The 49,458-nt window shown below is 56.3% G+C and carries 53 protein-coding genes; 3 read left to right on the plus strand and 50 right to left on the minus strand.

All coding sequences use genetic code 11. The features are described from left to right. Window positions 1–3: 3 nt before the first annotated feature. The 30 genes from dprA to GJ1_RS09090 all read right to left on the minus strand — a co-directional run bounded on the left by dprA (window position 4) and on the right by GJ1_RS09090 (window position 28,212). Window positions 4–885 (minus strand): DNA-processing protein DprA, encoded by an 882-nt coding sequence (gene dprA, locus GJ1_RS08945; protein WP_014195444.1) that lies wholly within the window; start codon window positions 883–885, stop codon window positions 4–6. 323 nt (window positions 886–1,208) lie between these two features. Further along, window positions 1,209–2,111, minus strand: coding sequence for a succinate--CoA ligase subunit alpha (gene sucD, locus GJ1_RS08950; RefSeq protein WP_011230709.1), 903 nt, complete (start codon window positions 2,109–2,111; stop codon window positions 1,209–1,211). Between the two features lie 17 nt (window positions 2,112–2,128). Continuing rightward, a complete protein-coding gene (gene sucC, locus GJ1_RS08955) occupies window positions 2,129–3,289 on the minus strand; it encodes an ADP-forming succinate--CoA ligase subunit beta (protein ID WP_011230708.1) in 1,161 nt (386 codons plus the stop codon). Between the two features lie 115 nt (window positions 3,290–3,404). Then, window positions 3,405–3,692 (minus strand): EscU/YscU/HrcU family type III secretion system export apparatus switch protein, encoded by a 288-nt coding sequence (locus GJ1_RS08960; RefSeq protein ID WP_020278183.1) that lies wholly within the window; start codon window positions 3,690–3,692, stop codon window positions 3,405–3,407. Continuing rightward, window positions 3,689–5,236 (minus strand): TP0910 N-terminal domain-containing protein, encoded by a 1,548-nt coding sequence (locus GJ1_RS08965; RefSeq protein WP_023634012.1) that lies wholly within the window; start codon window positions 5,234–5,236, stop codon window positions 3,689–3,691. The genes GJ1_RS08960 and GJ1_RS08965 overlap by 4 nt, the downstream gene beginning before the upstream one ends. An 18-nt stretch (window positions 5,237–5,254) precedes the next feature. Next, a complete protein-coding gene (gene rnhB / locus GJ1_RS08970) occupies window positions 5,255–6,037 on the minus strand; it encodes a ribonuclease HII (protein ID WP_066231353.1) in 783 nt (260 codons plus the stop codon). A gap of 85 nt (window positions 6,038–6,122) precedes the next feature. Further along, window positions 6,123–6,989 (minus strand): ribosome biogenesis GTPase YlqF, encoded by an 867-nt coding sequence (gene ylqF / locus GJ1_RS08975; RefSeq protein ID WP_021321697.1) that lies wholly within the window; start codon window positions 6,987–6,989, stop codon window positions 6,123–6,125. Between the two features lie 12 nt (window positions 6,990–7,001). Further along, window positions 7,002–7,556 carry a signal peptidase I gene (lepB, locus tag GJ1_RS08980; protein ID WP_011230703.1) on the minus strand — a complete coding sequence of 185 codons (555 nt, stop codon included), beginning with the start codon at window positions 7,554–7,556 and terminating at the stop codon, window positions 7,002–7,004. Between the two features lie 119 nt (window positions 7,557–7,675). Continuing rightward, window positions 7,676–8,032 carry a 50S ribosomal protein L19 gene (gene rplS / locus GJ1_RS08985; RefSeq protein ID WP_013145772.1) on the minus strand — a complete coding sequence of 119 codons (357 nt, stop codon included), beginning with the start codon at window positions 8,030–8,032 and terminating at the stop codon, window positions 7,676–7,678. A gap of 135 nt (window positions 8,033–8,167) precedes the next feature. After that, complete coding sequence (trmD, locus tag GJ1_RS08990) at window positions 8,168–8,902, minus strand: tRNA (guanosine(37)-N1)-methyltransferase TrmD (protein ID WP_011230701.1); 735 nt, start codon at window positions 8,900–8,902, stop codon at window positions 8,168–8,170. Next, window positions 8,902–9,420 carry a ribosome maturation factor RimM gene (gene rimM, locus GJ1_RS08995; protein WP_013145773.1) on the minus strand — a complete coding sequence of 173 codons (519 nt, stop codon included), beginning with the start codon at window positions 9,418–9,420 and terminating at the stop codon, window positions 8,902–8,904. The genes trmD and rimM overlap by 1 nt, the downstream gene beginning before the upstream one ends. A 15-nt stretch (window positions 9,421–9,435) precedes the next feature. Then, window positions 9,436–9,822 (minus strand): YlqD family protein, encoded by a 387-nt coding sequence (locus tag GJ1_RS09000; RefSeq protein WP_011230699.1) that lies wholly within the window; start codon window positions 9,820–9,822, stop codon window positions 9,436–9,438. Between the two features lie 88 nt (window positions 9,823–9,910). Next, on the minus strand, window positions 9,911–10,147 hold the full coding sequence (locus GJ1_RS09005; RefSeq protein WP_011230698.1) for a KH domain-containing protein: 237 nt from the start codon (window positions 10,145–10,147) through the stop codon (window positions 9,911–9,913). An 11-nt stretch (window positions 10,148–10,158) separates the two neighbouring features. Then, entirely contained in the window at window positions 10,159–10,431 is a 273-nt protein-coding gene (rpsP, locus tag GJ1_RS09010) for a 30S ribosomal protein S16 (RefSeq protein ID WP_066231356.1), read from the minus strand. A gap of 94 nt (window positions 10,432–10,525) precedes the next feature. Then, window positions 10,526–11,866: a signal recognition particle protein gene (ffh, locus tag GJ1_RS09015; RefSeq protein WP_066231358.1), complete on the minus strand. Its 1,341-nt coding sequence runs from the start codon at window positions 11,864–11,866 to the stop codon at window positions 10,526–10,528. A gap of 14 nt (window positions 11,867–11,880) precedes the next feature. After that, the gene (locus GJ1_RS09020; RefSeq protein ID WP_066231359.1) at window positions 11,881–12,213 is read right to left on the minus strand and encodes a putative DNA-binding protein; all 333 of its coding nucleotides are present in this window, start codon (window positions 12,211–12,213) and stop codon (window positions 11,881–11,883) included. 186 nt (window positions 12,214–12,399) lie between these two features. After that, window positions 12,400–12,591: a hypothetical protein gene (locus GJ1_RS09025; protein WP_066231362.1), complete on the minus strand. Its 192-nt coding sequence runs from the start codon at window positions 12,589–12,591 to the stop codon at window positions 12,400–12,402. A gap of 402 nt (window positions 12,592–12,993) precedes the next feature. Then, window positions 12,994–13,980, minus strand: a complete 987-nt coding sequence (ftsY, locus tag GJ1_RS09030; RefSeq protein WP_066231364.1) for a signal recognition particle-docking protein FtsY — start codon at window positions 13,978–13,980, stop codon at window positions 12,994–12,996. 19 nt (window positions 13,981–13,999) lie between these two features. After that, window positions 14,000–17,563, minus strand: a complete 3,564-nt coding sequence (gene smc, locus GJ1_RS09035) for a chromosome segregation protein SMC (RefSeq protein ID WP_066231366.1) — start codon at window positions 17,561–17,563, stop codon at window positions 14,000–14,002. A 255-nt stretch (window positions 17,564–17,818) separates the two neighbouring features. Continuing rightward, window positions 17,819–18,559 carry a ribonuclease III gene (gene rnc / locus GJ1_RS09040; RefSeq protein ID WP_066231369.1) on the minus strand — a complete coding sequence of 247 codons (741 nt, stop codon included), beginning with the start codon at window positions 18,557–18,559 and terminating at the stop codon, window positions 17,819–17,821. A gap of 178 nt (window positions 18,560–18,737) precedes the next feature. Next, on the minus strand, window positions 18,738–18,971 hold the full coding sequence (locus GJ1_RS09045) for an acyl carrier protein (RefSeq protein ID WP_011230691.1): 234 nt from the start codon (window positions 18,969–18,971) through the stop codon (window positions 18,738–18,740). 60 nt (window positions 18,972–19,031) lie between these two features. Further along, the gene (gene fabG, locus GJ1_RS09050) at window positions 19,032–19,775 is read right to left on the minus strand and encodes a 3-oxoacyl-[acyl-carrier-protein] reductase (RefSeq protein ID WP_066231375.1); all 744 of its coding nucleotides are present in this window, start codon (window positions 19,773–19,775) and stop codon (window positions 19,032–19,034) included. A gap of 4 nt (window positions 19,776–19,779) precedes the next feature. Then, the gene (fabD, locus tag GJ1_RS09055) at window positions 19,780–20,721 is read right to left on the minus strand and encodes an ACP S-malonyltransferase (RefSeq protein WP_066231377.1); all 942 of its coding nucleotides are present in this window, start codon (window positions 20,719–20,721) and stop codon (window positions 19,780–19,782) included. A 20-nt stretch (window positions 20,722–20,741) separates the two neighbouring features. Further along, on the minus strand, window positions 20,742–21,725 hold the full coding sequence (plsX, locus tag GJ1_RS09060; protein WP_066231380.1) for a phosphate acyltransferase PlsX: 984 nt from the start codon (window positions 21,723–21,725) through the stop codon (window positions 20,742–20,744). Further along, on the minus strand, window positions 21,709–22,305 hold the full coding sequence (gene fapR / locus GJ1_RS09065; protein WP_066231382.1) for a transcription factor FapR: 597 nt from the start codon (window positions 22,303–22,305) through the stop codon (window positions 21,709–21,711). Before fapR ends, plsX begins: the two co-directional genes overlap by 17 nt. A gap of 124 nt (window positions 22,306–22,429) precedes the next feature. Further along, window positions 22,430–24,478: an ATP-dependent DNA helicase RecG gene (recG, locus tag GJ1_RS09070; RefSeq protein ID WP_066231385.1), complete on the minus strand. Its 2,049-nt coding sequence runs from the start codon at window positions 24,476–24,478 to the stop codon at window positions 22,430–22,432. Continuing rightward, on the minus strand, window positions 24,475–25,359 hold the full coding sequence (sdaAA, locus tag GJ1_RS09075; protein WP_066231387.1) for an L-serine ammonia-lyase, iron-sulfur-dependent, subunit alpha: 885 nt from the start codon (window positions 25,357–25,359) through the stop codon (window positions 24,475–24,477). Before sdaAA ends, recG begins: the two co-directional genes overlap by 4 nt. A 75-nt stretch (window positions 25,360–25,434) precedes the next feature. Further along, window positions 25,435–26,097, minus strand: coding sequence for an L-serine ammonia-lyase, iron-sulfur-dependent subunit beta (sdaAB, locus tag GJ1_RS09080; protein ID WP_066231390.1), 663 nt, complete (start codon window positions 26,095–26,097; stop codon window positions 25,435–25,437). A gap of 64 nt (window positions 26,098–26,161) precedes the next feature. Continuing rightward, complete coding sequence (gene fakA / locus GJ1_RS09085) at window positions 26,162–27,832, minus strand: DAK2 domain-containing protein (RefSeq protein WP_066231392.1); 1,671 nt, start codon at window positions 27,830–27,832, stop codon at window positions 26,162–26,164. Between the two features lie 17 nt (window positions 27,833–27,849). After that, the gene (locus tag GJ1_RS09090) at window positions 27,850–28,212 is read right to left on the minus strand and encodes an Asp23/Gls24 family envelope stress response protein (protein WP_066231395.1); all 363 of its coding nucleotides are present in this window, start codon (window positions 28,210–28,212) and stop codon (window positions 27,850–27,852) included. 228 nt (window positions 28,213–28,440) lie between these two features. Between GJ1_RS09090 and rpmB the strand changes: the two genes are divergently transcribed. After that, the gene (rpmB, locus tag GJ1_RS09095; protein WP_031410471.1) at window positions 28,441–28,626 is read left to right on the plus strand and encodes a 50S ribosomal protein L28; all 186 of its coding nucleotides are present in this window, start codon (window positions 28,441–28,443) and stop codon (window positions 28,624–28,626) included. An 89-nt stretch (window positions 28,627–28,715) separates the two neighbouring features. On the opposite strand, the gene spoVM is transcribed toward rpmB, so the two are convergent. The 17 genes from spoVM to GJ1_RS09180 all read right to left on the minus strand — a co-directional run bounded on the left by spoVM (window position 28,716) and on the right by GJ1_RS09180 (window position 46,298). Next, on the minus strand, window positions 28,716–28,796 hold the full coding sequence (spoVM, locus tag GJ1_RS09100; RefSeq protein WP_033011182.1) for a stage V sporulation protein SpoVM: 81 nt from the start codon (window positions 28,794–28,796) through the stop codon (window positions 28,716–28,718). A gap of 81 nt (window positions 28,797–28,877) precedes the next feature. Continuing rightward, window positions 28,878–29,528 carry a thiamine diphosphokinase gene (locus tag GJ1_RS09105; RefSeq protein WP_066231398.1) on the minus strand — a complete coding sequence of 217 codons (651 nt, stop codon included), beginning with the start codon at window positions 29,526–29,528 and terminating at the stop codon, window positions 28,878–28,880. Between the two features lie 175 nt (window positions 29,529–29,703). Continuing rightward, window positions 29,704–30,360, minus strand: a complete 657-nt coding sequence (rpe, locus tag GJ1_RS09110) for a ribulose-phosphate 3-epimerase (protein WP_066231400.1) — start codon at window positions 30,358–30,360, stop codon at window positions 29,704–29,706. A gap of 2 nt (window positions 30,361–30,362) precedes the next feature. Continuing rightward, on the minus strand, window positions 30,363–31,244 hold the full coding sequence (rsgA, locus tag GJ1_RS09115) for a ribosome small subunit-dependent GTPase A (protein ID WP_066231403.1): 882 nt from the start codon (window positions 31,242–31,244) through the stop codon (window positions 30,363–30,365). A gap of 4 nt (window positions 31,245–31,248) precedes the next feature. Beyond that, window positions 31,249–33,219 carry a Stk1 family PASTA domain-containing Ser/Thr kinase gene (pknB, locus tag GJ1_RS09120; RefSeq protein ID WP_066231442.1) on the minus strand — a complete coding sequence of 657 codons (1,971 nt, stop codon included), beginning with the start codon at window positions 33,217–33,219 and terminating at the stop codon, window positions 31,249–31,251. Between the two features lie 5 nt (window positions 33,220–33,224). Beyond that, complete coding sequence (locus GJ1_RS09125; protein ID WP_066231406.1) at window positions 33,225–33,974, minus strand: Stp1/IreP family PP2C-type Ser/Thr phosphatase; 750 nt, start codon at window positions 33,972–33,974, stop codon at window positions 33,225–33,227. 5 nt (window positions 33,975–33,979) lie between these two features. Then, window positions 33,980–35,077: a dual-specificity RNA methyltransferase RlmN gene (rlmN, locus tag GJ1_RS09130; RefSeq protein ID WP_066231409.1), complete on the minus strand. Its 1,098-nt coding sequence runs from the start codon at window positions 35,075–35,077 to the stop codon at window positions 33,980–33,982. A 4-nt stretch (window positions 35,078–35,081) separates the two neighbouring features. Beyond that, window positions 35,082–36,416 carry a 16S rRNA (cytosine(967)-C(5))-methyltransferase RsmB gene (gene rsmB, locus GJ1_RS09135; protein WP_066231411.1) on the minus strand — a complete coding sequence of 445 codons (1,335 nt, stop codon included), beginning with the start codon at window positions 36,414–36,416 and terminating at the stop codon, window positions 35,082–35,084. Continuing rightward, the gene (gene fmt / locus GJ1_RS09140; protein WP_066231414.1) at window positions 36,403–37,362 is read right to left on the minus strand and encodes a methionyl-tRNA formyltransferase; all 960 of its coding nucleotides are present in this window, start codon (window positions 37,360–37,362) and stop codon (window positions 36,403–36,405) included. The genes rsmB and fmt overlap by 14 nt, the downstream gene beginning before the upstream one ends. Window positions 37,363–37,368: 6 nt before the next feature. Continuing rightward, complete coding sequence (gene def, locus GJ1_RS09145) at window positions 37,369–37,842, minus strand: peptide deformylase (protein WP_066231417.1); 474 nt, start codon at window positions 37,840–37,842, stop codon at window positions 37,369–37,371. Window positions 37,843–37,858: 16 nt separating this feature from the next. Then, complete coding sequence (priA, locus tag GJ1_RS09150; protein WP_066231420.1) at window positions 37,859–40,264, minus strand: primosomal protein N'; 2,406 nt, start codon at window positions 40,262–40,264, stop codon at window positions 37,859–37,861. Beyond that, a complete protein-coding gene (gene coaBC, locus GJ1_RS09155; protein ID WP_066231445.1) occupies window positions 40,261–41,466 on the minus strand; it encodes a bifunctional phosphopantothenoylcysteine decarboxylase/phosphopantothenate--cysteine ligase CoaBC in 1,206 nt (401 codons plus the stop codon). The genes priA and coaBC overlap by 4 nt, the downstream gene beginning before the upstream one ends. Window positions 41,467–41,514: 48 nt before the next feature. Then, entirely contained in the window at window positions 41,515–41,715 is a 201-nt protein-coding gene (gene rpoZ, locus GJ1_RS09160) for a DNA-directed RNA polymerase subunit omega (RefSeq protein ID WP_011230668.1), read from the minus strand. Between the two features lie 2 nt (window positions 41,716–41,717). Beyond that, window positions 41,718–42,335: a guanylate kinase gene (gene gmk / locus GJ1_RS09165; protein ID WP_083509982.1), complete on the minus strand. Its 618-nt coding sequence runs from the start codon at window positions 42,333–42,335 to the stop codon at window positions 41,718–41,720. Between the two features lie 11 nt (window positions 42,336–42,346). Next, window positions 42,347–42,610: an extracellular matrix/biofilm regulator RemA gene (remA, locus tag GJ1_RS09170; protein ID WP_011230666.1), complete on the minus strand. Its 264-nt coding sequence runs from the start codon at window positions 42,608–42,610 to the stop codon at window positions 42,347–42,349. A 56-nt stretch (window positions 42,611–42,666) separates the two neighbouring features. Then, window positions 42,667–43,542, minus strand: a complete 876-nt coding sequence (locus GJ1_RS09175; protein WP_066231425.1) for a YicC/YloC family endoribonuclease — start codon at window positions 43,540–43,542, stop codon at window positions 42,667–42,669. An 83-nt stretch (window positions 43,543–43,625) separates the two neighbouring features. Further along, window positions 43,626–46,298 (minus strand): cation-translocating P-type ATPase, encoded by a 2,673-nt coding sequence (locus GJ1_RS09180; RefSeq protein ID WP_066231429.1) that lies wholly within the window; start codon window positions 46,296–46,298, stop codon window positions 43,626–43,628. Window positions 46,299–46,595: 297 nt separating this feature from the next. On the opposite strand from GJ1_RS09180, the gene GJ1_RS09185 reads away from it, so the two are divergent. Both GJ1_RS09185 and GJ1_RS09190 read left to right on the plus strand, forming a co-directional pair. Beyond that, window positions 46,596–48,335 (plus strand): Rqc2 family fibronectin-binding protein, encoded by a 1,740-nt coding sequence (locus tag GJ1_RS09185; RefSeq protein ID WP_066231432.1) that lies wholly within the window; start codon window positions 46,596–46,598, stop codon window positions 48,333–48,335. A 98-nt stretch (window positions 48,336–48,433) separates the two neighbouring features. Continuing rightward, the gene (locus tag GJ1_RS09190) at window positions 48,434–48,616 is read left to right on the plus strand and encodes a small acid-soluble spore protein H (RefSeq protein WP_066231435.1); all 183 of its coding nucleotides are present in this window, start codon (window positions 48,434–48,436) and stop codon (window positions 48,614–48,616) included. Window positions 48,617–48,662: 46 nt separating this feature from the next. Here GJ1_RS09190 and GJ1_RS18650 read toward each other — a convergent pair whose 3' ends face one another. From GJ1_RS18650 to GJ1_RS09200, 3 genes are all read right to left on the minus strand, one after another. Then, the gene (locus GJ1_RS18650; protein ID WP_167346102.1) at window positions 48,663–48,806 is read right to left on the minus strand and encodes a hypothetical protein; all 144 of its coding nucleotides are present in this window, start codon (window positions 48,804–48,806) and stop codon (window positions 48,663–48,665) included. Window positions 48,807–48,886: 80 nt separating this feature from the next. Next, window positions 48,887–49,255, minus strand: coding sequence for a VOC family protein (locus GJ1_RS09195; RefSeq protein WP_066231437.1), 369 nt, complete (start codon window positions 49,253–49,255; stop codon window positions 48,887–48,889). Continuing rightward, the coding region (locus GJ1_RS09200) for a YhfC family glutamic-type intramembrane protease (protein ID WP_157068366.1) at window positions 49,252–49,458 on the minus strand (207 nt) is incomplete at its 5' end. The genes GJ1_RS09200 and GJ1_RS09195, both read right to left, overlap by 4 nt.

A 49,458-nucleotide genomic window follows, 5' to 3' on the forward strand; every position in this document is an offset into this window, starting at 1 on the left:
CCATTACACGTACGGGAATTCATCCAAAATGTCCGCCGCTTCTTGCACTAGTTTTGCCCCGTGCTGAATGAGCGTATTCGGCCCGGCGGATTCCGCCAAACCGATCGGGCCGGGGACGGCGAACACTTCCCGCCCTTGCTCAAGCGCATACGCGGCGGTAATGAGCGAACCGCTTTTTCGCTTCGCCTGCACGACAAGCGTGCCGAGCGACAGCCCGCTGATGATGCGATTGCGCGCGGGAAACTGCCATGCCTGTGGGCGCGTTGCCGGCGGATGCTCAGCGATGACCAACTGTTCGTTCATCAGCCGGGTGGCGAACGGTCGATGTTCTTTCGGATAAATGTGGTCCAGCCCACCGGCGATGACGGCGATCGTCGACCCGCCATGCTGGACGGCGAGTTGGTGGGCGCACACGTCAATCCCAAACGCGAGCCCGCTGACGATCGTAAAGCCGGCGGCAACAAGCGGCGGCACCAATTTGTTCAACGCTTCGATTCCTTCCTTCGTCGGCCGCCTCGTGCCAACGATGCTGATCAGTTTCCGCTCCTGAAGCAAAGCGGAGTCCCCCTTTGCATACAGCACCCACGGCGGGGCGTATATATATTTAAGCAGCGGTGGATAGTCGGAATCAAATACAGTGATCACACGAATGCACCGGCCCTTATATGTTTTTATCACACGTTGCACATCGATGGAATGCAAATCATGAAAAAAAGCGGTCCATTGAGCGTCGGAAAGCGGAACGAGCGGGCGGAGATCATGAGGAGGCAGAGAAAATGGAGCGGTGAGGGTCGGATCAGCCTTAAGCAAGGAATGAATCGTCTTCCATCCCGCCCCGCGGCAATGATGGAGATGGATAAGTCGGTCGCGGACCGTATCGTACATACTGCTCCCCTTTCTTTTTTCACCTTCAGCATATGGATCTATAGGTGCAACGAAAACGTTTAACATATCCTTGACGGAAAAGCCGCCTGTCTATTTTTTCGACTGTCGGAGGCAAGCCGCAGGCTTCCTCGTCACGCCTTGGCGTGACGGAAGATCGAACAGCCACCCGCTTCACAGACCCATACATGGGTCTTTAAGCAGCGTTGTTCGGTCGCCCGACAGTCGATCCAATTGCTCTGTAAAAGCGGCAAATGGTAAAGCTTCAAATTGCATCTATAGCATGATATGCAACACCCCGCACGAGGACGTGCGGGGCCAAACCATTAGTGCGTTTTGCATTTTTCGTACAAGCCGCGTTCTTTCAGCACAGAAATGAGCGTTTCGCCGATGACGGCCGGCGTTTCCGCCACTTTAATGCCGCATTCGGTCATTTTTTTGATTTTCTCTGCGGCCGTGCCTTTGCCGCCGGAAATGATCGCGCCGGCATGGCCCATCCGTTTGCCCGGAGGCGCCGTTTGCCCGCCGATAAAGCCGACGACCGGTTTCGTCATGTTCGCTTTCACCCATTCGGCCGCTTCTTCTTCCGCCGTGCCGCCGATTTCGCCGATCATAATGACCGCGTACGTTTCTTCGTCTTCATTAAACGCCTTCAACACATCGATGAAGTTTGTGCCGTTGACCGGGTCGCCGCCGATGCCGACCGCCGTCGACTGGCCGATGCCGGCTTGCGTCAGTTGGTGAACGGCTTCGTACGTCAGCGTGCCGGAACGGGAAACAATGCCGACATGTCCTTTTTTATGGATATAGCCCGGCATAATGCCGATTTTGCACTCTTCCGGCGTAATGACGCCCGGGCAGTTCGGGCCGATGAGGCGCGTCTTTTTGCCCTCCATGTACCGTTTCACTTTCACCATATCAAGCACCGGAATGCCTTCGGTGATGCAAACGACAAGGTCGAGTCCCGCGTCGACCGCTTCCATGATGGCATCCGCAGCGAAGGCCGGCGGAACGTAAATGACCGAGGCGTTCGCTCCCGTTCTTTCGACCGCTTCCGAAACAGTGTCAAACACCGGCACGCCTTCGACTTCCGTGCCGCCTTTGCCCGGTGTGACGCCGCCGACGATGTTCGTCCCGTACTCGATCATCTGCTTTGTATGGAACAGCCCTTGCGAACCGGTAATCCCTTGCACGATCACTTTCGTGTCTTTATTGACAAAAACGCTCACGTGTCTCCCTCGCTTTCTTAACGTACTAGCTCGACGATTTTTTGTGCTCCGTCCGCCATCGATTCGGCCGCAATAATGTTTAAGCCTGACTCTTGCAAAATCTTTTTCCCAAGCTCAACGTTCGTTCCTTCAAGCCGGACGACAAGCGGAAGCGTCAAACCGACTTGCTTCGTCGCCGCGACGATGCCGCTCGCGATGACATCGCATTTCATAATGCCGCCGAAAATGTTGACGAAAATGCCTTTGACGTTCGGGTCGGACAAAATGATTTTGAACGCTTCCCTTACTTTTTCCTCGCTGGCGCCGCCGCCGACATCGAGGAAGTTGGCCGGCTCGCCTCCGTAATATTTGATGATGTCCATTGTCGCCATCGCCAAGCCGGCGCCGTTGACCATGCAGCCGATGTTGCCGTCAAGAGCGATGTAGTTCAAGTCGTATTTCGACGCTTCGACTTCTTTCGGGTCTTCTTCATCCAAGTCGCGGTATTCAAGGATGTCCGGATGGCGGTATAAGGCGTTTGAATCGAAATTCAGCTTCGCATCAAGCGCCATCACTTTGCCGTCGCCGGTGACGACAAGCGGGTTGATTTCGGCGATCGAGCAGTCTTTATCGACAAACACTTGGTACAAGCCCATCATAAATTTGACCGCTTGGTTGACGAGATGCTTCGGAATGTTGATGTTGAAAGCCAATCGGCGCGCTTGGAACGCTTGGAGCCCGACGGCTGGATCGATGTATTCTTTAAAAATTTTCTCCGGCGTTTTCGCCGCCACTTCTTCGATTTCCGTTCCGCCTTCTTCCGACCCCATTAACACGACGCGCGAGGTGGCGCGGTCGACGACAAGGCCGATGTAGTATTCTTTTTGGATGTCGCACCCTTCTTCAATCAACAGCCGTTTCACTTCTTTTCCTTCCGGGCCGGTTTGATGGGTGACGAGCACTTTGCCGAGCAATTCGCTGGCGTATGTACGGACTTCCTCGAGGCTTTTTGCCACTTTCACCCCGCCCGCTTTGCCGCGCCCGCCGGCATGAATTTGCGCTTTGACGACACACACCGGCGCGCCGAGCTCTTTCGCCGCTTCGACCGCTTCATCCACCGTGAACGCGACGCGGCCGTTCGGCACGCTCACACCATAGCTTCGCAAAATTTCTTTTGCTTGGTATTCATGAATGTTCATGCGCCAACCTCCTATGTATAAAATCAAAAAAGTCTTAGCGCTTTCATTTTATACCTAACATTTCGCGCTTGTCCACCGTTTCGCCGCAAAATTAAGAAAGCGGGGAATAGGAAAATTATCCCTTCCCCGCTCTTTCTCCTTTCGCTTCCTGATCAAGCTGATACAAAAACACGAACAATTCAGCCACTAAGGCGTACAGCTCCTCCGGGATCATTTCGTTGATCTCCACTTTCCCCAGCAGCTCAACAAGCGTCGGATCTTGGCGAATCGGCACGCCGTGCTGCCGGGCGGCGGCGATGATCGCTTCGGCGACCTTGCCAACCCCTTTCGCCTTGACGATCGGAGCTGCGTCAAGTGCCGCATCGTAAGACAAGGCGACTGCTTTTTTCCGCTCCTCGTTCATGCTTGGCAATCCACCTCGCTGCAACTGTCGGCAAACAGAAAAACGGAAGGCGGAGGAGGGGCGGAACGCGTTGCCTTTACATCAATGCCTGAAAGCGCATAGCCGTGCGCCTGAAACCGCTCTTTGACAAGCGGAGCCATCCGAGCGGCAGCAACCGCCAACCGCGGATCATCGTGAAAAATGGAGATGTGGACGATCCGTCGTTGCACGCGCATATCAACGATCACCTCTCCCAGCTCTTCAAGCGTCAGGCAACAAACAATGCGGTTGTAATCGGCATCAAGCGGCCCGCCTTGTTTCCTCCTTCCTTGCCAGCACACAGCAAAATCGCTGCTGCGGCCGCCAAGCGGCAATGGAAACGAAATCCATACGTGCTCAATGAGCCCATCGCCGCCAGCAGCGATGGCCATGCCATCGAGCTGGTCGAGAATCGCTTCGGCCGCCCTCTTGGCCCCTTCGCTCCCCGATTCATGAAGAAAGCGAAGAAGCAGCCGTTTCAACGACGGGGCGGAAGGCAAATCCTCGATTTTCCCAACACGGACGAGCGCCGCCTCGTCCTCAAGCCCAAGCCGCACGGCCGCTCGCCTCAGCCAGCAAAACAGCGACAGCGCCGGATCTCTCGTCGCTCGAGCGGCCGCCCACAACTTCGCTTCCGCGGCGGGCAGCGCTCCGCTTTGATAGGCAGCATCAAGAGCTGCCCACCGTTCCAAAAACGCCTCCTCGTCCGTCAAGCCGAGCTGCCGAATGATATCGGCAAACCGGCGGCATTGCACCGCCTCCCGAAGCGCCAAGCGGCGGTCCTCCGGCAACGGGGCGAGCCCAAGGCGGGCAAGAAGCGCGCGGGCCGTTTCGGCCTCTTCCTCCCCTGACAGCAACAAACGCACGGCCGCCTCGTAAGCGGACAGCGGCGGTGAAAGAAACTTCTCCATCGCCCGGCTGAGCTCAAGCGCCGCCGGATGGGCGGAAAGGGAGGCAATGGCCGCTTTCAGTTTCCCCAACCCCTCAGCGAGCGGCACCCCGGTTTTGGCTGCCCATAGCGCGCGAAACACGGCTGAAGAGAACGGCAGCCGGCGGCGAAACAAATGGGCGAGCACGTCTTCGGCCGCGTCCGGCTGGCCGGTCTCTTTCACCGCTTCAGTCAGTGCGGCAATTTCCTCTTTCGTTGCAGCCGCGCCAGCTTTCAGCGCTTGGCGGAGCACCGGCAGCGCCGCATCCGGCAGTTTCCACGCTTTTTGCCACCGGCGCACCGCCTCTTCACCTGACGGAGCAGACGCCGGTTCGGAAAGGGGAATGGCTTTCCAATAAATTGTTCCTTGTCGTTCGTGAATTTCAAACAAATACAAACGTCCGACGGCAAGCGGCGCCTCCAAACGGGCGCGCACAAGCTGTCCGCCAGCGCGGACGAGCGCCGCCCGCTCCCCGGTTTCCATCTCCTCGACCCGCTCCACTCGGCCGACGACGGCCTGCCCCGGCTGAAACCGCCGGCTGGATGTCGCGTCGCGGACAGCGGTCGTTGGCATTGTCCGCTCCATGCGCTCGACCATTTCGTCCCATCCCTTCTTCTAGAGCTGCTCGCTCGCCTTCAGCACCTCCCTCACCGGTGCGAACGAACGACGGTGCTCAGGCGTAACGCCGTAGCGGCGGATCGCCTCGAAATGTTCCGGCGTTCCGTAGCCCATATGGCGCGCGAACCCGTATTGTGGATAGCGGCGATCCAGTTCTTTCATCCACCGGTCGCGCGTCACTTTGGCGATGACCGACGCAGCGGCGATTGAAGCGCTGTTGGCGTCTCCTTTTATGAGGCGCTGTTGCGGCAGTGGGCACGGCACCGCCATCGCATCAACAAGCAAATGTTCAGGCGGCGGGGAAAGGGCGTTCACCGCTTTCGCCATCGCTTGCTTTGTCGCCTCATAAATGTTCCATTCATCGATTTCCGCCGCGCTGACGATGCCGATGCCGATGGCGACGGCGCACGCTTCAATTTGCGCAAACAATACCTCGCGCTTTTCCGGCGTCAGCCGCTTCGAGTCGTCAAGCCCCGGCAAATAGGCGTCTTTCGGCAAGATGACCGCGGCGGCGACGACCGGGCCGGCCAGCGGGCCGCGCCCGGCCTCATCAATGCCGGCGATCCGTCTAACGCCAGCGGCGTATAGTTCCCTCTCATAACGCATTAGTTCTTCCCACCGCTGCTCGATGGCGTGCCGGCGCGCTTTCTGCCTTTCAAAACGGGCAAGAAGCGCCTGCACGCTTTTTCGCTCATCCTGCCGCAGCATCTCCCAGCGCGGGTCGTCCGCGCCAAGCTTCGGAAGCAGCGCTTCAATGTCTTTCACCGTATACCGCTTCATGCTCCTCTCCCTCTTCTACTTATTACTATCGGCTCTGTTTGGCCGACCGTAAAGCACCGCCGGCAAAAAACGCCCGCCGGACGCGCTACGTCCGTGAAGCGGGCGTTTCAAAGCTTAAGCGGCCTAATTTTTCCGTGCGGATGTCATACAAAACGATGTCAGCCACTTTATCGTAGTCAACAGCGCCGCCTGACGTCAAGCAGCCGCGCCGCCTTCCGATGGTGTCAAACAAGGCGACGATGTCATCAGGAATGTCATCAAGGCCGTAGCGCTCCGCAAGCCGGTTGGGATAGTGAGTCGACAAAAAGCGGAGCGCATAGACGGCGACATCCTGCAAGTTTAAAATTTCGTCCTTAATGGCGCCGGTCACCGCCAACTTGTAGCCCACGTCCTCATCCTCAAATTTCGGCCATAGGATGCCTGGGGTATCAAGCAGCTCCATTTCTTTGCCCACTTTGATCCATTGCTGCGCTTTTGTCACCCCCGGCTTGTCGCCGGTTTTCGCGATATGGCGGCCGGCGAGCCGGTTGATCAGCGTCGACTTGCCGACGTTCGGGATGCCGACGATGAGCGCCCGAACCGGGCGCGGGTTTTTAATCCCTTTCGCCCGCATTTTCTCGAATTTGTCTTTCACCATCTCTTTCGCTGCCGCCGCGATTTGCCGGACTCCTGTTCCGCTTTGAGCATCGATGGGCAAAGCCAGCCGCCCTTGATCGTGGAAATAGCGGATCCACTGTTCGGTCACCGCCTCATCGGCCATATCAGCCTTATTGAGCAAAATGAGGCGCGGCTTTTGTCCGAGAATCTCGTCGATCATCGGGTTGCGCGAGGACATCGGCACACGGGCGTCAAGCAGCTCAAACGCTACGTCGATCAACTTTAATTTTTCTTGCACTTCCCGCTTGGCCTTCGCCATATGGCCGGGGAACCATTGAATCACTGTCATTGGCATCACCTGCCTCGTTTATTTCACAATCCGGGCGTCAGCCAACGGCCAATACACAAGATTCGCCTTGCCAACGACTTTGGACATCGGAATGAAGCCGATATGGCGGCTGTCTTTGCTGAAACGGCGATTGTCGCCCATGACAAACAAATGCCCCGGCGGCACCGTGCTTCGCCCGGTCAGTTCCTCCAAAGTGAACGATTCCGTCAGTGGACCGCCGTCGGACAACTGCTTTTTATACTCGTCCAAATACGGCTCTTCATACGGCTTGCCATTGATATAGAGCGTATCATTTTTGTATTCAATTCGGTCGCCCGGCAGGCCGATGACTCGCTTAATATAGTCTCTCCCTTCTTCGGCGTGAAAAACAATGATATCGAAACGGTGCGGCATGCCGATTTTATACGCCAGTTTATTGACGATCATCCGCTCATGGTTATGTAATGTCGGCATCATCGAATAACCGTCGACGATGATCGGAGCGAAAATAAAGTAGCGGATGCCCCCGGCGAGCAAGACGGCAACGACGATCGCTTTCATCCATTCACGCCATTCGCTTTTTTTCTGTTCCATTGTCCACCCACCTAAATCAAAGTTTGCAGTCGTGGATCACTACCGTAATCATCATTGGCGGTAGTGAAAAAAGGAGCTTGAAAGCAAGCTCCTTTTCCGCTGTGATCCACCGTTGTCCATTATTGCGCTGCGTTCGTATTTTCCTTGATGCGCGCCGCTTTGCCGCGAAGTTCGCGCAAGTAGTACAATTTCGCGCGGCGGACTTTCCCGCGGCGGATGACTTCCAGCTTGGCGATTTTCGGCGTATGCACCGGGAATGTGCGCTCAACGCCGACGCCATAGGACACTTTGCGGACCGTGAACGTTTCGCTGATGCCCGCTCCGCGCCGTTTAATGACGACACCTTCAAACACTTGGATGCGTTCGCGGTTGCCTTCGACGACTTTCACATGAACGCGCACCGTGTCGCCCGGGCGGAAATCCGGCAAATCCGTCCGCAGTTGTTCTTTCGTAATCTCTTGGATTAAATGATGCATCATGATCCACTCCTTCCACAGATGTTCATGCCAATGATCTCTTCATTGCAGCGGAACATCGTTTTCCATCCTCAAGCCAATCGCTTAAGGTCACACAAAAGACATGATAGCATAAACTGTTGACTCAGGCAATAGCTATTCGCGCTCCTTTTCCCACTCTTTCAGCCATTGCTTTTGCTTGTCTGTAAGCGGATATTCATCGAGCAAGTCCGGACGGCGCAAAAACGTGCGCCGGAGCGATTCCTTCTCGCGCCACTCGGCGATGAGCTGATGGTTGCCAGAAAGCAGAATATCCGGCACTTTCATGCCACGGAAATCGGCCGGTCTTGTGTATTGCGGATACTCAAGCAGCCCGGAGCTGAACGAGTCATCGACCGGCGACGCCTCATTGCCGAGCACCCCGGGGAGAAGACGGACGACGCTGTCGACAATGACCATGGCGCCGAGTTCCCCGCCTGTTAAAATATAGTCGCCGATCGAAATTTCATCGGTTGCTAAATATTGGCGAATGCGTTCGTCATACCCTTCGTAATGGCCGCAAATGAGCACCAAATGCGTTTCTTTCGCCAGCTCTTCCGCCTTTTTTTGCGTGTAGCGCTCGCCTTGCGGGCAAAGCAAAATGATGCGGGCGCCAGGCGATCCAGCCGTCACGTGTTCCACCGCGTCAAAAATCGGCTGCGGCTTGAGCACCATGCCGGCGCCGCCGCCATACGGATAATCGTCGACCGTTTTATGCTTGTTGTCGGCAAACTCGCGAAAATCAATAAGGCGGATGTCGACGGCCCCTTTTTCTTGCGCCTTCTTTAAAATCGACTCGCTCAACACCCCGGAAAACATGCCGGGAAACAACGTTAAAATATCGATCCGCATCACTCGAGCAGCCCTTCCATCGGCCGGATGATGATCGTTTTCCGCTCCGGATCGACGTGCAAAACGACCTCGTCAATGTACGGAATGAGCGCTTCCGATCCGTCTTCGCGCCGGACGACCCAGACGTCGTTCGCCCCTGGAGTCAAAATTTCCTTTACCGCGCCGATGGTCTCCCCGCCTTCTGTCACGACAGTGCAGCCGATGATCTCATGGAAATAATATTCCCCTTCCGCGAGTTCGCCGAGCTGGCTTTCCGGCACCTTCAGCATCGCTCCCTTAAACCGTTCCACATCGTTGATGCTGTCATAGCCTTCAAACGACAACAAGTCAAACGATTTATGGACGCGGTGGCTTTTCACCGTGACTTCAATCGGTTCCGTGTCCCGTTCGCGGAAAATGTACAACTTGTTTCCTTTTTTATACCGTTCTTCAGGAAAGTCGGTGCGCGAAATGACGCGCACTTCGCCGCGAATGCCGTGCGTATTGACAATTTTTCCGACATTAAACCATCGTTCCATCGCTTTCATCCCTTCTTAGCGAATCTCTTTGACGACGCCGTCTTCAATGATGATGGCGCGCGTTTTTGTCACCTCTTCCCAACGGTCGCCGACGTTCACCTCAACGAGCGCCTCGACTTCCCGCTCTTTCAATTCGCTCCCTAACGGTAGCATATGTAATTGTTCGAGCTGAAACTCAAGCAGTTTCATTTTCTCCATCCGCTCGTCGATCTCTTTGGCAAAATATTGTTTCACTAAAGCGGGCGGATAGTTTCCGCTTTTCTCCATTCGTTTCTGTTCAAAACGAAGCTGGTCGCACTCGCGCTCGAGCTGCTGCTTGCGCGCCAAAAACGCGGCGGCAAGCTCTTGTTTGCTCCGTTCGGTGACGATTTGCCGCACCTCAACCGTTTGAATGAGCTTCATCCTCTTCCCCCTTTTGACACGGAATGAACGGCACCCGGGCCATTTTTGCGCCCTTTGGCATCATATCAAAAAAGGGAGAGGAACATCCTCACCCTTTGTCTTTCACTTGCACAACAACCCGCTTTGGCGATCCGGCCGCGGCGGCGGCAACGACCGTGCGAATCGCCTGGATCGTCCGCCCTTGTTTGCCGATCACTTTGCCAGTGTCGTCTTCATGCACGGACAGCTCATAGATGACGGCCGTCTCTTCTTCGCGGCGTTCAACCGCCACCGCCTCCGGATGATCGACAAGCGCCTTGACGATCGTTTCAATGAGCGGCTTCATGTGCATCTCGCTTATTTGCCGTATTTCAAGTTATGGAACTTCTCTAAAATGCCTTGCTTCGACAGCAAGCTGCGCACCGTATCCGATGGTTTGGCGCCGTTTTGCAGCCATTTGAGCGCCAATTCCTCATCGATTTTCACTTGCGCCGGATCGGCTACCGGATCGTACGTGCCGATCGTTTCAATGAAACGGCCGTCGCGCGGCGAACGCGAATCCGCTACCACGATGCGGTAGAACGGTTTTTTCTTTGTCCCCATGCGTTTTAAACGAATTTTTACTGCCATAGTTTGTACGCACCTCCGTATAGAGTTCACACAAGATAGTATATTAACAATTCTTTTTCCGTTTGTAAAGGTTTTTCGCTTAACAGAATGCTGGTTACATAAATGGAAAACGGAATCCTTTCTTCTTCCCTTTTGGCATATTCGTCATCATCTTCATCATTTTTTTCATCTCGTCAAATTGCTTCAAAAGCCGGTTCACTTCCTGCACGGTCGTGCCGCTTCCTTTCGCGATCCGCCTTTTCCGGCTGCTGTTGATGATTTCCGGATGCATTTTCTCTTCTTTCGTCATCGAGCGGATGATCGCTTCGACGCGGGCGATCTGCTTTTCATCGACTTGAATGTTGGCGAGCCCTTTGATTTTGTTGGCGCCCGGCAACATTTTGATCAGTTCGTCAAGCGGTCCGAGCTTGCGCACTTGGCCGAGCTGCTCTAGGAAGTCATCGAGCGTGAATGTGGCCGTGCGCATTTTTTGTTCAAGCTCTTTCGCCTTCTCCTCGTCAACGGCCGCCTGCGCCTTTTCGATGAGCGTCAAGACGTCGCCCATCCCTAAAATGCGCGATGCCATCCGCTCCGGATGGAACGGTTCCAAAGCGTCGAGCTTTTCGCCCATCCCGGCGAACTTGATCGGCGCCCCAGTCACGGCGCGGATCGACAGCGCCGCCCCACCGCGCGTATCGCCATCGAGCTTCGTTAAAATGACCCCGGTAATGCCGAGCTGCTCATGGAAACTTTGCGCCACATTGACGGCATCTTGCCCAGTCATGGCATCGACGACGAGGAAAATTTCGTCCGGCTTGACCGCTTCTTTCATTTGTTTCAGCTCATCCATCAGCGCCTCGTCGACGTGGAGGCGGCCGGCCGTGTCGATGAGCACATAATCATAATGCTCTTCTTTCGCCCGTTCGAGCGCCTGTTTGGCGATCTCGACCGGATTGGCGCGCTCGCCTAACGAAAAGACAGGCACGTTCAGCTGTTTGCCGAGCGTCTCGAGCTGCTTGATGGCCGCCGGGCGGTAGACGTCGGCGGCCACAAGCAGCGGCTTCCGGTTATGCCGTTTGCGCAGCAAGTTGGCCAGCTTCCCGGTCGTCGTCGTCTTCCCGGCCCCTTGCAGGCCGACCATCATCACAACGGTCGGAGGCCTCTTCGCGACGGCGATTTGGCTTTGCTCGCCGCCCATCAGCGCCGTCAGCTCTTCCTTGACGACTTTAATCACCTGCTGGCCCGGCGTTAAGCTTTTCATCACTTCCTGCCCGACGGCCCGCTCGCTCACCCGCTTGATGAAGTCTTTGACCACTTTAAAGTTGACGTCAGCTTCCAAAAGCGCAAGACGCACTTCGCGCATCATCTCTTTCACATCGGCTTCGGTCACTTTCCCTTTGCCGCGGATGCGGTTCATCACTTGCTGCAGACGTTCAGACAATCCTTCAAACGCCATGGCGGTCTCCCTCCCTAGTCGAGTTCGTCAAGCTCTTTGACGAGCGCCGCCAATTCGGCGTCAGCGCCGTAATGCCGGTTGATGTAGTCTTTCAGCCGCTCGATGATCTGCCGCCGCCGTTCATATTTTTGCAGCAGCCCGAGCTTCTTTTCATACTGCTCCAGCATCGCTTCCGTGCGCCGGATATTATCGTACACCGCCTGGCGGCTGACGCGGTATTGTTCAGCAATTTCCCCGAGGGAGTAGTCGTCCAAGTAGTAAAGCGCCATATAGTTGCGCTGTTTCGGCGTCAGCAGCGCTTGGTAAAAGTCGTACAAGTAGTTCATGCGCATCGTTTTTTCCAGCACCGGACTCTTCCTCCCTCATTGTTAAGTAAAATACCTTTACAAAAATGTAGTGTACCGTCTTTTCCATAGAGTGTCAAGGCTTGGAACGGACAAAAAAGCGCACACCGCCTTCAAAATAAAAAAGCCGGCACTACCCGCCCTTATAGGCCGTAGCGCCAGCCGCCCGGACATGTTCGTTCATCCCGCTCATCGTCGTTCCACAACAATTTCATCTGCCTCCACCGCCGCACCGCCTTTGTACGCCGACAACGGCTTTCTCGTTTTCACCGTCACCATAACGCCCTCGGCCATCTCCCCCGGTTTCAGCCGTTCGCCCGAGGAACGGCGAATGACCGTATCGGAATCAATCGATATTTTGTAAAAATAACCGACGTCCATTTTTTGTTTCTCCGATTTCGATGACTGAGACCAATCGACCCATATTTCCTTCTCAGACACCTTAATGACTTTGCCTTGAATTGTGTCCGATGTTGCTTGGCATCCCGAAATGCCAGACCACACTCCCAATAGAATGGCTAAAAGAAGCAAAAACGGTCTCAGCGACTTTGACCCCCTATTATTATAATTTTAGCTTGTGACTGTAACAACTCCCGCTATTGTTCTAATATTTTATTATACATAAAAAATTTCCTTCTTTATAAACTTTTATGACAATTATAAAAAATTTCTTTATGGTTATTTTCACTTTCCCTGCTCGGGCGAAGCCGGCCGTCGCATTCGTTTTCGGGAAGCAGTGATATACAAACAGGATGTTCCACCTGGAACATCCTGTTTGCGTGTTTATTGTTCCAACAAATCGGCAAACAATCCGTAGACGTATTGCTCTGGATCGAACACTTGCAAGTCGTCCATTTTTTCGCCAAGGCCGACGAGTTTGACCGGGATGGCAAGCTCGTTGCGAATGGCGAGCACGATGCCGCCTTTTGCTGTGCCGTCAAGCTTCGTCAACACGATGCCGGTCACATCGGTCGCTTCTTTGAATAACTTCGCCTGGCTCATGGCGTTTTGTCCGGTCGTCGCATCGAGCACAAGCAATACTTCATGCGGGGCGCCGGGAATTTCACGGCTGATGACGCGTTTGACTTTTTCGAGCTCTTTCATCAAGTTCACTTTGTTTTGCAGCCGCCCGGCCGTGTCGCACAGCAACACATCAACGCCGCGCGCTTTCGCCGCTTGAATGGCGTCATACATAACAGCTGCCGGGTCGGAGCCGGCCGCCTGCTTAATGACGTCGACCCCAACGCGCTCGCCCCACGCTTCGAGCTGCTCGATCGCCCCAGCGCGGAACGTGTCGCCGGCCGCCAACAGGACCGATTTCCCTTCCGATTTCAGCTTGTGTGCGAGTTTGCCAATCGTCGTCGTTTTGCCGACGCCGTTGACGCCGACGAACAAAATGACGGTCAGCCCGCCTTCTTGCATATTCAAGGCAGAAAGCTCTTTGTCATCGGCGCCGGCGCGATAAATGTCAACGAGCTTTTCGGCGATGACGTCGCGCATTTGCGCCGGGTCTTGAATGTTGCGGCGCTTCACTTCCATTTTCAGCTCATCGACAAGCTCCATGACGGTCGTCACGCCGACGTCGGCGGCGATCAAAATTTCCTCAAGCTCTTCAAAAAACTCTTCATCCACTTTCCGATAGCGGGCGATGAGGTCGTTCACTTTTCCGGCAAACGAATGCCGCGTTTTTGACAGCCCTTCTTTAAACTTTTCGGTTACGGCATCTGCCTGTTTTGTCCATTTTTCTTTCAGCTTTTGAAAAAAGCCCATCCAGAGCGCCTCCTTTCCATTATGAACGCACGAGCTCCTTCGAATCTTCCAAACGGACGGACACGAGCTTGGAAACGCCTGATTCTTGCATCGTGACGCCGTACAGCACGTCCGCCTCTTCCATCGTCCCTTTTCGATGGGTGATGACAATAAACTGCGTGTCGCGGCTGAACTGTTTCAAATATTGGGCGTACCGCTGCACGTTCGCCTCATCAAGCGCCGCCTCGACTTCATCGAGGACGCAAAACGGCACCGGCCGTACTTTTAAAATCGAAAACAAGAGGGCGATCGCTGTCAGCGCCCGCTCGCCGCCCGAAAGCAAGCTTAAATGCTGCAGCTTTTTCCCCGGCGGCTGGGCGACGATATCGACCCCGGTTTCGAGAAGATCCGTCGGGTCGGTCAGCCGCAAATCGGCGCGCCCGCCGCCGAACAGCTCGCGGAACACCTCGCCGAAATGGGTGCGGATTTGTTCAAACGTCGTGAGAAACCGTTTTTTCATTTCTTCATCCATTTCATCGATCACTTGGTGGAGCGTCGCCTTCGCCTCTTCCAAGTCGGCTCTTTGCTCGCTTAAAAAGCGGTGCCGTTCGGAAACGCGCTCATATTCATCGATCGCTCCCAAGTTGACGGTGCCAAGTTCTTCGATGGCCCGCTTAATGAGCTTCACCCGCTTGCGCGCCTCGTCGGCGCCGATCTCAAGCGTATATGCGGAGCGGGCCGCTTCAAACGACAGCCCGTACTCTTCGCGCAGCCGGGCAAGCAAGTTCTCCAGCTCCACATCAAGCCGGTTCAACTTCACTTCTTCGTCTTTCACGACATCGTTGAGCTGTTTATGCTGCCGCTTCGCTTCCTTCCATTCCTGCTCCAGATGCTCGAGCCGCCGTTGGCAGTCGAGCCGCTGTTCGCGGCGGCTGGCGATCAGTTCAACCGTTTTTTGCTTGTCTTCAAGCTTTTGCTTTCGCAACTGTTCAATCTCTTCCTCGTTCCATTCCGGCGCCTCCATTTCCGCGTCCAGGGCGGCCCGTTCTTGCTCAGCCTCCTCAAGCTCGCGGGCGGTTTCGACAAGCTCCGTTTCGAGCTCTTCGACTTTCCGGCGCGCGTGTTTCACGCGCTCTTTCGTTTCCGCCAAGGCGATTTTTTGCTCGGTGATCGCCGTCTGGAGCGCCTCTTTCGCCGTTTGCTCCGTCTGCTTTTGCGCCTGCAGCCGGCTGATGTCGTCATCGATCGCCTGCAGTTTCTCGGCAAGCTGCACAAGCTGCCTGTCAATGGCGCCGAGGCGGCGGTTCAGTTCCGCTGCTTCGCGCTCATCGTTCGCTTTTTCCTCATCATACAAAGCGAGCCGCTCGTCGATCCGTTTTTTCTGCCATTCGAGCTCGCGTTCTTCATCCTTTTGCCGCTTTAGCGCCTCCTCGAGCGCCGCGATCTCCTCTTGCAGCGCGGCCGCCTGCGCTTCTTGCTCCGCCTGCTCGCGTCGTTTTGCCGCAACAGCCCGCTCGAGCCGAGCGATCGTTTCATCCATTTCCTGCAGTTTGGCGGCAAGCGTCTCGAGCTCACGGTTCCGGCTTAACAGCGACGCGGTCTTTTTCGCCGCCCCGCCGCCGGTCATCGCTCCACCAGGGCTGACGACATCGCCGTCCAGCGTCACAAGACGATAGCGATATTGAAGAAGCTTGGCCAGCTCATTGGCCCCTTTTAAGTCTGCCGTCACGATGACATGGCCGAGCAAATGGGCGATCGCCGCCGCATGGGCGCGGTCGTATTCGACGAGCTCGCTGGCGATGCCGACAAACGCTGGATGGCGGCTGATCACCGCCCGCTCCCGTTCCGACAGCGCACGCGCTTGGATGACATCGAGCGGCAAAAACGTCGCCCGCCCGTAACCGTTCGTTTTCAAATAATGAATCGCTTGCCGCGCCGCCTGTTCGCTGGCAACGACGATATGCTGCATCGCTCCGCCAAGCGCCGTTTCGATCGCCGTCTCATAGCGGTCCGGCACGCGAATGAGCTCGACGACGGCCCCGTGGATGCCCGAAAGCCGATCGCGCGCCTTTAATACTTCTTTCACTCCTTGGAAAAAGCCGGCATAGTCGTGCTGCATCTCTTCCAGCCATTGCTGGCGCGCTTTTGCCTGTTGGCGGTATTGGCGCGCCTGATGCAACAACGCTTCGTGCTGTTCGAGCTCCGTTTTTTGCTCCGCCATCTCTGCGGCGAGGGCATCCCGTTTGTCCCGCGCTTCCGCCAGCGCCTGTTCGAGTCGGGTCTGCTCGGCCTGCAAGGCCGCCCGCTTCTGCTCGAGTTGTTCGCGTTCGGCGAGATGACGGCGATTCGCCTCGTCAAGCCCCGCCCGTTTTGCCTGCAGCTTGCCGAGCGCCTGCTCCACATGCGCGCGCTCGTTTTTCAGCGCCGCCTGTTCATGGACAAGGTCGATGTAGTCGCCTTTTCGCCGCTCGATTTCTTCTTCGAGGTCCACTTCATGCATCGAAAGCAAAGCTTGTTTTTCTTTCAGCTCCCGCTCAAGCGCCGCCGCGGCCGCCTCAAGCCGGGCGAATTCCTCCCGCTCGGCTTGCAGCTGCTCCGTCAAGCGGCGCCGTTTCGCAGCCAGTGCAGCCGTTATGTCGTCCAGCTGCGCTTTTCGCCTCGCGGCATGCTTTTTCCTCTCTTTCAACACTTCTTTCCGCCCCTCGAGCTTCTCAAGCTCTTCGCTGGCTAAAAGCAGCACTTGCTGCAAGCCGTCGACCGATTCGTCAATGGCGGTCATTTGATCGCGCAGCTGTTCGATTTGGGCTTCCATTTTCTGCAACGCCGCCGCCAGCGCCACTTCGTCCCGCTGGTGCTCATCGAGCGCTTCCCTCAACTCATTCCATTGCTTATGCAGCTGCTCGATGTCATAAACCATGAGCGCCACTTCAAACCGCTCGAGCTCTTCGCGTTTTTCTAAATACTCTTTGGCAAGCGACGCCTGCATGCGGAGCGGCTCGAGCTGCTGTTCGAGCTCGTGCAAAATATCGTTGACGCGGTGCAAGTTGTCTTGCGTTTCCGCCAGTTTCGCCTCCGCCTTTTTTTTCCGCAGCTTGTACTTCAATACGCCGGCCGCTTCTTCAAAAATCGTGCGCCGCTCTTCCGGCTTGCTGCTTAAAATCTCTTCGACCCGGCCTTGGCCGATGATGGAAAACGCCTCCTTGCCGAGCCCGGAATCGAGGAACAAATCAACGATGTCTTTCAGGCGGCACGGCTGGCGGTTGATGAAAAACTCGCTCTCCCCCGAGCGATAGACGCGCCGGGTCACGCTCACTTCCTGGTACTCGAGCGGCAAAAAGCCGTCTTCATTGTCGAGCGTGATCGTGACTTCAGCTACATTGAGCGGCTTGCGCGATTCGCTGCCGGCGAAGATAACATCTTCCATTTTCGCCCCGCGCAACGATTTCGCTGATTGCTCACCGAGCACCCAACGGATCGCATCGGTAATGTTGCTTTTGCCGCTCCCGTTCGGACCGACGACCGCCGTCACACCGGGGACAAACTCGATCGATACACGGTCGGCGAACGATTTAAAGCCGATCACATCCAATCGTTTAAGGAACATGGTATGACGCCTCACCATCTTTCCACTGTGATCCACCACAAAGCCCGGGGCCCTTTGGAGGGGCAAACCAGGACGTTCTATCTTTTCATACTACCATACGAACTATCGAAAAAAACGCCTTTCTTCCCCCGCTCAAGGCGCGCATGTTCATCGAAACACCCATGAGCAATGTTTGTTCTCCACCCGAGCATGAAAACAGCAGCTCCATATCCTTGCACTTTCACAGAAAAAAGACTGACGTAACAGCGCCAGCCTTCACTGCTTGTCGGCCGCCCGCAACGTTTCGAGCGCCATTTGCGCCGCATGCTGTTCGGCTTCCTTTTTCGAGCGGCCGACGCCGATGCCGAGCTCTTGGCCGTTTAACGCCACGCGGGCGACAAACTCTTTGTTGTGGGCCGGACCTTTTTCCTCCAAAATGGCGTATTCAAGCGTTCCGTTGCCGTCGCGCTGCACCAATTCCTGCAGCTGGCTTTTAAAATCCATCACATGAGAAAAAGCACCTTCATCAATTTTCGGAAACATCGTTTGCTCCAAAAAACGGATGACCGCGTCCATTCCTTGATCCAAATAGAGGGCGCCGATGAACGCCTCAAAGACGTCCGCAAGCAGCGCCGGGCGCGTTCGCCCGCCGGTCAGCTCCTCTCCTTTGCCAAGCAAGACGAGCTCGCCGAACGACAGGGCGTTGGCGAATTTCACAAGCGACGGCTCGCAGACGATGGCCGCCCTCAGCTTCGTCAATTGCCCCTCGCTCATATGTGGGAACTTTTGAAATAAATATTGAGAAACGGTCAGCTCCAGCACGGCATCGCCCAAAAACTCAAGCCGTTCATTGTCTTCGTGAAGCCGCCGCCGATGCTCATTCACATACGATGAATGGGTGAACGCTTGAATCAGCAGCTTTTCGTTTCGGAAGGTGATGCCGATTTTCTTCTGCAGCTCTTGAAACTTCGCCCGCCTTTTTTCGTGGATGCGCTCTTGATCTTTTTGTTTTGACATAAAAATGCCCTCCGACTTCGTTTCACACCAAAATCGCGATGTTTTCTTCTATTATATCCGTTCGCCGGCCCGCTACGCGAGCGGAAATGGAGCGTTTTTTCTGCACGGCTCGCTGATCTCCCTTAAAAAAGCAGAGAAAGCCCCGTTCGGAGCAACGGGACTTTGCAAAAAAGCGGCATTACAGACGGCTTTTTATGTAGTTCACAGCATCTCCGACTGTGACGATTTTTTCCGCTTCTTCATCGGAAATTTCCATGTTGAATTCGTCTTCAAGCTCCATGACGAGTTCGACGATGTCGAGCGAGTCAGCGCCCAGATCGTCCTTGAACGACGCCTCAAGCGTCACTTGCGATTCGTCAACCCCCAATCGGTCGACGATGATTTTCGTTACGCGTTCCAATACGTCTGCCATTGAGTTCACCTCCCTTCATGATTATAGTCGATTGGTTGAAAAAATACTAGCGCCGTTTTATTATGGCATCACCATGCCGCCGTCGACGTGAAGCGTCTGCCCGGTCATGTAGCTTGCCGCATCCGAAGCGAGAAAAGCGACGACGCGGGCGACGTCATCCGGCTCGCCGAAGCGGGCGAGCGGAATTTGCTTTAACATTTCCGCCTTCAGCTCCGGGCTGAGCGCTTCGGTCATATCGGTCGTAATGAACCCCGGCGCAACGGCGTTGACGGTGATGTTGCGGCTGGCAAGCTCGCGCGCCGCCGTTTTCGTCAGCCCGATGACGCCGGCCTTGGCGGCAACATAATTCGCCTGCCCCGGATTGCCGATCACGCCGACGACCGAAGCAACGTTGATGATCCGTCCATAGCGTTGTTTCATCATCGGCCGCGTTGCCGCCTTCGTACAAAGAAATACCCCTTTTAAGTTCGTGTTAATCACCGCATCCCATTCTTCTTCTTTCATCCGCATCAATAAATTGTCGCGCGTGATGCCGGCATTGTTGACCAAAATATCGAGGCGGCCAAAATGGTCAAGCGTCGTTTTCACCATGCGCTCGACATCCTCGGCGCGGGAGATGTCCGACTGCACGGCGATCGCTTTGCGGCCAAGCGAACGGATGGTCTCGACAACCTCATTCGCTTTCGCCTCGCTGCCGGCATAGTTCACGACGACGTCCGCCCCTTGGCGGGCGAGCTCCAGAGCGACCGCCCGGCCGATGCCGCGCGACGCTCCCGTCACGAGGGCGATTTTTCCTTCCAACATCGCTTTATTCTCCTTTCAGCGCCGCAACGGCCGCCTCCAAGGAAGCGAGGTCGTTCACCGCATAAACGCGGGCGTTGCGGTCGATTTTTTTCACGAGGCCGGACAACACTTTCCCCGGGCCGATCTCCACAAACGTGTCGACGCCAAGCGAAAGAAGCGTGCGCACCGACTGCTCCCAGCGCACCGGCGAGTACAGCTGCTCAATGAGGAGGCGGGCGATGTCGTCTTTTTTCGTCACCGGCTCCGCCGTCACATTGGCGACGACCGGAATGGCGGCGTCACGAATGGCCAAGCTGTCAAGAACGGCTTTCAGTTTTTCCGCCGCCGGCTTCATGAGCGATGAGTGGAACGGACCGCTCACTTCAAGCGGAATGACGCGCTTGGCGCCGCGCTCTTTCGCCAGTCGCCCCGCTTTTTCCACCCCGGCTTTCGATCCGGAGATGACGATTTGCCCTGGGCAGTTGAAGTTGGCCGGCTCGACCGGGTCGCCCTGGGCAGCGATTTCATTTGTCACCGCTTCGATCGCCTCGGCGTCCATTCCCAACACCGCTGCCATCGTCCCTTCGCCGGCCGGCACCGCTTCATCCATCAGCTCGCCGCGGCGGCGCACCGCGTAGACGGCATCGGCAAACGACATGGCGCCGGCGGCGACAAGCGCCGTATATTCGCCTAAGCTATGGCCGGCGACGTAGTCGGCTTTCAGCCCAGCGCCGTCTACAAACTGAAGCAAGGCGATGCTGGCGGCTAGCAGCGCCGGTTGGGCGTTATATGTCAACGTCAGCTCTTCTTGCGGCCCGTTGAACATGAGCTTGGAAAGCGCGAATCCAAGCCGCTCGTCAGCCTCCGCGATGACGGCACGGGCGCGGTCGTCATGCTCGGCGGCGTCTTTCGCCATGCCGACCGTCTGCGATCCTTGGCCCGGAAATAAAAAGGCGATTTTCCCCATTTTGATTCCTCCTTTACCGATTATGCCCGTTCCAGCTCCGTTTTGATCGTACCGATGACATCGTTGGCCACCATCTCGCGCGCTTGGCGGATGGCGTGGAAGATGGCGTTGGCATCGGACGACCCGTGCGCTTTAATGACCGGGGCATTTAAACCGAACAACGCCGCGCCGCCGTACTCCGAGTAGTCCATCATCTTTTTCAGTCCGGCGAGCTTCGGCTTGAGGACAGCGGCGGCCAGTTTCGCCGCGGCGCCGCTTGTCAGCGTCTGCTTAAGCAAGGAAAAGAGCGCCATCGCCGTCCCTTCAATCGTTTTTAACGCGACATTGCCGGCAAATCCGTCAGCGACGACGACATCGGCCGCTCCTTGCAGCAAATCGCGCGCCTCGACGTTGCCGATAAAATGAAGATCCGTTTCTTTCAGCAAGGCAAACGCCCGCTTCACGGTTTCATTCCCTTTTTGGTCTTCTGTGCCGACGTTCAGCAAGCCGATGCGCGGCTTCGCGATGCCCCGCACTTGTTTGGCGTACACATGCCCCATAAGGGCATATTGAAGCAAATGTTCCGGCTTGGCATCGACGTTGGCGCCGACATCTAGAAAGACGAAGCCGCGTCCATCCAACGTCGGCAGCGTCGGCGCGAGCGCCGGGCGGTCGATGCCGTTGATCCGTCCGACGACAAACAGCCCGGCCGCCATGAGCGCCCCTGTATTGCCGGCGGAAATGCAGGCGTCTGCGCGCCCTTCTTTCACTTCTTCCGCCATGCGCACCATCGACGAATGTTTTTTGCGCCGCACCGCCCGCACCGGCTCATCGTCCGCTTCGATCACTTCCTCGGCGTGGATGATCGAAATGCGCTCCCTGTCCGGCAAGTGCGGGCGAATTTTCGCCTCATCGCCGATTAACGTGATATGAATGTCGGAAAAATGCGCAACGGCTCTTGCCGCGCCGAGCACGATTTCGCGCGGGGCGTGGTCGCCCCCCATGGCATCAATCGCGATGTTCATTGCTGTCGCCATCCTTTTTCTCTATGTTTGAGCGATACATTTCAAACGTTCCGGAAAAGACAAGTTCCTGACCGACGTAGCTGTTGACCTCGACAATCGTGCGTCCGTGCGCCGTTTTGCCGGCCACTTTCGCTTTCGCCACGACCCGCTCCCCTTCTTTCACTTGGCGCACAAAGCGGATCGTCGCTTTCGCTGTCAGCGCCAGTTCATCATGGATGACAGCGACGGCGAGCGAGTTCGCCTGAGCGAACAGGTGGTGGCCGCGGGCGATGCGGGTGCGCCGAAAGACGTGCTCTTCTTTCACATCGAAAATCGAAATGGCGCTCGCATCTGGCTCGATGTCAATGATGTCGCCGATCACTTCCTCAAGCGGCAGTGCCCGCACTTTATCGGCGAACGACTGGCGGGCGACATTTTTGATGCGCTCGCGCAGTTCGGGAATCGCCAGCTCAAGCCGGTCAAGCCGGATCGTCTGCACGCTGACGGAAAACTTCTCGGCGAGCTCTTCATCGGTGATAAACGGGTTTTCCCGGATCGTCTCCTGCAGCAGCCGTTGTCGTTCGCGTTTGCTTTTTCTCATCGATTTGTGACACCGTCCAATTTTATGACTAGGTACTAAAGGTAATATATAATATCAAAAAACGAAATGCAAGCAGAAAAAGTGAAAAGCGGCCATCTATTGCTGGCCGCCCCCTTTCTATCTATTAATCCAGCTTTTCCCCATCAAGCACGCCGGACGCTTCGAGCTCGGCGCGCAGCCCGGCGTACGCCTCATCGCGCCAAAATGCGGCCGAGGAAACGAGCTTGACGGCGTCGCGACGGGCGACTTCTAAAATCCGGTAATCATGCACCGGATCGCCGTAGCGGAACTCCGGCAGCCCGCTTTGTTTCGTGCCGAAAAAATCACCCGGGCCGCGCAGTTCCAAGTCTTTTTCCGCGAGCACAAAGCCGTCCGTCGTTTCCGTCATGATGCGCATCCGTTCTTTGCCGACTTCCGATTTCGGGTCGGCGATCAAAATGCAGTATGACTGGGCGTCGCCGCGCCCGACCCGTCCGCGCAGCTGATGGAGCTGGGCGAGGCCAAACCGTTCGGCGTCGTAAATCACCATCACTGTCGCATTCGGTACGTTCACGCCGACTTCCACAACCGTGGTTGAGACGAGCACATGGATGCGGTTTTCGCTGAACGCCCGCATGACGCGTTCTTTTTCATCGGCCGACAGCCGGCCGTGCATCAAGCCGATCTCATATTTCCCGCGATAATAATGGACAAGTTGGCTATGGACATCGATGGCGTTTTGCACGTCCAATTTGTCCGACTCCTCAATGAGCGGACAGATGACATACGCCTGATGGCCGCGGCGCAATTCTTTTTCGATAAAATCAAGCACGCGGGCGAACTGGTTATGCTTCACCCAATACGTCTCGACTTTTTTTCGTCCGGCCGGCATTTCATCGAGCACCGATATGTCCATGTCGCCAAACACTGTAATGGCGAGCGTGCGCGGGATCGGTGTCGCCGTCATCATCAACACATCCGGCGCATGCCCTTTCTCGCGCAAAATGCGGCGCTGCTCGACACCAAAGCGGTGCTGCTCATCTGTAATGACGAGGCCGAGCCGGCGAAACTGCACTCCTTCTTGAATCAAGGCGTGCGTGCCTACGACGATGTCAATCGTTCCTTCTTCCAGTTCGGCGAGCACCTCTTTGCGCCGCTTCCCCTTGACGGAGCTTGTCAAGAGCGCGATGGTCACATCGGTATCGGCAAACAGCTCGGCGAGCGAGCGGGCGTGCTGTTCAGCCAAAATTTCCGTCGGCACCATCATCGCCCCTTGAAACCCGGACAAGGCAGCGGCGTAAAGAGCCACAGCCGCGACGACCGTCTTTCCGGAACCCACATCTCCTTGCAAAAGTCGGTTCATTTGCCGCGGCGAGCGCATGTCCGCCAAAATTTCGCCGATGACGCGGCGCTGGGCGTTCGTCAAGGCAAACGGCAATCCGGAAAGAAAGGACGAAAGCCGCTCTTCGGAAAACGAGTGGACGATGCCGCGCCGCTCATCGCGCATCAGCCGCCGGAGCGCCTGCATTTTCAGCTGATAGAACAGAAACTCCTCGTAGACGAGCCGACGCCGCGCTTGATGCAGCTCTTCGCGCGAACGCGGAAAATGAAGGGCGCGGAGCGCTTCTTGCTTGTCGACGAGACGATAGGCGCGGCGCAAAGCGGGCGGAAGCGGGTCGGGAATGTGCGCGCCAAACTGTTCAAACGCCGCTTTCATAAGCCGGCGCATCGTTTTCACCGTCAGCGGGCTGCGCACCGAGTAAACCGGCTCGATGCCGGTTGTCTCTGGAGCCGGTCCGAACCGGAGCTCGTACGCGTTGATCGTCTGCCGGTGCCGGTCCCATTTGCCAATCACCGTCACCGTTTCGTTCAGGACGATTTTTTCCTTCAAATATGGACGGTTGAAGCAGACGACGGTGATCAAGTAGCGGCCGGCCAACATGCGGAAGGAAAGGCGCGATTTTTTCTTTCCGTAATACGTCAACAGCGGGGCGCTGTACACTTTCCCTTCCACTGTCACCTTTTCCTCATGGCGGACGGCGGCCAAGTCTTTTTGCTCGTAATCGTCATAGCGGTACGGGGCATACGCGAGCAGCTCGCCGACTGTGGCGATGCCGATGTCGGCAAGTGCGGCCGCCGTCTCTTCGCCGATGCCTTTGACCGCCGTCACCGGCTGCTGCATCGCTTCGTTCACTTCGATGCCGCAGAAGCGCCGAAAATGCGGGCCGCAATGGCGCGGCCGGTCGGCGTCGCGGCCAACCCCCCTTGCGCCGTTTCTTTGAACGCCACCGGCATGGCCGCACCGATGCGATACATCGCTTCAATCACTTCATCGCACGGAATGCGGCTTTTAATCCCCGCTAGCGCCATATCCGCAGCGATCATGGCGTTCGCCGCCCCCATCGCGTTCCGCTTCACGCACGGCACTTCGACAAGGCCAGCGACTGGGTCGCATACCAATCCCAGCATATTTTTTAAGGCGATGGCCATCGCTTCGGCCGCTTGGCTCGGCGTCCCCCCAGCCAGCTCGACAAGCGCTGCGGCCGCCATGCCGGCCGCCGATCCAACCTCAGCTTGACAGCCGCCGGCGGCGCCGGAAATCGAGGCGTTGTTGGCGACAACGCAGCCAAACGCCCCGGCTGTAAACAAAAACTCAATCATTTCCATTCTTGTCGGCCGCAGCTTCTCTTTCACGGCAAACAGCGTCCCCGGGACGACGCCGGCCGCCCCAGCCGTCGGCGTGGCGCAAATGACGCCCATCGCCGCGTTCACTTCGTTCGTCGCCATGGCTTTGCTGACGGCGTCCAAAATCGTTTCCCCGGACAAAAAACGGCCGTTCTCAATATAGCGTTGCATCCGCACCGCATCGCCGCCAGTCAGCCCGGAACGGGACGCAACCCCTTGCAGCCCCTTCTCGACGGCGCGCTCCATGACGGCTAGATGGTGGTCCATTTGAGCGATCACCTCTTCCCGGCTTCGCCCGCTCACTTCCACTTCCTGACGGATCATCACTTCAGCGATTTTGACGTTGTCCTTTTCGGCCAACGCCACCAGTTCAGCCACATTGCGAAACATTCCATTCTCACCTGTCCTCTCTCCATCATGACTGCATCTTCTTAGATGCTCACCAATTATGAAACCGATTTCTTTTCAATCAATGAGCTTAGCCACTTGAATGATGTTCGGCAGCTGCTCCAATTCTTGAATCAGATCATCGGTCAACGGCTGGTCGACTTCGATCGCCATGAGCGCTTCTTTTCCTTTCTCCTTGCGCGACACTTCCATATGGCCGATGTTGATCTTGTGTTTCGCCAACACCGAAGCGACCGCTCCAATCGTCCCATACCGGTCGTTATGCATAATGAGCAACGCCGGATGATGGCCGGACAACTTCAAGGCAAACCCATTCAACTCGACGATTTCGATTTTTCCGCCCCCAATCGAAATGCCGACAAGCTCAAGCTCGCCTTTTTCATCGCCAATGTGCAGGCGAGCCGTATTCGGATGATGCGGAATCGCTTCCTCAGCGGAAAACAAAACATCCACTCCTTCCGCACGGACGATCTCGAGCGCATTCGGAAGACGTTCATCAAACGTGTCAAACCCGAGCAGCCCGGCGACAATGGCAACGTCGGTGCCATGCCCCCGATACGTCTCGGCAAACGAGCCGTAAAACGAAATGCGCGCCCATGCCGGTTTTCTTCCAAACAGCTTGCGCGCAACCAAGCCGATGCGCACCGCCCCGGCCGTATGTGAGCTTGACGGCCCGACCATCACCGGGCCAATGATATCAAAGACGCTTTTGTATTTCATTGGCGTGATTCCTCCACAAAACAGAAAAATAGAAGGGAATGCTCCCTTCTATTATTCTAACATATTACTCGACGGAAATGATGAATGGATACAGCGGCTGTTTTCCGTTATGCACTTCCACTTCAACCCCGTCATGTTCTTTTTCCAAATAAGCGACAACCGTTTCCACTTCAGCTTCCGTCGCATCTTCGCCGTACAAAATCGTCACAATTTCACTTTCTTCGTCAATGAGCGCATCGAGCAATTGTTTTGTCACGGCGATCTTGTCTTTGTCAGCAACGATGATTCGGTCATCCAAAAGACCCATGTAATCGCCCTTTTGAATCTCGATGCCGTCAATCGTCGTGTCGCGCACCGAAAACGTCACTTGCCCTGTTTTGACTCGCGACAGCGCCGCCGTCATCGCCCGTTCATTCTGCTCGGCCGATTGCGCCGGTTGAAACGCCAACAGCGCCGCCAATCCTTGCGGGACGGTTTTCGACGGGATGACGACAACCCGCTGTTCGAACAACTCTGCCGCCTGTTTTGCCGCCATCACGATGTTTTTGTTGTTCGGCAGCACAAACACCGTCTCTGCGTTGGCGCGGCGAATGGCGTCAGCAATTTCTTCCGTGCTCGGATTCATCGTTTGCCCACCTTCAATGATGGCGTGCGCGCCGATGCTCCGAAACAGTTCGGCCACGCCGGCGCCCATGGCGACGGCGACGATGCCGTACGGCCTCGCTTTCTCCACGGCTGCGCCAGACGCCGCTTTCGCCTCTTTGCCGACGATGTTGGCATGCTGCTCGCGCATGTTTTCGATTTTAATGTTGATCAAGCTCCCGTAGCGCTGGCCATACGTCAATACTTCTCCCGGCGTTTCCGAATGGATGTGCACTTTGACGAGCTCGTCATCCGCGACAACGAGCAATGAGTCGCCGAACCGGCTTAACTCGCGGCGGAACGTTTCTTCGGAAAACGGGTGCTCGGCCAGCTTGTCCGGCTCAAAGCGGACCATGAACTCGGTGCAGTAGCCAAATTCGATCTCATCCGCATGAATATGGCTTTGCGCGCTTTGATGGTGCACCATTTTCACCAAATCGTCCATCGGCACTTCCGCGCGTGCGGCGCTTGCCGTTTCCCCTTTCAAGGCGGCGAGAAACCCTTCATAGACGTACACGAGCCCTTGACCGCCGCTGTCGACGACACCGACTTCCTTTAAGATGGGCAGCAGCTCCGGCGTGCGTTGGAGCGCGGCTTTCGCCTCAGCAAGCGCCGCTTCCATCACAGCGATGACGTCACGCTCTTTCTTCGCCACCTCCACCGCCTTGTGCGCCGCCTCTCTGGCAACGGTGAGAATCGTCCCCTCGACCGGCTTCATCACCGCCTTGTAGGCCGTGTCCACCCCCGCCTGCAAGGCGGCGGCGAATTCGAAGCTGTTCACTTGTTGTTTGCCTTCCACCGCCTTGGCAAACCCGCGAAACAGCTGCGACAAAATGACGCCGGAATTGCCGCGCGCCCCCATCAGCAGCCCTTTCGCCAGCGCTGCGGCGACGTTGCCGATATGGTCGGAGACGTTCGCCTTCACTTCTTTCGCCCCGGACGTCATCGACAAGTTCATATTTGTTCCTGTATCGCCATCTGGAACCGGAAAGACGTTCAGCGCATCGACCGCCTTGGCGTTGTTCGCCAAATGCGCGGCCCCTTGCTGCACCATATCGGCAAACCGTCTTCCGTCAAGCATCCTCATGGTCACCGGCTAATTCCTCCTTACTACGGGTTCACCACCCGAACCCCTTGAACGTAAATGTTGATCGACTGGACCGCCAGTCCAAGCGTTTGATCGAGCGTGTACTTTACTTTCGACTGCACGTTGTGGGCAACTTCAGAAATTTTCGTCCCATAGCTGACGATAATGTACATATCGATATGTACTTCGCCGTTTTCTTCCCGGACGACAACCCCTTTAGAAAAATTTTCCCGGCGCAAAATGTCCGACAATCCGTCGCGAATCTGGTTTTTCGACGCCATTCCGACGATTCCGTAACAATCGACGGCCGCTCCCCCCGCGATCATCGCAATGACTTCATTGGCCACTTCAATGCGCCCGTATTTCGTTTGCCATTCGATCGACATGCTCGTTCCCCCTTTGCGTATCTCGCACAGCTACCCCTATTGTACTATAACGCTTTCTGTTTTCAAAGCGCTTCCCGGCCGCCCACTAGTATTATTTAGCCGAAAACCGAAATGTATGTCAAGGACTGTTTCTTGAAAGAAGACGTCTCGTCTATTGCAATCCATACGGTTGTATGATAAATTATAATAGTGTTTTTAGAGGGATGTGAAAGCAAGGAGGGAAAAACGATGGCGAAATGCTTTGTGACCGGCAAGAAAAAATCGTTCGGCAACTCGCGTTCTCACGCCATGAACGCCAGCCGCCGCACGTGGAAAGCGAACTTGCAAAAAGTGCGCATTTTAGTTGACGGCAAACCGAAACGCGTCTGGGTTTCGGCGCGCGCGCTGAAATCTGGAAAAGTGAAACGCGTCTAACAGATTAACGAGAAGAAGCCGCTCCAAAAGGCCTGCCCCCTTTTGTTCAGCGGCTCAACAAAAAAAGCACCAAAAATGGTGCTTTTTTCTTATCCTTTTTTAAATGCGTTCAACACCGCCCGCACGATTCCGCCTAAAAATTTCGGCAGCTTGATCGTATAAAACTTCATCCCGATTCCCTCCTCACACCGATCATGACAAGCTTCCCGCCGTTTCGTTATTCAGTATATTCCTTACCGAGCTAAGCGCGACTACGGGCAGCCGGCAAAATCGCTGCTCCTTATCATCATTAATATGCCTTCCGAAAACGAAAAAGTACCAGAAGATTGGATAAGTTCATTACTAATACATAATGTCGAGCCGCGGGAAATATGACAGTTTGTTAACGGATATTTAAATCCGATCAGCGTAAGTTCTGTCACCGTTTCAGAAATCGGGATGTACGATACGTAGCGGTACCGCTCGTCGCGCACGACCGTATGCACACCAGGCAGATGGACGGTGAGCACGTTTTGCCGGTCGATCAGTTCAATCGGCCGCTCAGCATATTTCAGCAACAACTCGACGTTGCCAAACAGATGGTCGAGCCGCCCGCCAGTCGCTCCGAACAGACGGATGGCCCCGTCGGTCTGCTCAACCGCCCAGTCAAGGGCGATCTCCATATCCGTTTTGTCTTTTTCCGACGGCCAAATATCAAGCTCCGGCAACATCTTCTGCAGCCGGGCGACTTCTTCGGATGGCAGCGAATCAAAATCTCCGAACGCCCGCACAGGGTGAAACCCGAAATCAAGCAACGTTTTCGTGCCGCGGTCGACGCCGACCCATTGCACATCGTTCCCGTCATACGAGCGCAAATCGGGAAGAAGGTAGCGCGGACCGCCGCCAACGATATGAATCAACATGCTCCCCCCTTCCGGCTAGGACGAAAACGGCCGTCTTCCACCTTTTTAGCTCATCGCCTTAGCGAGCGAATAAGATGATAAAGGCGGCGCGCCATCCAACCGCTCGCCATGACGTGAATCGCTCCGCTGCCGGCGGCATTTTCATTGCGCAAGCGAGGGCTGCGCTGTCTGCCCGCTACTTGGCGCACGCTTCGCGAAGCGCACGAATGGCGGCGGCTCGGTCCGGTTCGTTGTAAATGGCCGATCCAGCGACAAGCACGTTCGCCCCGGCTTCCACGCAAAGCGGCGCCGTTTCCGCATTGATGCCGCCGTCAACTTCAATGTCGACCTCTTTGTTTTGTTCGTTGGCCATCCGGGCGACCTCACGGATTTTCGGCACGACCGCCGGAATGAACGCCTGTCCGCCAAACCCAGGATTGACCGTCATCAACAGGACGAGATCGACATCAGCGATCACATGGCGGATCATCTCGACCGGTGTATGTGGATTGAGCACGACCCCGGCTTTGACGCCTTGTTCTTTGATGAAATGAATCGTTCGATGCAAATGCACGCACGCCTCCACATGGACAGAAATCAAATCCGCGCCGGCTTTGGCAAATGCCGGAATGTATCGGTCCGGATCGGCGATCATTAAATGGACGTCAAGCGGCAGCTTCGTCACCGGACGAATGGCGGCCACGACCGGCGGACCGAACGTCAAATTCGGCACGAAATGCCCGTCCATGACATCCACATGAATCCAGTCCGCCCCACCCTCCTCAACGGACCGAATTTCCTCAGCCAGGCGGGCAAAATCGGCTGATAAAATCGATGGCGCAATTCGAATCATGTTCAATACCTCGGCTTTCGTTCTTTCATTTCAGCAACAAAACTCAAGTAATGGTCATAGCGGTACAATGGAATCTCCCCCGCCTCAACCGCTTCGCGCACGGCGCATTTCGGCTCGGCGATATGAAGGCAGCCGCGGAATTTGCATCCTTCCCCGTACATCCGGAATTCCGGAAAATAATGCGGCAATTCGTCGAGCTCAATATGATCAAATTCGAGAGCGCTGAACCCTGGCGTGTCGGCGACAAGCCCGCCGGCGACCTCAAGCAGTTCGACATGGCGGGTCGTGTGCCTGCCGCGCCCTAAATGGGTGGAAATGTCGCCTGTTTTCAACCGCAAATCCGGACGGAGCGCGTTCAGCAACGACGATTTGCCCACCCCGGACTGCCCGGCGACGACGGAGACGCGGCCGCGAAGGCGCAACGCCAGTTCATCGAGGCCGCCCTTGGTCACTGCTGACGTTTCGATGACGTCGTAGCCGATGCGCCGGTAATCATGCACGTAGCGGGCGATCTCTTCTTTCGATTCGCCATCCAACAAATCGATTTTGCTGATGACAATGATCGGCGTAATATCTTTCGATTCCACTAAAACGAGAAAGCGGTCGAGCAGCTTGGCGCTGAAATCCGGGCTGACGGCCGAAAAGACTAAAATCGCCTGCTCAACGTTGGCGATCGGCGGCCGCACCAACTCGTTTTGCCGCTCGCAAACCTCCAAAATATAGCCTTCCGTTTCACTCGTCGCCTGGAAAACGACGCGGTCGCCGACAAGCGGCGTCACTTTTTTCTTGCGGAACACGCCGCGCCCGCGGCATTGGAACACGCGGCCTTCGGACAGGACGTAGTAAAATCCGCTTAACGCTTTGATGATTTGTCCTTCCGCCATAGCCTCACTCCTTTTTCCCGTCGTTTTCTGGATATGGGATCGAGCCTTCCTCTTTGACGACGTTGTTGACAATGACGCGGTAATAAGCGGTCTCCCCATATGGAATTTCAAACTCGACCATCTCGGTCGCTGGCGCCGTCAGCCGGTATGTTTTGTATGGCGTTGTCATATTGTGGGCGGCATCTTGGATGTAAAGCTGGGCCTCAACGATTTGCCCGGGCATCGCCGGTTCATACGGAATCGTAATCTCTTTAATCACCGTTTTCGACGGCTTCGGTTCCGGCCCGCGGGAGATGACGACGGTGATGGTCTCGCCTTTTTCCACCTGCTCGTTCGCCGCCGGGGTTTGCGAAATGACAAGCCCTTCCGGCACCTTGTCCGAATACTCATACTTGACGTCAATGCGCAGCCCTTGATCGGCCCCGTAATCGCGCACGCTTTTTTCCGTATACCCGGTTAAATCTTTGACCGTGACTTTCTCCGGTCCGAGGCTGACGGTAAAGACGACTTCCGTTTCATCAGGCGCCACTCGATCGCCGGCATACGGATATTGGTCCAAAATCGTCCCTTCCGGCTTGTCGCTGTAGCGGCCGTTGCGTGTGATGCGGACAAATCCTTCGGCGCGCAGCTCCTCCTCCGCCGCAGCAATATCATCGCCAATGAAGCTTGGAAATTCGATTTTCTTTTTTCCAATGCTTTTATAAATAATGACGCCGGCTCCTTGCTTCACCGTCATGCCGGCTTCCGGATCGGTGCGCACGACTTTTCCCTCTTCTATTTTATCATTTTCTACATCGATCGTATCTTTGATTTCCAAACCGAGCGACGACAGCTGTTCAACCGCCTCATCATAGTCTTTGTTGACCACGTTCGGCATCGTCACTTCTTTTGGAAAAATGAGGTCTGGAATCCATGTGACGGCGCTGACGCCAACGGCGCCGGCAAGCAGCAAAGCGGCCAAAAGCCAGGCGATCCACGCTCGCTTCCGCTTCTGTTTCGGCTCGCCGGCCGCATGAGCCGGTTCGCTCGTTTTTTCCTCGTACACGAGCGTCTCTTGCTCCAACGCCGCGCTTTCTGCCTGTTTTATAATCGGAATGGCTTTCGTCGCTTCCTCGTCATCATCTGGAATGGTGAATTTCGGCTCGTTGCGCCGCCTTGGATCAAGCGCCGTCCGAATGTCCTCGTTCATTTCGCGCGCCGATTGGTAGCGATAAAACGGGTCTTTCGCCGTCGCCTTTAAAATAATGTTTTCCACGCTTTGCGGAATGTCCGGATTCCACGCCTTCGGCGACGGCGTTTCCGTCTGCAAGTGCTTCAACACGATCGAAACGGCTGATTCGCCGGAAAACGGCAGCCGGCCGGTGACGAGTTCAAACATGACAATGCCGAGTGAATAAATGTCCGATTTTTCAGTAGCGATGCCCCCGCGCGCCTGCTCCGGCGACAAATAATGAACCGAACCGAGCACCGAGTTCGTTTGCGTGATCGTCGTGCCGCTCATCGCCACAGCGATGCCGAAGTCGGTCACTTTCACATTGCCGTGCTCATCAAGCAAAATGTTTTGCGGTTTAATGTCGCGGTGAATGATGCCGTTCTCATGGGCATGGGCGATCGCTGATGTCAGCTGGTCCATGATGCGAAGCGCCTGTTCGACCGGAAGGGGAGCGTGCTGCTGGATGTATTGCTTGAGCGTAGCGCCGCGCACATACTCCATGACGATGTAATAGACGCCTTCTTCTTCGCCGACGTCATAAATAGAAACGATATGTTCATGGTTTAAGCTCGTCGCCGCCTGCGCCTCGCGGCGGAACCGTTTGATGAACTGATCATCATTGGCAAAATCGAGGCGGAGCACTTTGACAGCGACATCGCGCTCCAAAATCATGTCGCGGGCTAAATACACGTTCGCCATGCCGCCGCCGCCGATGAGGCTGATGATTTTATAGCGGTCATTCAATCGCTTTCCAATGAGCACGCCGATCACCCACCTTCACGTTCCGCTGAAACATCGATGACCGCCAGCGAAATGTTGTCTTCCCCGCCCCGCCCGTTGGCGAGCTCGATAAGCGCCTCCGCCTTCTCTTCCAGCGTGCCGTCCCCCGTCAAAATATGTATCATATCCGCTTCCGGCACCTTGTTGGACAACCCGTCTGAACATAACAACAACATATCGCCATCGTCGACCGCCACCGTTTTGACGTCGATTTTCACCGCCGGCTCTGTGCCAAGCGCCCGCAGCAGCACGTTTTTGCGCGGATGATGCTCGGCGGCCTCTTTGGAAAGCTGCCCGCTTTTGACAAGCTCATTGACCAACGAGTGGTCATCCGTCAGCTGCTGAATTCCTCTTTGGTTGAGCACGTAGCAGCGGCTGTCGCCGATATGGGCAACCGTCGCAAACGGACCAGCGCAAACAGCAGCGACGATCGTCGTCCCCATTCCTTGACATTCTGGGTGGGAAAGGGCATGGCGAAACAATTGCTCGTTCGCCGCGGCAATATGCGTTTGAAGCCATTGCTCCGCCTCGGTCGGCGAAGCAAGGTGATTTTCTTTCTCCCATTGCTCCTGCAAATACGCCACCGCCATGGAGCTCGCCACGTCGCCGGCGCGATGGCCGCCCATCCCGTCGGCGACGACGGCCAAATATTGGCCGCTTTGATTGACAAATACGCCGCCGCTGTCTTCGTTATGCTCGCGAATTTGGCCGATGTCGGTTCGGAAAACGGCTCGCATCCGACTCACCTCGTCTCCTCTTTTCGCTCCTTCGCGCGAAGCTGTCCGCAGGCGGCATCGATGTCGTGTCCATGTTCGCGGCGAATGGTTACGTTGATTCCATGTTTTTTCAACGCCCGTTCAAAGGCGAAAATTTGGCTGCGCGGCGTGCGCACATAGTTGCGCTCCGGCACGTAGTTGACCGGAATCAAATTCACATGGCATTTCAGCCCTTTAATCAGCTCGGCCAACTGCTCGGCGTGCTCAAGCTGGTCGTTCACCCCGCCGAACAGCCCATATTCAAACGTCACGCGCCGCCCGGTTTTTTCAATGTAATACCGAACCGCCTCCATCAGCTTGGGCAGCGGATACGCTTTATTGATCGGCATGAGTTTTGTTCGCAACTCATTCGTCGGCGCATGCAAGGAAATGGCAAAGTTGATTTGCATCCCTTCATCGGCAAATTGGTAAATTTTCGGGATGATGCCGCTCGTCGAAACAGTAATATGCCGGGCGCCAATGTTCAACCCTTTTGGGTGGTTGACGATGTGTAAAAACTTGATGAGCGCATCGTAGTTGTCAAACGGCTCGCCGATGCCCATGACGACGATGCTGCTGACGCGCTCATTCGTTTCATCGAGCGCTTTTTGTACGTGCACGACTTGGGCGACGATTTCGCCCGCCTCCAAATGGCGCTTCAGACCGCCGAGCGTGGAAGCGCAAAACGTGCAGCCGATGCGGCAGCCGACTTGCGTCGTGACGCACACCGAATTGCCGTAGTTATGGCGCATAAGCACCGTCTCGATCGAATAGCCGTCATGAAGCTCAAACAAAAATTTGATCGTCCCGTCTTTGGACGTTTGCTTGACAACCGTCTTTAACGTCGTGATCGAGAACGACGCAGCCAGCTGTTCGCGCAGCCGCTTCGGCAAATTCGTCATGTCGGCAAAATCGGTGACGCGGTTTTTATACAGCCACTCGTAAATTTGCGTGGCGCGAAACGGCTTTTCGCCTTGAGCGACAAGCCATTCCTTCAATTCGTCTAGCGTGAGCGAATAAATCGATGGCAACGGAGGCTGCGTTTCACCGACAAAGCGGCGGGCAGCCGGACGAACCATTTCCATGCTTTTACACCTTCTTTCGCAGTCGGGCGATAAAAAACCCGTCAGAGTCAAAATGATGCGGCAGCAGCTGAAGCATGCCGCCTTTCACATGCGGCCGCACCGGCTCCGGCAGCCGCTCAGCAAGGCGGTCATCGAGGGAAAAATCGGGATGATCGGCTAAAAAGCGGGCGACGGCCTCTTCGTTTTCCTCGCGCTCCACGGTGCATGTGCTGTAGACAAGCGTGCCGCCTTTTTTCAAAAGCGGAGCGGCCGCCCGCAAAATGGCTTGCTGCACCTCAACGAGCGCCGCGACATCCTCTTTCCCCTTCGTGTATTTGATCTCCGGTTTGCGGCGAATGACGCCAAATCCAGTGCATGGGGCATCGACTAAAATGCGGTCGAACGACTCCGGAGCGAACTGTTCCCCAAGCCGACGGCTGTCAAGGGCGAGTGTTTTGATGTTCCCAAAGCCGAGCCTTTGCGCCTGCTGTTCAATGAGCTTTATTTTATGCTCATGAATATCGACGGCGACGACTTCGCCGCGCCCGTCCATCCGCTCAGCGATATGGGTCGTTTTTCCGCCCGGCGCCGCGCAGCAGTCAAGCACTCGCTCGCCAGGGGCTGGGTCGAGCGCTCGGGCGACAAGCATCGAGCTTTCGTCTTGAATCGTCAGCCAACCGGCGTGAAACGCCTCCGTATGAGCCAAATTCCCTTTTTCCGCGCGAATGGCCTCGGGCGCGATACGACCGCGGCTGGCCTCCACCCCTTCGCCGCGCAGCCGCTTAAGCGCTTCTTCGACGGTCGCGCGCAGCCGGTTGACGCGGGCCGTTGATTGCGGCGGGCGCAAGTTCATCTCACACATGCGCGCCGCGTCTTCATAACCGTATTGCTTGATCCAGCGCCGGACGAGCCACTCCGGATGGCTGGTGGCAAGGGCGAGCCGCTTGCCAACGTCACCAACAGCCTCTATCGATGGCAGCCCTTCGCGGCCGATCGTGCGCAATACGCCGTTTACGAGCGACGCGATGCCGCGATGGCCTCGGCGCTTGGCGATTTCGACCGCTTCAAACACAGCGGCGCGGTCGGGGACGCGGTCCAAATAGACCATTTGGTACAGCGTCAACCGAAGAAGCACGCGCACCCACGGCTCAATCCGGCGCGCCTTGCGCAAAAACGGCGCCAAATAATAGTCGAGCGTGTCGCGCCGCTGCACCGTGCCGTACACAATTTCCGTCAGCAGCGCCGCATCGCGGCTGTCGAGATGCCCTTGGCGAATGGCGTCGTTCAGTTCGAGATGGCTGTATGCTCCTTTTTGTTCAATAGCCAACAGCGTATCTAAAGCAAGTTCACGTACGTTCATGATCCTCTCCTAACTTCATGCCGACCGCCAGCCGGCTGCCGGCGCCGCGCAAAAATTCACCCGCCGCCATCCGCTTTTTGCCGGCCGGCTGCAGTTCGGTGATGCGAATGGCCGTCTCATTGCCGGTGGCAACAACAATGCCGTTTTCCTCAAGCGCCAAAATCGTACCCGGCGGCGCCGAACAGGGCGCCGGCACTTTTTCGCCCCACCAAATTTTCCAAATATTCCCCTCGTGTGTGGTATACGTCACCGGCCACGGATGGAAGGCGCGGATATGATTGTAAATGGCTTCGCCGGGCTGCGTCCAATCGATCCGCTCCTGCTCGCGGCGAATGTTCGGCGCGTACGTCGCCTTCTCCTCCTCTTGAGGGATGGAGGTGAGACGGCCTTCCAACAGCAGTGGAAGGGTCTCCGACAATAGTTTAGCCCCGGCGGCGCTCAATTTATCATGGAGGGTGCCGACCGTATCCGTCTCTTCAATCGGCACTTCGACCTGCGCCAGCATGTCGCCGGCATCCAGCCGCTCCACCATGTACATGATCGTGACGCCTGTTTTCGTTTTTCCTTGCCAAATCGCATAATGGATCGGCGCCCCGCCGCGCAGTTCCGGAAGAAGCGAAGCGTGGACGTTGATGCAGCCGTATTTCGGCGCCTCAAGCAGCACCTTTGGCAAAATTTGTCCATACGCTGCCGTGACAATCAAATCGGGCGCAAACGCCAGCACTTGTTCATACTGCTCCGGTTCGCGGATTTTCGTCGGCTGCAGCACCGGGATGCCGTGGCGCACCGCTTCCACTTTCACCGGGGGTGGCACGAGCTCGCGCTTTCGCCCTTTCGGCTTATCCGGCTGGGTGACGACCGCTGCCACGCGGTAGCCGTCATGAAGAAGCTGGCGCAAAATCGGCACAGCAAAGTCAGGCGTTCCCATAAACACAATGTTCGTCATCCGCATCTATCCTTCCAGTTCTTCAAGATCGCAATATCGAACCACTTTCGAAGTAAACAAAACGCCGCGCAAATGGTCAATTTCATGCTGCAGGGCGCGCGCCAAAAAACCGGTCGCGGAAAGCACAAACGGGCGGCCGCGCCGGTTTTGCGCCCGCACTTTCACAAATTTCGCGCGCGGCACTTCGCCAAACAAACCGGGAAAGCTCAAACAGCCTTCCACATCCACTTGTTCACCGCGCGCCTCGATCACGACCGGGTTGATCAGCTCGATCCGACCGTGTTCATCACCGACATCGATGACAGCGATCTGTTCGGCGACGCCGATTTGCGGGGCGGCTAGGCCCACCCCGTCAGCGGCAAGCATCGTTTCATACATATCGTCAAGCAGCCGCCCAAGCCGACGGTCAAACGCCGTCACCGGCGCGCACGGCCGCTCCAAAATCGGATCAGGATACGTGACAATCGGCAAAACAGACAATGTCATTCCTCCAAGTTCACATCATCATATATGGGTTTGTATCAATGGTGACCATCACTCCGCCATGGGCGGCATCGGCTTGGTAGCGGTCGATGACCGCTTTGAGCGCCGCGGTCAAATTCGGCTCCCGTTTGTATTTTATCATGCATTGGTAGCGATATCTATCATGAAGGCGGGCGATCGGCGAGGCGACCGGGCCGAGGACGACCGCTTCCTTTGACAACTGCTTGCGCAAATAGGCGGCGATCTTTTCTGCCGCTTTGGCTGCGGTTGGCGCCTCTTCGTGGGCGGCGGTAATGAGCGTCAAATAATAGTACGGCGGATAGCCGTGCGCTTTGCGCAGCTCCATCTCCCGCTGGTAAAAGGCGCGGTAGTCGTGGCGGGCGGCCAATTCAATGCTGTAGTGGTCAGGCGTATACGTCTGAATGATCACTTCGCCGGGCAGCTCATGCCGTCCGGCGCGCCCGCTCACTTGCGTCAACAGCTGAAACGTTTTTTCCGCGGCGCGGAAATCGGGCAAATGAAGCATCGTGTCGGCCGCCAGCACACCAACAAGCGTGACGTTCGGAAAATCAAGCCCTTTGGCGATCATTTGCGTGCCGAGCAAAATATCGGCTTCCTTGGCGGCAAAACGGGAAAGCAGCTCTTCATGCGCCCCTTTGCGGCCGGTCGTATCGACATCCATGCGGATGACCCGCGCTTTCGGCAGCAACCTCGTCAGTTCTTCTTCCACTTTTTGCGTGCCGGTCCCGAAAAAGCGGATATGTTCGCTTCCGCACGACGGACAGCGGGGGACAAGCGGCTCTTCATGCCCGCAATAATGGCATTTCATCCGCTCGCCGGCGCGATGGTACGTCAGCGAAATGTCGCAGTGCGGACAGCGGATGACATAGCCGCAGCTGCGGCACATGACAAACGTCGAATAACCGCGTCGATTCAACAGCAACACTGCCTGCTCGCCGCGCTCAAGCCGGCGGCGCAATTCGTCAAGCAATCGGCGCGAAAACATCGAACGGTTGCCGCTTCGCAGCTCCTCGCGCATATCGACGACATGAACGTCCGGCAGGCCGCGGTCGCTGATGCGCTCCGGCAGCTCGAGCAACTCGTACACCCCTTTGGCGGCGCGGGCGAACGTCTCAAGCGAGGGGGTGGCGCTGCCAAGCACGACCGGGCAGCTGTGGCGGCGAGCGCGGTAAATGGCGACATCGCGCGCGTGGTAGCGCGGCATTTCTTCTTGCTTATAGCTCGTCTCATGCTCCTCATCGATGATGATCATTCCCAAGTTTTCAAACGGGGCAAACACTGCCGATCGCGCCCCGACGACAAGCTGTACTTCTTTCCGGTGAATTTTCCGCCATTCGTCATATTTTTCGCCGACCGACAGCCCGCTGTGAAGCACCGCTACTTTCGAGCCGAACCGGCTTTTGAAGCGCTCGACCATTTGCGGCGTCAGCGAAATTTCCGGAACAAGAACGATCGCTTCCTTTCCTTGGTGCAGCACTTCATCGATCGCCTGCATATACACTTCCGTCTTCCCGCTGCCGGTGACGCCATACAGCAAAAACGTGCGATGCTCCCCGGCGCGCACCGAAGCGGCGATCTTCGTCAACGCCGCCTTTTGCGCTTGGGTGAGCGCCGGCGGCTCGCTCGGCTGAAAGGTGCGATGCTCGTACGGGTCGCGGTACACCTCGACATCGTTCAGCACCACAAATCCTTTGTCGACGAGCGCTTTCAGCGGCGCTGAGGAGACGCTAAGCGCCGTCTGCAGTTCGGCAACCGGCGCCGCTTCCCCTTTTTCAAGCAAAAAGGAAAGCACCTCTTTTTGCCTTGCCGGCAGCGACCCGAGCTCCTGTTTCGCTTGTTCCGATGGAATGGCAAGAGCGGCGTGCTTCACCGTTTTCTTGCCCGCTTTTTCTTTCACCTTGTAGACCGCCTCGAGCACGCCCTGTTGCACCGCTTTTTGCGCCGCCCGCCATAAACCGGACTCCTCCACCTCTTTCCAAGGGGCTTCCGTCCGCCCGGCAAACAGCGGCTTTACCTCATCCGGCAACCTCCCTCTCTTCTCTTCATCCGCCAAGCGGAGCGTTTTTTCATATTTCGCCCGCATCGCCGCCGGCAGCATCGCCTGGTACGCCGAGATGGCGAAACAGAGCGTCGTTTCTGTTAAATAGCGGCCAAGATCCAGCAGCTCTTCGTTTAACACCGGCACGACATCAAGCACATGCTCAATCGGTTTCAGTTGTTTGATGTCGGAATGGTCTTTCACCTCGACGACAAACCCTTGCAAGCGCCGCGCCCCAAACGGCACCGTCACCCGCATGCCCGGCTGGATGACGCCTTGCCAGCGCTCCGGGATCGCATAATCGAACGGGCGGTCCGTCTGCCGGGACGGGACATCGACAATCACGGATGCGACTTTCATCGAATCGCCTCGATGTACGCGTGAATTTCTTTTAAAATTTCCTCGGCCGCCTCGCGTTTCGTCATGAGCGGCAGCGGCCGGACGACGCCGTCGCGGCGGAAGATGGTGACGATGTTCGTATCGCCGGCAAACCCTGCCCCTTCTTCGGTGACATTGTTGGCGACGACCATATCGAGCCGCTTTTCTTCAAGTTTTTTTAACGCATACTGCTCAAGGTTGTCCGTCTCAGCGGCAAATCCAACCAAAATCTGCCCCGTTTTCCGCTCGCCAAGCGCCTTCAAAATATCGACCGTCCGCTCCATCTCAACGACATAACCGCCCGGCTGCTTTTTAATTTTGGAAGCCGCGACATATTTCGGCCGATAATCGGCGACCGCCGCCGCCTTGATCACGATGTCCGTTTCCGCAAACCGAGACAAAACCGCTTCATACATTTCTTCCGCCGATTCAACCGCCACCGTCTCGACGCCATCGGGCGATGGGAGCGCCGTCGGTCCGGAGACGAGCGTCACCGAAGCGCCGAAGCGGGCCGCCGCTTCGGCGATGGCGTAGCCCATTTTTCCGCTCGAATAGTTGGAAAAATAGCGGACTGGATCGAGCCGCTCCCGCGTCGGCCCAGCGGTGACAAGCACACGCTTCCCGCGAAACAGCGGCGGATCGCCTGCAAAAAAGCGCTCGATATGGGCGATGATTTTCTCCGGCTCCTCCAGCCGCCCTTTGCCGATGTAGCCGCACGCCAAGTAGCCTTCCGATGGTTCGATGAACCGATAGCCGAACCGGTGCAGCGTTTCAATGTTCGCCCGAACGGCCGGATGCTCGTACATATGGACGTTCATCGCCGGGGCGATCCAGACGGGCGCTTTCGTCGCCAAAATCGTCGTTGTCACCATGTTGTCGGCGATGCCGGCGGCCAGCTTCGCAATCGTATTGGCCGTCGCCGGTGCGACCAGCACGAGATCGGCCCAGTCCGCCAAATCGATATGGGCGATGACGGCAGGGTTGTTCTCGGCAAACGTATCGACATACACTTCCTGGCGCGACAATGCTTGAAACGTGAGCGGTGTAATGAACTGGCACGCCCCTTCCGTCATGATCACTTTCACTTCCGCGCCGCGCTGGGTGAGCTGGCTCGTGAGCGCCGCCGCCTTGTACGCCGCCACCCCGCCGGTCACACAAAGCAAAATATGTTTCCCCTTGATCATGTTGGCCACCCCCGACATTGAAAAAAATAACAACCTAAAGCTAGGTTGTTATTTTTCCTCTTCCACTAATTCGACCTTGTCACCGGCAATTTCCTCGAGCGCCTGGCCGACAAATTTTTTCGACACCGGCTTTTTCACCATCAGCTCCGCACCGTCCTGAAGCTCGCGCGCCCGTTTGGCCACCACCGTGACGAGCTTGTATTTCGAATCGACTTTTTGCATCAGCAAATCGATGGAAGGATACAGCATCGTCATTCCACCCCCAACATCCGTTTATATCGCTCGGCGACGCGTTCACGCCGGCAATGCTCAGCCGTGACGATCGCCTTGATCCGCTCGCAGGCGAGCTCCACTTCATCATTTTCCACGACATAGTCGTACTCGTCCATCATTTCAAGCTCCTCTTTCGCCGCCCGCAGCCGGTTTTCAATCAGCTCTTTCGACTCGGTGCCGCGCCCGATGATTCGCTTTTCAAGCTCCGTGAGGCTCGGCGGAGCAAGGAAGATAAAGAGCGCTTCCGGAAACGCCCGCCGCACTTTCATCGCTCCTTGCACTTCGATCTCTAAAAACACATCTTTCCCTTCGGCAAGCGTCTTCTCCACATAGTCAACCGGCGTCCCATAATAGTTGCCGACGTATTCCGCCCACTCGAGCAGCTTGTTTTCGCGGATCATTTGTTCAAACTGCTCGCGCGTCCGGAAGAAATAGTCGACGCCTTCCACTTCGCCTTCGCGCGGCGGACGCGTCGTGACCGACACCGAATAATGAAGATTGATGTCCGGCTGCGAAAACAGCGCCTTGCGCACCGTTCCTTTGCCAACGCCGGACGGACCCGACATGACGATCAACAACCCACGTTCGTTCTTCAACGCCCAAAACCCTACCCTTCCTCGGAGAAATCGTCGCTTCCATATAAGCGGTTCGCCACCGTTTCCGGCTGCACGGACGACAAAATGACGTGATCGCTGTCCATGATGATGACGGCGCGCGTCCTCCGACCGTGCGTCGCGTCAACGAGCTTGCCGCTTTCGCGCGCATCTTGAATGATTCGTTTGATCGGCGCCGAATCAGGGCTGACAATCGTAATGATGCGGGCGGCTGACACCATGTTTCCATACCCGATATTGATAAATTTCATCATCATGACACGCCCACCTGCCATATCCGATATTGTTGCCGCCAACAAGTCGTTTTAAACGGTTATTCCACGTTTTGCACTTGCTCGCGCATTTTCTCAAGCACGCTTTTCATCTCGACGACTTGCGCGGCAATCAAGCTGTCGTTTGCCTTGGCGCCGATCGTGTTGACTTCCCGGTTCAACTCTTGCACCAAAAAGTCGAGCTTCCTTCCGATCGGTTCGTCCATTTCTAAGGCGTCTGCCATTTGCGCCAAATGGCTGCGGATGCGTTTCAATTCCTCGTGAATGTCCGCCTTTTCAGCAAATACTGCCACTTCGGTGAGCAGGCGCGCCTCATCGACCGGAGCGGGCGCCCATTCGCGCAGGCGGCGTTCAAGCCGCTCACGGTATTGCTCGACGACGAGCGGCGCCCGCTGTTCAATGGCTTCCACCCCAGCTTCGACCTCATGAAGACGGGCGCGCAAATCCGCAGCAAGCGCCTCCCCTTCGCGCCGGCGCATGGCCGCAAGCGCTTTGGCCGCTTCCTCAACCGCAGCCAAAAGCAACGGCTCGACCTCCTCGTTCGCGCCTTCCTCTTCCACGACCTCAACCGCCCCGTCAAGCCGAAGCAAATCGGCCGCCGTCATGCCGCCGTCAACGGCAAATCGCTTTGCGGCTTCCTGCACTCCGGCCCAATACTGGCCGAGCAAATCCCAATCAATATGTACGTTCCGCTTCACAAGCCCTTCGCCGGCGATCGTGACGAACACTTCCACTTTTCCGCGCCGCACGTACGATGAAACTGCTTTTTTTATTTTATCCTCAAACACGAGCCATTGTCTAGGGAGGCGAATGGAAATTTCGCAAAACCGGTGGTTGACCGATTTCATTTCCACCGCTGCCATCAGGCGGTCCGTTTTTTTCACACTTGCGCCGAAGCCGGTCATGCTGTAAACCATATCATCACATCCGTTGCTGTCTTCTGATCAAAAAAGAAAAGGTCATAGAGCGCTTCTCTATCACCTTTTGATTATACCATATCCTATTTTCTCGAAAAAAGCGAGCCGGCAAACAAAAATGTCGGCAAGGCGGACAACCCCGTGATGAGCAGCCAATCGACCGCCGCGAGCGGCTTCGTATGGAACACCGAGGCAAGCGGCGGATAGTAGATGACGACCAAAAGCAATACAAGCGACACGGCCACCGCCGCGACAAGGTACATGTTCCCGAACGGATGGCGGTCAAAAATCGAACGGTCGCAGCGGCAATCAAACACATGGATCAATTGTGCCAACACCAACGTCGCAAACGCCGCCGTCTGGGCGTAAACGAGATCCTCGCCGCTCCGTTCATAGGCGGTCAGAAACGCGGCGAGCGTAACCACACCGATCAAAACGCCGCGGCTGATGATTTTCCAGCCGAGCCCGCGCGCGAACACCCCTTCATCAGGGCGCCGCGGCGGCCGCTTCATCACATTTTCTTCCGGCCGGTCAAGCCCGAGCGCCATCGCCGGCAAACCGTCGGTGACAAGATTGACCCATAAAATTTGAATCGGCACAAGCGGCAGCGGCAAGGCAAGCAGCATCGCAAACAACATGACGAGAATTTCCCCGACGTTCGAGGCCAGCAAGTAGCGGATAAACTTGCGAATGTTTTCGTAAATGTTACGTCCTTCTTCAATCGCCGCCTCAATCGTCGCAAAGTTGTCATCCAACAAAACGATCGACGCCGCCTCTTTCGCCACCTCCGTCCCCGACCGGCCCATGGCGACGCCGATATCAGCCGCTTTTAATGCCGGCGCATCGTTCACCCCGTCGCCGGTCATGGCGACAATATGGCCGCGCCGCTTGAAGGCGTTGACGATTTTCAGCTTATGCTCGGGAGCAACGCGGGCAAACACGTAAATCTCATCGACGGCGCGTTCCAATTCATCGACCGACAGCTTCGACAACGTCGCCCCGTCCATCACTTTGCCGCCAGGCGGCAGCACGCCAAGCTGTTTCGCGATCGCCGTCGCGGTCAACACGTGATCGCCGGTGATCATCACCGTTTTCATGCCCGCTTCTTTGCATCGCGCCACCGCCTGTTTCACCTCTGGGCGCGGCGGATCGATCATGCCAGCGACGCCGAGGAACCGAAGCTTTGTCTCCGCATCCTTCTCCGACTCGATCCGTTCTGTTTCCGCAAGCGGCCGATACGCGACGGCAATCGTGCGCAAGGCGGAAGACGCCATCTGGCGAATCGCCTTCTCGATCGCATCTTTCCACGCAGGCGTCAACACCTGCTCGCGGCCGTTCCATTCAAGGCGGTCCGCCCGCTCAAGCAGCACATCCGGCGCCCCTTTCGTCACGACAAACCGCCGTCCATCTCGACCGCGGACGATGACCGTCATCATTTTCCGCTCCGAATCAAACGGAAACTCCCGTTCGATCGTGTACTCACGCAAAAGCATTCCTTTTCCCATTCCAGCTTTGGCTGCCGCGACAAGCAGCGCCCCTTCGGTCGGATCGCCGTCGATATAGCGCCGCCCGCTTTCTTCTTTCAACTCCGAACGATTGCAAAGCACCCCCATCGTCAATAGGCGGGCGAGCTCGGGAACGCGGTTCGGATCAACCGTCCGGCCGCGTTCGGAAAACTCCCCGTCCGTTCCCAACCCGACGCCGCTTACCGTAAATGTCCGCCCGCCCGCCCATACTTGCGTGACGGTCATCATGTTTTCCGTCATCGTCCCCGTTTTGTCGGAACAAATGACCGAAGCGCAGCCGAGCGTTTCCACCGCCGGAAGTTTGCGGACGATGGCATTTCGTTTGATCATCCGCTGCACGCCAAGCGCCAATACAACCGTTACGATGGCCGGCAGCCCTTCCGGAATGGCCGCGACAGCGAGCGATACGCCAGCCAAAAACATTTCATACAAGTCGTGCCCTTGAACGACCCCGACTGCCACCACCGCCGCCGTCAGCGCCAATGCGACGACAAGCAAAATTTTCCCAAGCTGCTCGAGTCGGCGCTGCAACGGGGTTGTCCCCGCATCTGCCTCTTCGAGCATCGTCGCGATTTGTCCCATCGCGGTCTTCATCCCGGTGGCGATGACGATGCCAACCCCGCTTCCTCTTGTCACGAGCGTCCCCATAAACGCCATATTGTGCAAATCGCCCAACGACACCTGTTCCGTATGAAGCGGGGCAGCGGATTTGGCCACCGGCACCGATTCGCCCGTCAGCGCCGACTCCTCGATTTCCAGGCCGGCCGCCTCAATCAAGCGGACGTCGGCCCCGACCCGATCGCCGCTTGACAGCCTCACCACATCACCGACAACAAGCTCGCGCGCTGGGACTTTCACCCACCCGCCGTCACGCAACACAACCGCTTGCGGAGCGGACAACCGTTTTAAAGCGGCAAGCGACTTTTCCGCCCGCCGCTCCTGGATAAACCCCAGGATGGCGTTCATGATCACGATGACGACAATCGCCACCGCATCAACATACTCGCCTAAAAACGCGGAAATCACCGTCGCCAAAAGCAGCACAAGCACCATAAAATCTTGAAACTGGCGGAAAAAGACGACGATGGCCGACTCCGTCTTCCCTTCCGCCAGCTCGTTGCACCCGAACTGCCGCAGCCGTTTTTCCGCCTCCGCCGCAGTAAGCCCGGTCTTGACATTCGTCTTCGTCTCGTGCGCGACATCGCTTGCCGCGAGCGTATGCCATTGCATCTGTCTCCCCTCCGTCTCTCCGTCTTTTCGGCGCACTGTTTCTGCTTTTTTATGCTTATTCACCCCTGTCCGAAAAAATGACACTCATACAGCAACGTTTCGCAGTCTATGCCCCCGCTCTCCAAAATCGCGGTCTCGTATCACCCAACCGCACTCCCATCCCCTGTATGGGAGCGAATGCGGTTTTTGCTCCCCCCTCTTCTTTTTTTCGCACCATAAGCCGCCAACATGTTCACAACAGCGGATCGTATGGTAATATCGGAATAGCAGACAACCAAAATAGAAAGGTGTTTTCCCATGTCCTTTGACGGAGTGTTTACGTACGCCATTGTCGGTGAACTCAAAGAGGCGCTTGCGAGCGGGCGGATCACGAAAATCCACCAGCCGTCGGCGTATGAGATCGTCATGGTCGTGCGCGCCCGCGGCCATAACCATAAAGTGATGCTGTCGGCGCATCCGACGTACGCGCGCGTCCATTTGACAAACGAAACGTACGACAACCCGCCTGAGCCGCCGATGTTTTGCATGCGGCTGCGCAAACAGTTGGAAGGAAGCATCATCGAATCGGTCCGCCAAGTCGATTTTGACCGCATCATCGTCATGGACGTGAAAGGGCGCGACGAACTCGGCGACGTGCAGACGAAGCAACTCATCATTGAAGTGATGGGCCGCCATAGCAACATCATCTTAGTCGATGCGGCCGCCAACACGATCATCGACAGCCTGAAGCATTTGCCGCCATCGGTCAACCGCTACCGGACGGTGCTCCCCGGGCATCCGTACGTCGCACCACCGACGCACGGCAAGCTGAATCCGCTTGACGCGACGGAAGAAACGGTGCTGAAAAAAATCGACTTTCACGCCGGCAAGCTCGCCCATCAGCTCGTTTCCGCCTTCAGCGGCATTTCACCGCTATTCGCCAATGAAGCGGTGTTCCGCGCTGGCATCGCCAACCGGGCGACGCTGCCGAAAAGCTTTCTTTCGCTCATCGATGACGTGCGCCACCGCCGCTTTGCCCCGATGATGTACACGAACGGGGAAAAAGAATGGTTTTACGTTTTGCCGCTTGAGCACTTAAAAATAGAAGGCCAGCCATTTGCGAGCGCGAGCGAGCTATTGGACCGCTTTTATTTCGGCAAGGCCGAGCGCGACCGCGTCAAGCAGCAAGCCCATGACATCGAGCGGCTCATGGCGAACGAAAAAGCGAAAAACGAGAAAAAGCTCGCCAAACTCGAACAGACGCTTGAAGAAGCGAAACAAGCCGACACTTACCGGCTGTACGGCGAACTGCTCACCGCCCATTTGTACGCCGTCAAGCGCGGCATGACGGAAATCGAGGTCGTAAACTACTATGACGAAAACGGCGGGACGGTCACCATTCCGCTCGACCCGCAAAAATCGCCGGCCGAGAACGCGCAGCAGTACTTTCAAAAATACCAAAAAGCAAAAAACTCGCTCGCTGTCGTTCAAGAACAAATCGAGCGGACGAAAGAAGACATCGCCTATTGCGACACGATTTTAAGCCAGCTCGAAACCGCCTCGCCGAAAGACGTCGAGGAAATACGCGACGAGCTCATCGAACAAGGCTACTTGCGCCCGCGCGCGGCAAAAGGGGCGAAAAAGCGAAAAACCGCCGCGCCCGAGCTGGACCGCTACGTCGCAAGCGACGGCACGGAAATATTGGTCGGCAAAAACAACAAACAAAACGATTATCTCACGACAAAGCTGGCCCATAAGGACGATGTTTGGCTGCATGTGAAAAACATTCCCGGCTCGCACGTCGTCATCCGGAGCAAGCAACCGTCTGACGAGACGCTCTTGGAAGCGGCCAATCTCGCCGCCTACTTCAGCCAAGCCCGCCACTCCGGATCCGTGCCTGTCGACTACACGCGCATCCGCTACGTGAAAAAACCAAGCGGCGCCAAACCGGGGTTTGTCATTTACGAAAACGAGCAAACACTCTACGTCACCCCCGACGAAGAGCTCGTCCGCGCCATGAAACAGCGGCAAAAAGAACAAGCGGCGAAACCATCGTAAGTGCGACCAACATTTCATTTCCACCCTCGACCGCATGCATAGTCCAATCGCAGACATGTCATACTATACGTGTTATCGACAAAAAAGAGGTGTTGGAAATGGATGTCCGTCGAGCGCAAGAAATTGCGTCGTCGCCAGTGATGGCGAACGTCACGTACAATGGCCAGCGCATTTACATCGAACATGTCGACCAGCAAAAAGGCGTGGCGACGATCCACCCGCTTGACAACCCGAACCAAAAGCAAAGCGTGTCGGTCGCAAGCTTAGAAGAGCATTCGTAACGAAACAAGCGAGAGAAAGGAACCGCCCTTTCTCCCGCTTTTTCCCTTAGTCAGCCGTCAGCTCTTCCCGCTGTCTGTAGGCGTCTTGCACCGCTTGTTCCCTCATCGACGTCGACGCACGGCCTGCTGCTTTGGCGTCGACCGCGCGGGCGGGCTGCCCGTCGCGCTTGTTGTTCGGTTTCATTTTCATCGCGATCTCTCCTTTCGCCTCTAGCATGCCCCGAATGATGCGGCGAAAGAGCGGCCAACCCCTTCATCTAGAACACCGGTTTATTCGATTTTTTCCAACAACTCGATCCGGTTGTGAAACGGATCGCGAAACGAAAACCGCTTTACCCCCGGGATCGGTTTTTCGTCTTGCGTCGCGACGCCGCGCTCTTCCAAATAACGGCGCGCCGCTTCCACATCTTCCACTTCAAACGCCGGGTGGCTTTTGCTGTTATAGCCGCCGCGTTTTTCGGTCCCGATGTGAAGCTCGATATCCCCGACTTTGTACCAAAGTCCGCCGTTTCCTTTCAACGATTCCGGCTTTTCGATTTCTTGAAAACCAAGCACACCGGTGTAAAAAGCGCGCGCTTCGTCTTCGGCGCCAAATGGAATGCAAATTTGCACATGGTCAAGCCGTTTTACACGAATCATCGTTTCTCTCCTCCCCTTTCGAATGCCGGTTTCATGCGGCCAATGAATAAAACAGCGGCGACCGCCCAAATCAATAGCACCGCTTCCACCACCCAAACATTCGTGACGACTTTCACCTGATACAAGGCAGGAATAACATCCATCGCGGCGTGAAGCAAAATGGCGTACAGGACATAGCGGAATTGCCGCTTGCGCACCCCAAA

The organism is Geobacillus jurassicus NBRC 107829, from assembly GCF_001544315.1.
GTDB lineage: Bacteria > Bacillota > Bacilli > Bacillales > Anoxybacillaceae > Geobacillus > Geobacillus jurassicus.

Coding starts and splice junctions, on each gene's coding strand:
- dprA (WP_014195444.1), bottom strand. CDS start 885: ATGTACGATACGGTCCGCGACCGACTTATCCATCTCCATCATTGCCGC.
- sucC (WP_011230708.1), bottom strand. CDS start 3,289: ATGAACATTCATGAATACCAAGCAAAAGAAATTTTGCGAAGCTATGGT.
- GJ1_RS08960 (WP_020278183.1), bottom strand. CDS start 3,692: ATGAACGAGGAGCGGAAAAAAGCAGTCGCCTTGTCTTACGATGCGGCA.
- GJ1_RS08965 (WP_023634012.1), bottom strand. CDS start 5,236: ATGGTCGAGCGCATGGAGCGGACAATGCCAACGACCGCTGTCCGCGAC.
- rnhB (WP_066231353.1), bottom strand. CDS start 6,037: ATGAAGCGGTATACGGTGAAAGACATTGAAGCGCTGCTTCCGAAGCTT.
- ylqF (WP_021321697.1), bottom strand. CDS start 6,989: ATGCCAATGACAGTGATTCAATGGTTCCCCGGCCATATGGCGAAGGCC.
- lepB (WP_011230703.1), bottom strand. CDS start 7,556: ATGGAACAGAAAAAAAGCGAATGGCGTGAATGGATGAAAGCGATCGTC.
- rplS (WP_013145772.1), bottom strand. CDS start 8,032: ATGCATCATTTAATCCAAGAGATTACGAAAGAACAACTGCGGACGGAT.
- trmD (WP_011230701.1), bottom strand. CDS start 8,902: ATGCGGATCGATATTTTAACGTTGTTTCCCGGCATGTTTTCCGGGGTG.
- rimM (WP_013145773.1), bottom strand. CDS start 9,420: ATGGAACGATGGTTTAATGTCGGAAAAATTGTCAATACGCACGGCATT.
- GJ1_RS09000 (WP_011230699.1), bottom strand. CDS start 9,822: ATGAAGCTCATTCAAACGGTTGAGGTGCGGCAAATCGTCACCGAACGG.
- GJ1_RS09005 (WP_011230698.1), bottom strand. CDS start 10,147: ATGAAGCCGCTCATTGAAACGATCGTCAAGGCGCTTGTCGATCATCCG.
- rpsP (WP_066231356.1), bottom strand. CDS start 10,431: ATGGCAGTAAAAATTCGTTTAAAACGCATGGGGACAAAGAAAAAACCG.
- ffh (WP_066231358.1), bottom strand. CDS start 11,866: ATGGCGTTTGAAGGATTGTCTGAACGTCTGCAGCAAGTGATGAACCGC.
- GJ1_RS09025 (WP_066231362.1), bottom strand. CDS start 12,591: ATGGACGTCGGTTATTTTTACAAAATATCGATTGATTCCGATACGGTC.
- ftsY (WP_066231364.1), bottom strand. CDS start 13,980: ATGGGCTTTTTTCAAAAGCTGAAAGAAAAATGGACAAAACAGGCAGAT.
- smc (WP_066231366.1), bottom strand. CDS start 17,563: ATGTTCCTTAAACGATTGGATGTGATCGGCTTTAAATCGTTCGCCGAC.
- rnc (WP_066231369.1), bottom strand. CDS start 18,559: ATGTCAAAACAAAAAGATCAAGAGCGCATCCACGAAAAAAGGCGGGCG.
- GJ1_RS09045 (WP_011230691.1), bottom strand. CDS start 18,971: ATGGCAGACGTATTGGAACGCGTAACGAAAATCATCGTCGACCGATTG.
- fabG (WP_066231375.1), bottom strand. CDS start 19,775: ATGTTGGAAGGAAAAATCGCCCTCGTGACGGGAGCGTCGCGCGGCATC.
- fabD (WP_066231377.1), bottom strand. CDS start 20,721: ATGGGGAAAATCGCCTTTTTATTTCCGGGCCAAGGATCGCAGACGGTC.
- plsX (WP_066231380.1), bottom strand. CDS start 21,725: ATGAACATCGCGATTGATGCCATGGGGGGCGACCACGCCCCGCGCGAA.
- fapR (WP_066231382.1), bottom strand. CDS start 22,305: ATGAGAAAAAGCAAACGCGAACGACAACGGCTGCTGCAGGAGACGATC.
- sdaAA (WP_066231387.1), bottom strand. CDS start 25,359: ATGTTTCGCAATGTGGCTGAACTGGTGGCGTTGGCCGAAAAGGACAAC.
- sdaAB (WP_066231390.1), bottom strand. CDS start 26,097: ATGAAATACAAAAGCGTCTTTGATATCATTGGCCCGGTGATGGTCGGG.
- GJ1_RS09090 (WP_066231395.1), bottom strand. CDS start 28,212: ATGTCGATCGAATGGCAAACGAAATACGGGCGCATTGAAGTGGCCAAT.
- rpmB (WP_031410471.1), top strand. CDS start 28,441: ATGGCGAAATGCTTTGTGACCGGCAAGAAAAAATCGTTCGGCAACTCG.
- spoVM (WP_033011182.1), bottom strand. CDS start 28,796: ATGAAGTTTTATACGATCAAGCTGCCGAAATTTTTAGGCGGAATCGTG.
- GJ1_RS09105 (WP_066231398.1), bottom strand. CDS start 29,528: ATGTTGATTCATATCGTTGGCGGCGGTCCGCGCTACCTTCTTCCCGAT.
- rpe (WP_066231400.1), bottom strand. CDS start 30,360: ATGATTCGAATTGCGCCATCGATTTTATCAGCCGATTTTGCCCGCCTG.
- rsgA (WP_066231403.1), bottom strand. CDS start 31,244: ATGGCGGAAGGACAAATCATCAAAGCGTTAAGCGGATTTTACTACGTC.
- GJ1_RS09125 (WP_066231406.1), bottom strand. CDS start 33,974: ATGCGAGCCGTTTTCCGAACCGACATCGGCCAAATTCGCGAGCATAAC.
- rlmN (WP_066231409.1), bottom strand. CDS start 35,077: ATGGAAATGGTTCGTCCGGCTGCCCGCCGCTTTGTCGGTGAAACGCAG.
- rsmB (WP_066231411.1), bottom strand. CDS start 36,416: ATGAACGTACGTGAACTTGCTTTAGATACGCTGTTGGCTATTGAACAA.
- fmt (WP_066231414.1), bottom strand. CDS start 37,362: ATGACGAACATTGTGTTTATGGGAACGCCTGACTTTGCTGTGCCGATT.
- priA (WP_066231420.1), bottom strand. CDS start 40,264: ATGAAAGTCGCATCCGTGATTGTCGATGTCCCGTCCCGGCAGACGGAC.
- coaBC (WP_066231445.1), bottom strand. CDS start 41,466: ATGATCAAGGGGAAACATATTTTGCTTTGTGTGACCGGCGGGGTGGCG.
- rpoZ (WP_011230668.1), bottom strand. CDS start 41,715: ATGCTGTATCCTTCCATCGATTTGCTGATGCAAAAAGTCGATTCGAAA.
- remA (WP_011230666.1), bottom strand. CDS start 42,610: ATGATGATGAAATTTATCAATATCGGGTATGGAAACATGGTGTCAGCC.
- GJ1_RS09175 (WP_066231425.1), bottom strand. CDS start 43,542: ATGGTTTACAGCATGACCGGCTTCGGCGCAAGTGTGAAAAAAACGGAC.
- GJ1_RS09180 (WP_066231429.1), bottom strand. CDS start 46,298: ATGCAATGGCATACGCTCGCGGCAAGCGATGTCGCGCACGAGACGAAG.
- GJ1_RS09185 (WP_066231432.1), top strand. CDS start 46,596: ATGTCCTTTGACGGAGTGTTTACGTACGCCATTGTCGGTGAACTCAAA.
- GJ1_RS09190 (WP_066231435.1), top strand. CDS start 48,434: ATGGATGTCCGTCGAGCGCAAGAAATTGCGTCGTCGCCAGTGATGGCG.
- GJ1_RS18650 (WP_167346102.1), bottom strand. CDS start 48,806: ATGAAAATGAAACCGAACAACAAGCGCGACGGGCAGCCCGCCCGCGCG.
- GJ1_RS09195 (WP_066231437.1), bottom strand. CDS start 49,255: ATGATTCGTGTAAAACGGCTTGACCATGTGCAAATTTGCATTCCATTT.